This window comes from Massilia sp. BHUDP2, from assembly GCF_046236355.1.
GTDB lineage: Bacteria > Pseudomonadota > Gammaproteobacteria > Burkholderiales > Burkholderiaceae_D > Telluria > Telluria varians.
In genome coordinates this window covers 228,044-285,097 of record NZ_JBJUVW010000002.1, presented here as the reverse complement: position 1 = coordinate 285,097, position 57,054 = coordinate 228,044, and the positions used below count along the sequence as shown (strand labels likewise).

At 67.1% G+C, this 57,054-nt stretch carries 47 protein-coding genes and 1 tRNA gene (2 of these 48 only partly in view); 23 read left to right on the top strand and 25 right to left on the bottom strand.

The features are described from left to right. The 5 genes from ACK6C6_RS11990 to ACK6C6_RS11970 all read left to right on the top strand — a co-directional run. Positions 1–2,699, top strand: partial view of a type VI secretion system Vgr family protein gene (locus ACK6C6_RS11990; protein ID WP_409267508.1) — the 3' portion only. The gene continues 103 nt to the left of window position 1, outside the view; the window shows 2,699 of its 2,802 coding nt (coding positions 104–2,802); its start codon lies off the left edge, out of view; it ends in the stop codon at positions 2,697–2,699. Positions 2,700–2,715: 16 nt separating this feature from the next. Beyond that, complete coding sequence (locus tag ACK6C6_RS11985; RefSeq protein WP_409267507.1) at positions 2,716–4,446, top strand: esterase/lipase family protein; 1,731 nt, start codon at positions 2,716–2,718, stop codon at positions 4,444–4,446. Then, positions 4,443–6,176, top strand: a complete 1,734-nt coding sequence (locus ACK6C6_RS11980; RefSeq protein ID WP_409267506.1) for a T6SS immunity protein Tli4 family protein — start codon at positions 4,443–4,445, stop codon at positions 6,174–6,176. Before ACK6C6_RS11985 ends, ACK6C6_RS11980 begins: the two co-directional genes overlap by 4 nt. A 150-nt stretch (positions 6,177–6,326) precedes the next feature. After that, positions 6,327–6,635 carry a PAAR domain-containing protein gene (locus ACK6C6_RS11975; protein WP_292039234.1) on the top strand — a complete coding sequence of 103 codons (309 nt, stop codon included), beginning with the start codon at positions 6,327–6,329 and terminating at the stop codon, positions 6,633–6,635. 33 nt (positions 6,636–6,668) lie between these two features. Then, positions 6,669–9,023 (top strand): DNA internalization-related competence protein ComEC/Rec2, encoded by a 2,355-nt coding sequence (locus tag ACK6C6_RS11970; protein ID WP_409267505.1) that lies wholly within the window; start codon positions 6,669–6,671, stop codon positions 9,021–9,023. A 3-nt stretch (positions 9,024–9,026) separates the two neighbouring features. Here the strand turns inward: ACK6C6_RS11970 and ACK6C6_RS11965 are convergent, their stop codons facing one another. From ACK6C6_RS11965 to ACK6C6_RS11955, 3 genes are all read right to left on the bottom strand, one after another. Then, entirely contained in the window at positions 9,027–10,397 is a 1,371-nt protein-coding gene (locus ACK6C6_RS11965) for an ATP-binding protein (RefSeq protein WP_409267504.1), read from the bottom strand. Between the two features lies 1 nt (position 10,398). After that, the gene (locus ACK6C6_RS11960) at positions 10,399–11,094 is read right to left on the bottom strand and encodes a response regulator transcription factor (protein WP_409267503.1); all 696 of its coding nucleotides are present in this window, start codon (positions 11,092–11,094) and stop codon (positions 10,399–10,401) included. 106 nt (positions 11,095–11,200) lie between these two features. Further along, positions 11,201–13,396: a DUF4214 domain-containing protein gene (locus ACK6C6_RS11955; protein ID WP_409267502.1), complete on the bottom strand. Its 2,196-nt coding sequence runs from the start codon at positions 13,394–13,396 to the stop codon at positions 11,201–11,203. 191 nt (positions 13,397–13,587) lie between these two features. On the opposite strand from ACK6C6_RS11955, the gene ACK6C6_RS11950 reads away from it, so the two are divergent. From ACK6C6_RS11950 to ACK6C6_RS11940, 3 genes are read left to right on the top strand one after another with little or no spacing between them, the layout of a single operon-like run. Continuing rightward, positions 13,588–14,421 carry an alpha/beta fold hydrolase gene (locus ACK6C6_RS11950; RefSeq protein WP_409267501.1) on the top strand — a complete coding sequence of 278 codons (834 nt, stop codon included), beginning with the start codon at positions 13,588–13,590 and terminating at the stop codon, positions 14,419–14,421. Positions 14,422–14,458: 37 nt separating this feature from the next. Then, entirely contained in the window at positions 14,459–15,025 is a 567-nt protein-coding gene (gene dcd / locus ACK6C6_RS11945) for a dCTP deaminase (protein ID WP_027867561.1), read from the top strand. A 56-nt stretch (positions 15,026–15,081) separates the two neighbouring features. Further along, complete coding sequence (locus tag ACK6C6_RS11940) at positions 15,082–15,762, top strand: cation transporter (protein WP_409267500.1); 681 nt, start codon at positions 15,082–15,084, stop codon at positions 15,760–15,762. Positions 15,763–15,824: 62 nt separating this feature from the next. On the opposite strand, the gene ACK6C6_RS11935 is transcribed toward ACK6C6_RS11940, so the two are convergent. The 4 genes from ACK6C6_RS11935 to ACK6C6_RS11920 all read right to left on the bottom strand — a co-directional run bounded on the left by ACK6C6_RS11935 (position 15,825) and on the right by ACK6C6_RS11920 (position 20,291). Next, a complete protein-coding gene (locus ACK6C6_RS11935; protein WP_409267499.1) occupies positions 15,825–18,083 on the bottom strand; it encodes an Orn/Lys/Arg decarboxylase N-terminal domain-containing protein in 2,259 nt (752 codons plus the stop codon). A 197-nt stretch (positions 18,084–18,280) separates the two neighbouring features. After that, complete coding sequence (locus ACK6C6_RS11930) at positions 18,281–18,919, bottom strand: DUF4337 domain-containing protein (protein WP_409267498.1); 639 nt, start codon at positions 18,917–18,919, stop codon at positions 18,281–18,283. 4 nt (positions 18,920–18,923) lie between these two features. Beyond that, positions 18,924–19,436 carry a dihydrofolate reductase gene (locus ACK6C6_RS11925; protein ID WP_409267497.1) on the bottom strand — a complete coding sequence of 171 codons (513 nt, stop codon included), beginning with the start codon at positions 19,434–19,436 and terminating at the stop codon, positions 18,924–18,926. Positions 19,437–19,496: 60 nt separating this feature from the next. Then, positions 19,497–20,291: a thymidylate synthase gene (locus ACK6C6_RS11920; RefSeq protein ID WP_409267496.1), complete on the bottom strand. Its 795-nt coding sequence runs from the start codon at positions 20,289–20,291 to the stop codon at positions 19,497–19,499. A gap of 216 nt (positions 20,292–20,507) precedes the next feature. Between ACK6C6_RS11920 and ACK6C6_RS11915 the strand changes: the two genes are divergently transcribed. Next, on the top strand, positions 20,508–20,711 hold the full coding sequence (locus tag ACK6C6_RS11915; RefSeq protein ID WP_409267495.1) for a hypothetical protein: 204 nt from the start codon (positions 20,508–20,510) through the stop codon (positions 20,709–20,711). Here ACK6C6_RS11915 and ACK6C6_RS11910 read toward each other — a convergent pair. The 9 genes from ACK6C6_RS11910 to wrbA form a co-directional block, all read right to left on the bottom strand. Continuing rightward, on the bottom strand, positions 20,678–21,793 hold the full coding sequence (locus ACK6C6_RS11910) for a threonine aldolase family protein (protein ID WP_409267494.1): 1,116 nt from the start codon (positions 21,791–21,793) through the stop codon (positions 20,678–20,680). The two genes, ACK6C6_RS11915 and ACK6C6_RS11910, sit on opposite strands and share 34 nt — an antisense overlap. 59 nt (positions 21,794–21,852) lie before the next feature. Further along, positions 21,853–23,880 (bottom strand): Cache 3/Cache 2 fusion domain-containing protein, encoded by a 2,028-nt coding sequence (locus tag ACK6C6_RS11905; RefSeq protein ID WP_409267493.1) that lies wholly within the window; start codon positions 23,878–23,880, stop codon positions 21,853–21,855. A 191-nt stretch (positions 23,881–24,071) separates the two neighbouring features. Then, the gene (locus ACK6C6_RS11900; RefSeq protein WP_409267492.1) at positions 24,072–25,901 is read right to left on the bottom strand and encodes an ABC transporter transmembrane domain-containing protein; all 1,830 of its coding nucleotides are present in this window, start codon (positions 25,899–25,901) and stop codon (positions 24,072–24,074) included. 37 nt (positions 25,902–25,938) lie between these two features. Continuing rightward, positions 25,939–27,009: a lipocalin-like domain-containing protein gene (locus tag ACK6C6_RS11895; RefSeq protein WP_409267491.1), complete on the bottom strand. Its 1,071-nt coding sequence runs from the start codon at positions 27,007–27,009 to the stop codon at positions 25,939–25,941. Further along, positions 27,009–29,570 (bottom strand): FtsX-like permease family protein, encoded by a 2,562-nt coding sequence (locus ACK6C6_RS11890; RefSeq protein ID WP_409267490.1) that lies wholly within the window; start codon positions 29,568–29,570, stop codon positions 27,009–27,011. The genes ACK6C6_RS11895 and ACK6C6_RS11890 overlap by 1 nt, the downstream gene beginning before the upstream one ends. Further along, positions 29,558–29,986, bottom strand: coding sequence for a DUF4124 domain-containing protein (locus tag ACK6C6_RS11885; protein ID WP_209586786.1), 429 nt, complete (start codon positions 29,984–29,986; stop codon positions 29,558–29,560). The genes ACK6C6_RS11890 and ACK6C6_RS11885 overlap by 13 nt, the downstream gene beginning before the upstream one ends. A gap of 14 nt (positions 29,987–30,000) precedes the next feature. After that, complete coding sequence (locus ACK6C6_RS11880) at positions 30,001–31,437, bottom strand: FAD-binding oxidoreductase (RefSeq protein ID WP_409267489.1); 1,437 nt, start codon at positions 31,435–31,437, stop codon at positions 30,001–30,003. Continuing rightward, a complete protein-coding gene (locus ACK6C6_RS11875) occupies positions 31,430–31,831 on the bottom strand; it encodes a DUF2069 domain-containing protein (protein WP_036215612.1) in 402 nt (133 codons plus the stop codon). Before ACK6C6_RS11875 ends, ACK6C6_RS11880 begins: the two co-directional genes overlap by 8 nt. Beyond that, positions 31,828–32,448 carry an NAD(P)H:quinone oxidoreductase gene (gene wrbA, locus ACK6C6_RS11870; RefSeq protein ID WP_209586784.1) on the bottom strand — a complete coding sequence of 207 codons (621 nt, stop codon included), beginning with the start codon at positions 32,446–32,448 and terminating at the stop codon, positions 31,828–31,830. The genes ACK6C6_RS11875 and wrbA overlap by 4 nt, the downstream gene beginning before the upstream one ends. Before the next feature lie 64 nt (positions 32,449–32,512). Between wrbA and ACK6C6_RS11865 the strand changes: the two genes are divergently transcribed. Continuing rightward, positions 32,513–33,862, top strand: coding sequence for a YihY family inner membrane protein (locus tag ACK6C6_RS11865; RefSeq protein WP_209586783.1), 1,350 nt, complete (start codon positions 32,513–32,515; stop codon positions 33,860–33,862). Between the two features lie 85 nt (positions 33,863–33,947). Continuing rightward, on the top strand, positions 33,948–36,419 hold the full coding sequence (locus ACK6C6_RS11860; protein WP_409267488.1) for an ATP-binding protein: 2,472 nt from the start codon (positions 33,948–33,950) through the stop codon (positions 36,417–36,419). On the opposite strand, the gene ACK6C6_RS11855 is transcribed toward ACK6C6_RS11860, so the two are convergent. Genes ACK6C6_RS11855 through ACK6C6_RS11845 form a run of 3 tightly spaced genes read right to left on the bottom strand, consistent with a single transcriptional unit; the run spans position 36,409 to position 38,856 of the window. Beyond that, the gene (locus ACK6C6_RS11855) at positions 36,409–36,714 is read right to left on the bottom strand and encodes a DUF962 domain-containing protein (RefSeq protein WP_209586781.1); all 306 of its coding nucleotides are present in this window, start codon (positions 36,712–36,714) and stop codon (positions 36,409–36,411) included. The genes ACK6C6_RS11860 and ACK6C6_RS11855 overlap by 11 nt on opposite strands. Continuing rightward, positions 36,711–37,544 (bottom strand): alpha/beta fold hydrolase, encoded by an 834-nt coding sequence (locus ACK6C6_RS11850; protein WP_409267487.1) that lies wholly within the window; start codon positions 37,542–37,544, stop codon positions 36,711–36,713. Before ACK6C6_RS11850 ends, ACK6C6_RS11855 begins: the two co-directional genes overlap by 4 nt. A 1-nt stretch (position 37,545) precedes the next feature. Beyond that, positions 37,546–38,856 (bottom strand): O-acetylhomoserine aminocarboxypropyltransferase, encoded by a 1,311-nt coding sequence (locus ACK6C6_RS11845; RefSeq protein ID WP_409267486.1) that lies wholly within the window; start codon positions 38,854–38,856, stop codon positions 37,546–37,548. A 180-nt stretch (positions 38,857–39,036) separates the two neighbouring features. On the opposite strand from ACK6C6_RS11845, the gene ACK6C6_RS11840 reads away from it, so the two are divergent. Continuing rightward, the gene (locus ACK6C6_RS11840; protein ID WP_027867541.1) at positions 39,037–39,489 is read left to right on the top strand and encodes a CBS domain-containing protein; all 453 of its coding nucleotides are present in this window, start codon (positions 39,037–39,039) and stop codon (positions 39,487–39,489) included. Between the two features lie 42 nt (positions 39,490–39,531). On the opposite strand, the gene ACK6C6_RS11835 is transcribed toward ACK6C6_RS11840, so the two are convergent. Further along, positions 39,532–41,799 carry a putative bifunctional diguanylate cyclase/phosphodiesterase gene (locus tag ACK6C6_RS11835; protein ID WP_409267485.1) on the bottom strand — a complete coding sequence of 756 codons (2,268 nt, stop codon included), beginning with the start codon at positions 41,797–41,799 and terminating at the stop codon, positions 39,532–39,534. 224 nt (positions 41,800–42,023) lie between these two features. On the opposite strand from ACK6C6_RS11835, the gene aroC reads away from it, so the two are divergent. Continuing rightward, the gene (gene aroC, locus ACK6C6_RS11830) at positions 42,024–43,118 is read left to right on the top strand and encodes a chorismate synthase (RefSeq protein WP_209586778.1); all 1,095 of its coding nucleotides are present in this window, start codon (positions 42,024–42,026) and stop codon (positions 43,116–43,118) included. A gap of 40 nt (positions 43,119–43,158) precedes the next feature. Here the strand turns inward: aroC and ACK6C6_RS11825 are convergent, their stop codons facing one another. Beyond that, positions 43,159–44,652, bottom strand: coding sequence for an HDOD domain-containing protein (locus ACK6C6_RS11825; RefSeq protein ID WP_409267484.1), 1,494 nt, complete (start codon positions 44,650–44,652; stop codon positions 43,159–43,161). Beyond that, positions 44,649–46,382, bottom strand: a complete 1,734-nt coding sequence (locus ACK6C6_RS11820) for a putative bifunctional diguanylate cyclase/phosphodiesterase (RefSeq protein WP_409267483.1) — start codon at positions 46,380–46,382, stop codon at positions 44,649–44,651. Before ACK6C6_RS11820 ends, ACK6C6_RS11825 begins: the two co-directional genes overlap by 4 nt. 340 nt (positions 46,383–46,722) lie before the next feature. Here ACK6C6_RS11820 and ACK6C6_RS11815 point away from each other — a divergent pair, with 340 nt between their 5' ends. The 4 genes from ACK6C6_RS11815 (at position 46,723) to ACK6C6_RS11800 (ending at position 50,140) form a co-directional block, all read left to right on the top strand. Continuing rightward, on the top strand, positions 46,723–48,420 hold the full coding sequence (locus ACK6C6_RS11815; RefSeq protein WP_409267482.1) for an isovaleryl-CoA dehydrogenase: 1,698 nt from the start codon (positions 46,723–46,725) through the stop codon (positions 48,418–48,420). Positions 48,421–48,545: 125 nt separating this feature from the next. Continuing rightward, complete coding sequence (gene upp / locus ACK6C6_RS11810) at positions 48,546–49,196, top strand: uracil phosphoribosyltransferase (RefSeq protein ID WP_027867535.1); 651 nt, start codon at positions 48,546–48,548, stop codon at positions 49,194–49,196. A gap of 25 nt (positions 49,197–49,221) precedes the next feature. Further along, on the top strand, positions 49,222–49,569 hold the full coding sequence (locus ACK6C6_RS11805) for an Hpt domain-containing protein (RefSeq protein WP_409267481.1): 348 nt from the start codon (positions 49,222–49,224) through the stop codon (positions 49,567–49,569). Between the two features lie 367 nt (positions 49,570–49,936). Continuing rightward, positions 49,937–50,140, top strand: coding sequence for a cold-shock protein (locus tag ACK6C6_RS11800; protein WP_036215636.1), 204 nt, complete (start codon positions 49,937–49,939; stop codon positions 50,138–50,140). Between the two features lie 94 nt (positions 50,141–50,234). On the opposite strand, the gene ACK6C6_RS11795 is transcribed toward ACK6C6_RS11800, so the two are convergent. Next, positions 50,235–51,137, bottom strand: coding sequence for a LysR family transcriptional regulator (locus ACK6C6_RS11795; protein ID WP_036215639.1), 903 nt, complete (start codon positions 51,135–51,137; stop codon positions 50,235–50,237). A gap of 155 nt (positions 51,138–51,292) precedes the next feature. On the opposite strand from ACK6C6_RS11795, the gene aceB reads away from it, so the two are divergent. Beyond that, complete coding sequence (gene aceB / locus ACK6C6_RS11790) at positions 51,293–52,882, top strand: malate synthase A (protein WP_409267480.1); 1,590 nt, start codon at positions 51,293–51,295, stop codon at positions 52,880–52,882. A gap of 40 nt (positions 52,883–52,922) precedes the next feature. Here the strand turns inward: aceB and gloB are convergent, their stop codons facing one another. Further along, positions 52,923–53,723, bottom strand: a complete 801-nt coding sequence (gloB, locus tag ACK6C6_RS11785) for a hydroxyacylglutathione hydrolase (protein ID WP_409267479.1) — start codon at positions 53,721–53,723, stop codon at positions 52,923–52,925. Between the two features lie 27 nt (positions 53,724–53,750). On the opposite strand from gloB, the gene ACK6C6_RS11780 reads away from it, so the two are divergent. The 4 genes from ACK6C6_RS11780 to ACK6C6_RS11765 all read left to right on the top strand — a co-directional run bounded on the left by ACK6C6_RS11780 (position 53,751) and on the right by ACK6C6_RS11765 (position 55,881). Beyond that, complete coding sequence (locus ACK6C6_RS11780; RefSeq protein ID WP_409267478.1) at positions 53,751–54,524, top strand: class I SAM-dependent methyltransferase; 774 nt, start codon at positions 53,751–53,753, stop codon at positions 54,522–54,524. After that, positions 54,521–54,976, top strand: coding sequence for a ribonuclease HI (gene rnhA / locus ACK6C6_RS11775; RefSeq protein ID WP_036215649.1), 456 nt, complete (start codon positions 54,521–54,523; stop codon positions 54,974–54,976). The genes ACK6C6_RS11780 and rnhA overlap by 4 nt, the downstream gene beginning before the upstream one ends. 84 nt (positions 54,977–55,060) lie before the next feature. Then, positions 55,061–55,780, top strand: a complete 720-nt coding sequence (dnaQ, locus tag ACK6C6_RS11770; RefSeq protein ID WP_209586771.1) for a DNA polymerase III subunit epsilon — start codon at positions 55,061–55,063, stop codon at positions 55,778–55,780. Positions 55,781–55,806: 26 nt separating this feature from the next. Then, positions 55,807–55,881, top strand: a tRNA-Val gene (locus tag ACK6C6_RS11765). Between the two features lie 55 nt (positions 55,882–55,936). Here ACK6C6_RS11765 and ACK6C6_RS11760 read toward each other — a convergent pair. Next, entirely contained in the window at positions 55,937–56,575 is a 639-nt protein-coding gene (locus tag ACK6C6_RS11760; RefSeq protein WP_409267477.1) for a class I SAM-dependent methyltransferase, read from the bottom strand. A gap of 189 nt (positions 56,576–56,764) precedes the next feature. Between ACK6C6_RS11760 and ACK6C6_RS11755 the strand changes: the two genes are divergently transcribed. Next, positions 56,765–57,054, top strand: the beginning of a protein-coding gene (locus ACK6C6_RS11755; protein ID WP_409267476.1) for a DUF5605 domain-containing protein. Its footprint extends 1,309 nt past the window's final position; only the first 290 of its 1,599 coding nucleotides appear in the window; the start codon lies at positions 56,765–56,767; its stop codon lies off the right edge, out of view.

The following is a 57,054-nucleotide window of genomic DNA, read 5'->3' as shown; positions in this document are numbered from 1 at the left end:
CCGACGAACTGCTGCTGCCGCAGCGGGTGCAGGGCCATGAATCGGTGTGCGGCGGTTTCGAATACGTCGTCACCTGCGTCGCCGACACGCCGCGCCTCCCGCTCAAGGAACTCATCGCGCTTCCCGCCGAACTGCAGATGGTCACCGACCGCGGCCAACTGCGCAGCATCTGCGGCATCGTCGCCGAGGCGCGCGCCGGCGACCACGACGGCGGGCTGGCGGTCTACCAGCTGGTGCTGCGCGATGCCCTGGCCGTCATGGAAAAGCGCGTCAACAGCCGCGTCTTCCGCTACCAGAACGAGCTCGAGATCGTGCAGGTCCTGTTCGACGAATGGCGCCAGTCCAACAGCGTCATGGCCAGCTCCTTCGACTACGAACTCGACCCGCTGTTCGACATGCGCCTGTACCCGCCGCGCGAACAGACCATGCAGTACAACGAGTCCGACGCCGCCTTCGTGCGCCGCCTGCTCAAGCGCCGCGGCATCGCCTGGACCTTCCGCCCGGGCCGCGCCCGCGCCGGCAGCACCGACCAGGACGCGGACGACACGCCCGTCCACACGCTGGTGCTGTTTTCCGATCCCGCCTCGCTGCCGCGCAGCGCCGCCGGCAGCGTGCGCTACCACCGGATCGATGCCACCGAGGAGCGCGATACCGTCGTCTCCTGGTGCGCCGCGCGGCGCCTGCAGCCGGGCAGCATCACGCGCCACAGCTGGGACTACCGCAACCCCACCGGCACCCAGTTCATGAGCACCACCGCGCGCAGCATGGCCGACCAGGGCCGCAGCGGCAATGCGCTGGCGGCGAGCCTGGACGACTACCTGGTCGAGATCCCGCATGCCGGCAACGACGTCGAGGACCACTGGCGGCTCGGCCAGGTGCGCATGAACCGGCACGAATTCGACACCAAGTGCTTCCACGGCGAAGGCAGCGTGCGCGACCTGTGCGCGGGTGAATACTTCAGCTTGAGCGGCCACCCGGAGATCGACACCCATCCGGAAGGCGAGCGCGATTTCGTCGTGACCGCCGTCTGGATGGAAGCCGAGAACAACCTGCCGGCCGACCTGTCGGCGCGCGTGCGCCGCCTGATGGGACCGTATACCCCGATCGATGCGATGCTGGCGCCGAACGAACATCCGGTGGCCGGCGACGGCGTGCGGGTGCGGATGCGCTTCGATTGCGTGCGGCGCGGGATCGCGCTGGTGCCGGCATTCGATCCGCGCATCGACCTGCCGCATCCGCAGCTGCAAAGCGCCATCGTCACCGGGCCGCCGGGCGAGGAAGTGCATTGCGACGCGCTGGGGCGAGTGAAGATCCGCTTCCCGGGCATGCGCAGCACGGACCACAAGCATGCGCATGGGGCGGGCGCCTCGGATACGCCGGCCGATTCGGCCTGGGTACGGGTGGCGTCGAACTGGGCCGGCAACGGCCCCGGCGCCAACCAGCAGTGCGGCACGCTGTCGCTGCCGCGCGTCGGCAGCGAAGTGCTGGTGGCCTTCCTCGGCGGCGACCCGGACCGGCCGGTGGTCCTGTCGCAGGTCTTCAACCAGCGCGGCGAGCCGCCGGCATTCAGCAAGTCGGGCGGCTTGCCCGGAAACCGCTACCTGTCGGGCACCCGCACCCGCGAGATCGGCGGCGCGCGCGGCAACCAGCTGCGCTTCGACGACACCCGCGGCGAGATCAGCGCCCAGCTGGCCAGCGACCACGGCGCCTCGCAACTGAACCTCGGCTGGCTGACGCAGCCCAAGGCCAACGGCACGGCCGCGCCGCGCGGCGAAGGCGCCGAGCTGCGCAGCGACCATAGCGTGGCGATCCGCGGCAAGGAAGGCGTGCTCCTGAGCGCAGAGGCGGCCCCGGCGGCCGAGGGCGAGCAACTGGCGCGCGCCGGCCTGCTCGGCCTGGCCGAGTTGATGCAGAGCATCGCGGACGAGGTGGCCAAGCTGGCGGAACAGCACACCGAGGACGAGCCGAGCGCGCAGCGCCTGGCCGACTTGTCCGACAAGCTGCGGCGCTGGGACCAGGGTTCCAACGTCGCGCCGGGCGACAAGGGCGCCGAGCCGATCGTGGCCGTGACTGCCCCGGCGGGCATCATGCTGGCCAGCCAGGACAACGTCGCGCTCGGGTCCGAGACCCAGCTCGACATGGTCAGTGGCGGGGATGCGCGCACGTCTGCAGGAAAGAACATCTTCCTGCGCGCTGCGCGCGGGATCAGCGCTTTTGCCCAGGCGCTGGGCGTCAAGCTGGTGGCGGGGCAAGGGAATATTCTGCTGGAGGCCCACCAGGGCAAGGTCGAGCTCAAGTCCTCGGGCAAGATCAGTCTGATCTCGGCGGAAGCGATCCATATCGAGGCACCCGTGGTCCGGATCATTTCGCAGGGCGCGCTGACGCAATGGACGGAGGGCGCGATCACGCAGGAGAGCACAGGCGAGCACACCATCAAGGCGACCAGCCTGACCCGCGGCGGGCCGGGCGGAGGCGACCCCAGCAAACCTGAGTTTGCCAAGTCAACGTTGAAGACAAACGAACGACTTGTCCTGCGCCATCTCCAAACGCGGGAACCGATTCCATATCAAAATTACATTGCCCACCTCAGCGATGGCCGGACCATCCAGGGCACCAGCGACGAGGAAGGACGCACGGCGCTGGTGCAGAGCGATACGCTGGGGCCGGTGCGATTCGAGCTTCTTCCGTCGACTATTTAGGCTGTCGGGAACCGTCATGCGTGAACCGACCAGGCCGTTGCCTTCGCTCGTCCCTTTGCCGCACGGCGGCTGGGGAGTGGATTCGTATATGTCCTCTGCGGATTATACGATCCGTGGGCTTGGGCTTGTCCCACCAAATACGATCCTCCCCATCATCGTTGTGCCCGGCATTATGGGGACGAACCTGCGCGCAAAAACGAATCCGCGTCTGGGAAGACTGAACGATGAGCGCAACGAAAAACTGACGCCAGGTGCGATTGCATGGCGTCCGCCAAACGACATCCCGTCGGCAGTGCGCGACGCACACGTCTGGGACAAATTGTCTCCCCGGGATCGTCAGAAATGGTTTGATCGCGCCACTTTGGAGGTGGACGATCGCGGCCCTATCATTGTCCCGCAAACCGACGACGGGTATGTCGTTACGGAGGCCGAGTTACGTTCGCGCGGCTGGGGCGAGGTCCATGCTGAATCTTACGGTCTCCTATTGTCCTCGCTACAGAGCCAACTAAATCAAACCTTCGGAATGGATGAAAAGACGCATCGTCGCTTCGTCAAGCCGCACTGGAAGCGCGCAATGGGGTACGACCCTCGTAAGTGGGGCGTGCGTGAAATTGCACCGCTAACCGAAGCACATTTGGAAAATTATGCGAAGAATTATTACCCGGTTTACTGCTTTGGGTACAACTGGCTGGATGACTGCGAAACATCGGCGAATCTACTCGAAAAACGAGTTGCCGACATCATAGACTCGTGGCGTAAGTTAAGCAGGACCTGCGAAAAGGTCATCCTTGTAACGCATTCAATGGGTGGACTGGTCGCGAGAGCCTGTGCTAAACGAATCCCTGGGAAGATCGCGGGGGTGATCCATGGGGCGATGCCGGCATATGGGGCACCAGTCGCGTATCGGCGGATTGCATGCGGAACCGAAGCTTTCAGTCCTAGTAATGGCGTGAAAGATGATATTGCCGGATACGTCATCGCGCAAATTCTTGGCGACTCGCCTGAAAAAACTACGCCCGTACTGGCTACGTCTCCTGGTGCGCTCGAACTACTGCCTAATCATCTGTATCCCGGGCCTTGGCTACATGTTCGCGTCGTGAAGGTTCGTGGGCAGGCAAATCCAGCGGATCACGAACGAAAAGCCGGGATCAAACCCACGGAGGAGGCGGCAACGGATTACCTGAAGCTGCCCAGCTCAATTGCGCCGAACCCATACGATTTATATCGTGACATGCGTCGTTGGTATCGATTGATAGACCCACATTTGGCCGACCCCGCAAAGAAACACAAGAAGGGTGTATTGAAGGCGATTACAGACGCGATTGACACAGCGGAAGCGTTCCATCGCTCCCTGGGCGATTACTATCACCCGAATACCTATGTGTTCTACGGCGACGATCGTAGCAAGTTGTCGTTTGGACAGGTCCGCTGGGTTGCGCGCCAATGGGGCAACTCCGCGACAGCGCTGACCACGTCGAATGTGTCCACTGCGCAAATCCTGGGCCGTTCCTACGACCGGAGCCGCCGTGTCATGGTGGAAGGCAAGACGGACCTGAGGTTCGAACCAGATCCCCAGGACACACGCGGGGACGGCACTGTGCCACATCAGTCTGGCGCGGGCCCGGCGGGAAAGGTCAAACAACTGTTTGCAGCACAAGGATTCGATCACCAAGGATCGTATAACAATAGCGACATACTAATGTTGACGCTTCGACTGATTGCGAAGATTGTTCAGGAGATGTCGTGAGGCGCCTGTTTCGGACCGGGCTGGCCGTGGTGCTAGCCGGGATTGTTATCGCGGGTTTGGCGAAAACCTGGGACCCGGGCGCCGAACAGGACAAGCATGGGGTGGCGCGTATGACCGAGAAGATGAAAACTGTATGCGTGGGCAGATTTTTGGTCGACCTGCCTGCAGAAGCACAGTACGAATTCCACCGGCCCCGCGTTGACGGCTTCGATATTAATGTCTTCGACGAATCCGAGGAGGAGTTTGAAAAGCGCGTTGTTTTACGCAAGAGTCAACTGGAAGCAGTTCCCAATCGGCCGGGCGGCCACAAGAGCCTCGAATCGGTCAGGGAAGTAAGAAACGATTTCGGAGTCGAGGGCCATGTTTTCGTCCATGGACGGGATGTAAGCGAGGGCCAGTCCTCGGATGGGTTGACGATAGAACGCTATCGATATGAAAGTGTTGCAGTCGATGCACTTGTCCATGCCAATGGGTTGAGTATTGATTTCTCCGCGCCTGCTTACGATCCAGAATCGGTTGCGAACCTAACGAAATTAATTTCCCAGCTAGTTCCAAACCCGGACAATCTCGTTCCGACTGAACCTGGCTTTTGCATCAACCGCGCCTACATCCGGGATCCCCTGCATGCTGATCAGGGCGAAGAACTCATGATGGCAGCATGGCTTCCGAATCGTCCGGATATCCTGTTCAAGATTATGCTGGCCGCAGGTACCGAGCCGGATCGACAAGGACTCCTTGAGAGAGGGGATGAATCCGATATGCGGCTGGCCGCTGACGAACGAATGCGGGTGTCCAGATTACGTGCGGACAAGCGCACCATCAGCGGAATCGACGGCGACGAACTGGTTGAGCGTTTTGTTGAAAAAAATGATTCAGTCGTTTATAGCTTCTGGTGGGAAGTGAATGGCACGGTCGACAACGTGTTTGTCCCGCATATCGTCTTCAAGATGGACACGGGATACAGCGAGCATGGCCCAGTTCCTTCGTCACTGTCGGAAGATGCGGCGACCTGTCTATGGGATGCCGTGCTGACAAGCCTGCGCGTACGTCCTTCGGGGGCAACGGTATCGCAGGCAACTGATTCTTCGTCTATTGCGATAGGAAGCCAAGCACTCGCAGGAGACAAATGTCCCGAAAGCGGGTGGTGGGAGTGTACCGATGGAGGCAAGGATATCGGGGTGATGGGAGGGCGGCGACAGTACATCAAGCAGGGGGAGCGCATGCCCCAGGCATTGCTGCTCTCAAGACCAACGCTTTGGGAACGCTTGAGGGGACTTCAATCAAGTTTTGAGTCTACCGTGCCGACGTCTTGGCAGCTTGTCGACAAACGGGCCCGGAAGCGGGTGGCACAAACGATCCCGTTGGCGAAACCCGTCGCCGGCTCTGGAGCTTCCTCGATGGCGGATTTTCGCCAGGTGCATGGGCAGGATATTTCGACTGGAAGTTTTGTCACAACCGGCTTCCCATGTCCGGCGAGCGGATGGTGGCGCTGTGAGGACTCTCATGCCCTCGATGGGACACGCTGGTTTGCTCAGGGAAGCCTGTTACCGCCAGCAACCTTCGCAGTTCCTCCAAGCGTATTCGGGCATTCTGACAACGCTCCAAAGTCGATCCAACGGCGGGCAGCATGGCGTCTCGTCCGAATTGCTCAGGCCCCTGAGCATGTACACGATTCCGCTGCAGGAGCTGCCGATTCGCCGAAAGCGCCACGTGAGTCTAGAAGCACATGAAACTTCCCGATCATCTTCTCTGTACCCGATCTAGGCTTGTTCAGCCTCCTGGAGGTGCGAAGGAGTTTCTGAACCAATGTGCTGCGTTTCCACAAACCCAAATCCCCCAACTCAGCTACATTCCAGCTTTCCCCGGGAAGGAGAGCGGACGTGACCCACAAGCGTTTCTACATCCGCGCCGGCGCCACCACCACGGCGGGCGGCACCGTCAGGGCTTCCAGCACCTTCACTACCCTGGACGGCATGCCGATCGCCCGCGAAGGCGATCCGGTCGACTGCCCCGAGTGCGGCGAGCAGGGCGTGATCCAGTGCGTCATGCCGCGCCTGCCCGACCAGTCCGAAGGCAAGGAGTGCGCGCTGAGCGACGACCTGTGCATCTGCGCCTGCTCGCCGCCGCCCAAGCTGGTCGCCGACCAGTTCCACGACTTCCAGCTCGTCGCCGAGAGCCCAGTGGCCTAGCAGCCTCACCCACGCAAGCCTGCGGGCCGGCCCATGCGCTGCGCGATCCTCGCCTTCCTCGCCGGGACATGCTGGCTCCAGACCCGCGCCGAACTGCCGCCACCGGCCTACCTGGCCGGCGCCCTTGCGGCAGCGCTGGTCCTGTTCTTACTGCGCAAACGTGCCGCGACCCTGCTCGCCGCCGCCATCCTCGGCGCCGCGTGGTCGGCCTGGCTGGCCCACGTCGCCCTGGCCGACGCGTTGCCGCGCGAGCAGGAAGGCCGGGACGTCACCATCGTCGGCACGGTCGACAGCCTGCCGCATGAATTCGATGGCGGTTCTCGCTTCAACCTGCGCGTCGAACGGGTCCTGACGCCGGACGCCACGGTCCCACCGCGGATCGCCATTTCCTGGTACGGGCAGCCGGCGGCCACGGACAGCCTGACGCCGGTAGAACCCGGCGAGCGCTGGCAGCTGGTCGTCCGCCTGCAGCGCCCGCACGGCAATGCCAACCCCTACGGCTTCGACTACGAAGCCTGGCTGCTCGAGCAGAGCGTGCGCGCCACCGGCTACGTGCGTCCCGCGGGGCCGCGCAATGTTCGCCTCGACGCCTTCGTGCCGCGCCCGGGCCATGTGGTGGAACGCGCCCGCGCCGCACTGCGCCGCCACATCCTGCGCGAACTGGACGGCAAGCGCTATGCCGGCGTGATCGTGGCACTGGTGATCGGCGACCAGCGCGGCATCCCGCAGTCGAGCTGGGACGTTTTCAACCGCACCGGCATCAGCCACCTGGTGTCGATCTCGGGCCTGCACATCACCATGGTCGCAGCCCTGGCGGCATGGGCCATGTCCGGCTTATGGCGCCGTTCCTTTTTTGTGGAGGGCGCCGCCTTGCCGCTGCGGCTGCCGGCCCAGAAGGCCGCGGCGCTGGCCGGCGCGCTGGTGGCGCTGCTGTACGTGCTGCTTGCCGGTTCCGGCGTGCCCGCGCAGCGCACCTTCTACATGCTGGCGGCGGTGGCGGCCGCGCTGTGGTTCGGACGGGTGGTGGCGCTGTCGCATGTGCTGTGCCTGGCGCTGCTTGTCGTGGTGCTGATCGATCCCTGGGCCGTGCTGGGGGCCGGCTTCTGGCTGTCGTTCGGGGCGGTGGCCGTGATCCTGTACGCCAACCTGGGACGGGTGCAGCCCGATCCCGGGTGGCGGCGCACGCTCGGCATGGCGGTCCGGACCCAGTACGCCGTCACCGTCGGCCTGGTGCCGCTGACCATGCTGCTGTTCGCGCAGGTGTCGCTGGCCAGCCCAATCGCGAATGCGGTCGCGATTCCCGTGGTCAGCCTGTTCGTCACGCCGCTGGCGCTGCTCGGGGCACTGCTGCCGGCGCCGCTGGCAGGCTGGGTGCTCGGACTGGCGCACCTGGCGATCGAGATGCTGGCGGATGGCTTGGCCTGGCTGGCCGCCAGCCCGTTCGCGGTCTTGAACGCGCCGGCGCCGCAGCCGTGGATCTTCGTGCTGGCGCTTGCCGGCACCGCGTGGACGCTGGCGCCGCGCGGCTGGCCGCATCGGTGGGCCGGGCTGGCCGCCTGGGCCCCGATGCTGACCCAGTTGCCAAGCGCGCCGCCCGCCGGCACCTTCTCGGTGACCGCCTTCGATGTGGGGCAGGGCATGGCCCTGCTGGTCGAGACCGAGCGGCACCGGTTGCTGTACGACGCCGGTCCGCAGTATGGGCCGGGCGCGGACGCGGCCGGGCGGATCCTCCTGCCTTATCTGCGCGGGCGCGGCATCGGCGGCCTCGATGCGCTGGTGGTCTCGCACAGCGATGTCGACCACGCCGGCGGCGCCCGCACGCTGCTCGAGGGCGTGAGCGTCGCGCAGGTCCATTCCTCGCTGTCCGTGGGCCATCCGGTGGTGCAGGCGGCGCGCCGCCACAGCCGCTGCGGCGCGGGCCAGGCGTGGAGCTGGGACGGAGTGCGCTTCGAGCTGCTCGGGCCGACCCCGCAGTCGTACCAACAGGACGGCCTGAAAGCCAACGCCCGCAGCTGCGTGCTGCGCGTGAGCGCGCATGGCAAGGCGATGCTGCTGGCGGCCGACATCGAGGCGGCGCAGGAGATGCAGCTGATCGAGACCGCGGCGGGCCAGCTGCGCGCCGACGTGCTGCTGGCGCCGCATCACGGCAGCGGGACCTCGTCGACCGCCGCCTTCCTGGCCGCGGTGGAACCGAGGCTCGGCATCTTCCAGGTGGGTTACCGCAACCGCTACCGCCACCCGAAGAAGGAGGTCTACGAGCGTTACGCCAGCCTGGGGATCCGCAGGCTGCGCACCGACGAATCGGGCGCGGTCCTGCTGCGTTTCGGCCGCACACTGGAGGTGAGCGAATTCCGCGCCGAGCGGCGCCGCTACTGGCACGGACGCTAGCGATCAATCCGTCAAGGGCAGGCTGAGCCGCACCTGCAGGCCGCCTCCCTCGCGGTTGGACGCGCCGATGCTGCCGCCGTGCGCCGCCAGCACCTGCTGGGCGATCGCCAGTCCCAGTCCATGGCCGTCCACCTTGTTCGGGTTGGAACGGAAGAAGGGCCGGAAGATCGACGCCAGGTCGGCGGCGGCGATCCCGGGGCCGCGATCGAGCACGTCCAGGTGCGCCCATTGCGCGTCGCGGTGCAGCACGATCCTGATACTCCCGTTGCCACCATGGCGGATCGCGTTGCGCACCACGTTTTCCAGCGCGCTCCACAGCAGGTCCGGGTCGCCCTGCACCACGATCGGGCCCGGCGCCTCCACGCTGATGCGCGGCGCTTCCGGCCCCGCCTCGTAGCGTGCATCCGCCGCGATCTGGTCCGCCAGTTCGGTCAGGTCGAGCTGTTCGCGCCGCGCCAGGGTGGTCGAGGCTTCGAGCCGCGAGAGCGTCAGCAGTTCGCCGACGAGTTTATCCATGCGCATGCTCTCGCGCTCGATGCGGTCGAGCGAGGAGCCGATCCGCTCCGGCTGCTGGTGGGCCAGCCCCACCGCGGCCTGCAGCCGCGCCAGCGGCGAGCGCAGTTCGTGCGAGACGTCGTGCAGCAAGCGGCGCTGGCCGTCCATCAGGGCGGCCAGGCGTGCGCTCATGCGGTCGAAGTCGCGTCCCAGGTCGCTCAGCTCGTCGCCAGCGCGGCCCGGGCTGGCGAAGCGCGGGGCCAGGTCGCCGCGCGAAGCCGCTTCGAAGGCGCTGCGCAAGGCCCGGATCGGGCGCGAGAAATACCAGGCCAGCAGGGCGGCGAACAGCAGGCTGGCCAGCGTCGCGGCGACGATACCGGCGACCTGACCGACGCGCCGGCCCGGGCCTGGTCCAGGTAGTGCTTCCCCGGGGCGGTGCTGGTGCGCAGCCGCGGCGGCGGCACCCGTCAGCGGCGCACCACGGAACTGGCGCCGCACGAAGGCCGTGTAGCGTTCGCCGTCGGGCCCGGTCAGCTGCCGGATGCCGCGGCGCGGCTCGCCCGAGGTCAGCTGGCGCGTGAGCTCGGCTTGCAGTTCGGGCGGCACCGGGCGGCCCAGCAGCTCGCGCCCCTGGCTGTCCTGCACGAACACCTGGGGACGCTGCATGTCGCCCAGCATCCCGCGCAAGGCCTGGACGCCGCCGTGCTTGAGGGTGGCGGCGGCCGCGTCGAGCGCGATCCAGGCCGGCGGGCCGTGGTCGAGTTCGATGGCCTGGCTGCGGGCACGATCGCGCAGCCAGAAGGCGCCGCCGATGCCGATGGTGGCGGCGACCTGGGCAAGCAGGATGCAGAGGAAGAACTTCCAGAACAGGCGGCCCATGTCAGTCCCGGATCAGCTGATAGCCCTGGCGGTAGATCGTCTGCACGGGAGAGCGGCCATCCGCGAGCAGGCCCAGTTTCTGGCGCAGGCTGCTCAGGTGCACGTCGATGTTGCGGTCGAAGCGCGCCAGTGGCCGGCCCAGTCCCTGTTCCGACAGCTCGTTCTTGCTGACGGGGCGGCCGGCGTGGCGCGCCAGCACGTCGAGCAGGTTGAATTCGGTGCTGGTCAGCTCCAGCGGCGCGCCGTCCCAGCTGGCGCGGCGCTGTTCCGGATACATGCTCAGTTTGCCGACCGTGAGCACCGTGCCGGGCCCCGCGCCGCTGGCCTGGGTGCGGCGCAGGATGGCGCGCACCCGCGCGGTCAGTTCGCGCGGCGTGCAGGGCTTGGCGACATAGTCGTCGGCGCCCAGTTCCAGGCCGAGGATGCGGTCGGCGTCGTCGCCGCGCGCGGTCAGCATCAGGATCGGAATCCGGTTCGCTGCGCAGCCGGCCGCGCGGATCTGGCGCAAGGCCTCGATGCCGTTCGTACCCGGCATCATCACGTCGAGGATCGCGATGGCATAGTCGCCGCGCAGCGCCTCGCGCACGCCGTCGTGGCCGTTGTGGACGCAGGTGGTGCGAAAGCCTTCCTGTCCCAGGTATTCGGAAAACATCCCGACGAGTTCGACGTCGTCGTCAATCAGCAGTACGTGGTTCATGGGCAGCAGGATAGCAAACGCGCCGCCACCCCACCGGCATCTGCAGGGAGCCTTTACCTGGATTTACACGCCCGCCGCCGGCATGCCGCCCTGACGCACGCCCCGATTAGGCGAAGGGGATATACGCGATACCGCCCTGGAGCACGCCCGCCAGCGCGACCACGTTTTCCTGGCTCTCGCTGAACTGGGCCAGGATGTCGGTCGCGCTGGTGCCGGCGTCCATGGCCTTGAGCCAGTAGTCGAAGCCGGCCTGGTCGGGGGCGCGGTGCAGGATGTTCTGGTAGATCTTGCCGAGGAAGTCCGCATTGCTCGGCTTGGCCCCGTACATCTGCGCGAACTCCTGCGAGCCGATGAAGGCCGCGGCCACGTCGGCCAGGCTGGTGCCGCCGTCCATGCGGCCGATCCAGTAGCCCAGGCCCGCCATGTCCGGCGTGCGGTTGAAGGCGGCCTGGTACAGGCGGTAGGCCTGGCCGGCCACGCCCTCGACGTCGAAGCCGAGCATCGCGTCGTCGAATTTCAGGCGCTCGATGCCGGTCAGGACGTCGACCTCGCCCGGCACGTGCAGGGAACTCAGCGTGGCGCCGTTCGCGCCGCCCCCGAGCTGGTAGTCGGCGCGCTTGCCGGCATAGACCGCCACGTCCAGCCCGAGGCCGCCGTCCAGCAGGTCACTGCCGCCGCCGCCCACGATCAGGTCCGATCCGGCGCCGCCTTCGATGCGGTTGGCCAGTTCGTTGCCGATCAGGGTGTCGTGGCCGGCGCCGCCGCGCAGGTTCTCGATCGCGCTGCCGAAGTTCACCGTCACCTGTCCGGCCGCCACGATCGAATCGGCCTGCTTGCCCAGCCAGCTCCAGTAGCCGGGGCGCAGGTCGACCGTCATCCCGCCGCCGAAGGCGCTGCCGTCGATGGTGTCGATGCCGCCGCCGTCGGCGATGAAGTTGGCCTTGGCCGCATCCAGCTTCCAGGTGGTGTCGCCGGCAGCCAGTTGCTGCGAAGGGCCATAGATGTAGTGGAGGGCGGCCAGGTCGAGGGGACTGTAGGACAGGTCCAGTTCCGCCTCGTCCATGTTGTAGGTCATCACCGTGTGCCGGGCCGCATCCTCGGCGCTGCTGAGGTAGGGACCGGGGCCGGCATTGCCGAGCGAATCCTCATGGCTGAACGGGTGCTTGAGTCCGAGCGAGTGGCCGAGTTCGTGCAGCAGCACTTCGACGCCATAGTTGTCCGTCGTGGGCGCCAGGTTGTCCGGTTCCTCGCTGCTGAGCATCAGGAGCCGGGTGCTGGCATATCCGGAAGAGTCTTCCTGGCGATTGTTTGCCAATAGCAGCAGGCCGGCGCCTTCCTCCTCGTCGGTTTCCACGAACTTCACGTTCAGCACGGTGCCGACGTAATCGAAGACCTTGCGCGCGAAGCTGCGCTGGGCCTCGTTGAAGGGCTGGAAGCCATCCTTGTCCTGGTCGTCGAAGTCGGACGCGGGCTGTTCGGCAAAGCGGTATTCGATGGTCCAGGTGTCGCCGAGGGTGCGCGCCACGGCTTGCTGCGCGGCGAGGGCGGCGATCCAGTTCGGGAGTTTCTGCACGCCCGGCGCCCAGGACCAGTGTTCGACGCTGCCGACCGGCAAGACCCAGTCGGCATAGATCATGCCCCTGTCGATGCCCCCTTCGTCGACGACGATGTCGACCACGCTGCGCACGTGGTAGGTGTCGTCGCCTTTGCCGCCAAGGAGGATGTTGATGCCGCTGCCGCCGTCGAGCGTGTCGTTGCCGTCGCCGCCTTGCAGAACGTCGTTGCCGGCGCCGCCGAGCAGGATGTTGTTGCCGCCTTTGGCCACCAGCAAATCGTCGCCGGCGCCGCCCAGCAGCAGGTCGTCGCCATCCTCGCCGATCACTTCGTCATCGCCGTCGCCACCGTCGAGCTTGTCGCCCATCAGGTCGGGGGAGTGCTGTTTGGTGACCGGGTCCCAGCGCTGGCCGCTGCGCACGAGGTCGTCGCCGGGGCCGCCGTCCATCGTATCGCTGCCGCCGCCGCCGTACAGGTCGTCGTTGCCGGCGCCGCCGATCAGGGTGTCGTTGCCGATTTCTCCCTGCAGTTCATCGTCGCCGGCGCCGCCGTCGAGCAGGTCGCCCTTGTCGTCCTGGCCCCAGGTGCCGGTCAGGGGATCGTATTTCAGGCCGCTGTAGATCTTGTCCTTGCCGTCATGGCCGCGCATGATGTCGGCGCCGCCGCCGCCCGTGATGACGTCGTCGCCATCACCGCCTTCGCCGAGCTCGTCGCGGGCGTCGCCCTCCAGTTCCAGTCCCGCCGCCATGTTTTGCTTCCATTGAAATCAAGTTGTGATGCTATCAGTTCAATTTCTCCGTGGAAATATCTTTGTGCTTCGATTGCGCAGATCACGCGGCGCGCATAGCTGTCCTCTGGTGTAGGCATTCCCCTCTAAACCCGGTTCGTGCACCGGGCTCTTTCATTACAATGGACCGTTGACATTCACGCCATCCCCTCATGAGCAAACCGCTGCTGCACTTCTCCCACGGGAACAGCTACCCGGCCGGCACCTATAGCCGGCTGTTCCAGGCCCTGGGCGCGCATTACGAGCTGCGCGCCCACGACATGTACGGCCACGATCCGCGCTTTCCGGTGGGCGACGGCTGGCACGGCCTGGTGGAGGAGCTGATCCACCAGCTGGAGGGCTACGAGCGCCCGCCGATCCTGGTCGGCCATTCGCTCGGCGGCATGCTGAGCATGATGGCGGCCAAGCAGCGGCCCGAGCTGGCGCGCTGCGTCGTCATGCTCGACTCGCCGGTGGTGGCCGGCTGGCGCGCCTTCCTGTGGAAGCTGGTCAAGAAACGCGGCATGGGTTCGCGCTTCTCGCCGGCGAAGTTTTCCGAACGCCGGCGCAATGTCTGGCCGGACCGGGCGGCGGCCTACCAGCATTTCATCGCCAAGCCGATGTTCCAGGCCTGGGCGCCGGGTGCGCTCGACGACTATCTCGACCACGGCCTCCAGCCCCATCCGGAAGGCGTGCAGCTGCGCTTCGACCGGGCCGTGGAAACCATGATCTACAACACGCTGCCGCACCACATGGGCGCGATCCTGCGCGAGCCTTTTCCCCTACCGATCGGCTTCATCGCCGGCACCACCTCGGAAGAGCTGCGCCAGGCCGGGCTCGACGCCACGCGCCGCCTGGTGGGGCGCAACCTGGTAATGATCGAGGGCGGCCACCTGTACCCGCTCGAGAAACCGCTTGAGACGGCGCGCCTGACCCACGAGATGATTCGGCGCCTGTTGTCGCCATCGATGCCGGCCACCCAAAGCGTGTCGGCGGCGGCGGTTTAGCGTAAAATCGCGGGATTGATTTTTTGGAATGTCACCGATGGCTATCAAGAGCGATAAATGGATCCGCCGCATGGCGGAAGAGACCGGGATGATCGAACCCTTCGAGCCGCGCCAGGTGCGCGAGTCCGACGGCCGCCGGGTCATTTCGTGGGGCACCTCGTCGTACGGCTACGATATCCGCTGCGCCGACGAGTTCAAGGTGTTCACCAACATCAACAGCACCATCGTCGACCCCAAGAATTTCGATTCGAATTCCTTTGTGGACGTGAAAAGCGATGTCTGCATCATCCCGCCGAATTCCTTCGCGCTGGCCCGCACCATCGAGTACTTCCGCATTCCGCGCAACGTGCTGACCGTGTGCCTGGGCAAATCGACCTACGCGCGCTGCGGCATCATCGTCAACGTCACGCCTTTCGAGCCGGAGTGGGAAGGCTACGTGACCCTGGAGTTCTCGAACACCACGCCGCTGCCGGCCAAGATCTATGCCGGCGAAGGCTGCGCCCAGGTGCTGTTCTTCGAATCCGATGAAATCTGCGAGACCTCGTACAAGGACCGCGGCGGCAAGTACCAGGGCCAGCACGGCGTGACGCTGCCGAAAACCTGATTCAATTTTTTACGGTATCCTATCAATATTGAATCATATTGATGGCTTGAACCCCGATGGCTGATTGCTGCAGCGGCGGCTGCTCCCCGAGCAAACCGCCGGTCGATCCCCGCTACCGGCGCGTGCTCTGGATCGCGCTTTGGGTCAATGCGCTGATGTTCGGCGTCGAACTGGCTGCCGGCTGGGCCGCCGGCTCGGTCTCGCTGCTGGCCGACGCCGTCGACTTCCTCGGCGACGCCGCCAACTACGGCATCTCCCTGTTCGTCCTCGCGCTGGCGCCGATCTGGCGCTCGCGCACCGCTCTGGTCAAGGGCGCGACCATGGGCGGCTACGGCATCTTCGTGCTCGGCACCGCGCTGTGGCACCTCCAGCTCGGTGTGGTGCCGAAAGCGGAGACGATGGGCGTGGTGGGCTTCCTGGCCCTGCTCGCCAACTGCTCGGTGGGGGCGCTGCTGTGGGCCTACCGCAACGGCGACGCCAACATGCGCTCGGTGTGGCTGTGCACCCGCAACGATGCGATTTCCAACGTGGCCGTGATGCTCGCCGCCCTCGGCGTGTTCGGCACCGGGAGCGGCTTGCCGGACCTGCTGGTGGCCACCATCATGGGCCTGCTCGGCCTGTCCTCCGCGTATTCCGTCATGACCCACGCCCGCCGCGAGATGCGCGAGGGGCAGGCGCCTGCGCCTGCCGCGCCCGCGTCCGTGCCCGCCGCGACGGTCGAACTCAAACGCCGCTAGCACGATCGCAGCCGCGTAAAAAAAGGGGCTCGCGCCCCTTTTTTCATGGCCTTGCGGCTCGCTTAGGCGTCCTGCTTCACGCAATCCACGAAATAGCCGCGCTTGCCGTCGACTTCACGCTTGACCAGTCCGTGCACGTCGGTCTCGAAGCCCGGGAAGCGCTCGTTGAAGTCGCGCGCGAAGCGCAGGTAGTCGACGATGGTCCGGTTGAAGCGCTCGCCCGGGATCAGCAGCGGAATGCCCGGCGGGTAAGGCGTCAGCAGGATCGCGGTGATGCGGCCTTCCAGCTCGTCGATCGCCACGCGCTCGATCTGGCGGTGCGCCATCTTGGCGAAGGCATCCGACGGCTTCATGGCCGGCACCATGTCCGACAGGTACATCTCGGTGGTCAGGCGCGCCACGTCGTACTGCTTGTAGAACAGGTGGATCTCGGTGCACAGGTCGCGCAGGCCACGGGTTTCATAACGCGGGTTGGCCGCGGCGAACTGCGGCATCACGCGCCACATCGGCTGGTTGCGGTCGTAGTCGTCCTTGAACTGCTGCAGCGCGGTCACCAGGGTGTTCCAGCGGCCCTTGGTGATGCCGATCGTGAACATGATGAAGAAGGAGTACAGGCCGCACTTCTCGATGATCACGCCGTGCTCGGCCAGGTACTTGGTCACGATCGAGGCCGGGATGCCGGTGTCGCCGAACTTGCCGTCCAGGGACAGGCCCGGGGTTACGATGGTCGACTTGATCGGGTCGAGCATGTTGAAGCCCTCGGCCAGCTTGCCGAAGCCGTGCCAGTCGTCCTCGGCGCGGATCATCCAGTCCTTCTGCTCGCCGATGCCTTCATCCGATTCGACGTCCGGGCCCCAGACGCGGAACCACCAGTCGTCGCCGTACTCGGCGTCGACCTTCTTCATGGCGCGGCGGAAGTCCAGCGCTTCCAGGATCGATTCCTCGACCAGGGCGGTGCCGCCCGGCGCTTCCATCATGGCGGCGGCGACGTCGCAGGACGCGATGATCGAGTACTGGGGCGAGGTCGAGGTGTGCATCAGGTAGGCCTCGTTGAAGGCGTCCTGGTCCAGCTTGACGGTTTCCGATTCGCGCACCAGGACCTGCGAGGCCTGCGACAGGCCGGCCAGCAATTTATGCGTCGACTGGGTGGAGAAGATCATCGACTGCTTGGCGCGCGGGCGGTTCTCGCCGATCGCGTGCATGTTCTGGTAGAAGCTGTGGAAGGCGGCGTGCGGCAGCCAGGCTTCGTCGAAGTGCAGGGTGTCGATCTTCCCGTCCAGCATTTCGCGCAGGGTCTCGACGTTGTACACCACGCCGTCGTAGGTCGACTGCGTGATGGTGAGGATGCGCGGCTTCTTGTTCACGGCGTCGCGCGCGAACGGATTGGCCTCGATCTTGCGGGCGATCGACTCGGGGGTGAACTCTTCCAGCGGGATCGGGCCGATGATGCCGAGGTTGTTCCGGGTCGGCATCAGGAACACGGGGATTGCGCCGCACATGATGATCGAGTGCAGGATCGACTTGTGGCAGTTGCGGTCGACCACCACGATGTCGCCCGGAGCCACGGTACTGTGCCAGACCATCTTGTTCGAGGTCGAGGTGCCGTTGGTCACGAAGTAGCAGTGGTCGGCATTGTAGATGCGCGCCGCGTTGCGCTCGGACTTGGCCACCGGGCCAGTGTGATCGAGCAGCTGGCCGAGTTCCTCGACCGCGTTGCAGACGTCGGCGCGCAGCATGTTCTCGCCGAAGAACTGGTGGAACATCTGGCCGATGGGCGACTTCAGGAAGGCGACGCCGCCCGAGTGGCCCGGGCAGTGCCAGGAGTAGGAGCCGTCATAGGCGTAGTTGACCAGCGCGCGGAAGAAGGGCGGCGCCAGCGAATCGAGGTAGGCCTTGGCTTCGCGGATGATGTGGCGCGCCACGAACTCCGGGGTGTCCTCGAACATGTGGATGAAGCCGTGCAGCTCCTTCAGGATGTCGTTCGGGATGTGGCGGCTGGTGCGGGTCTCGCCGTAGATGTAGATCGGGATGTTCGCATTCTTGTGGCGGATCTCCTGCACGAAGGCGCGCAGGCCGGTCAGGGCGAAATCGGTTTCCTCGACCGAGCCGCCGCCGAATTCCTCGTCGTCGATGGACAGGACGAAGGCGGAGGCGCGCGACTGCTGCTGGGCGAACTGGGACAGGTCACCGTAGCTGGTCAGGCCGAGCACCTCCATGCCTTCCTGCTCCATCGCGGCCGCGAGTGCGCGAATGCCGAGACCGGAGGTGTTCTCGGAACGGAAGTCCTCGTCGATGATGACGATGGGGAAACGAAATTTCATGGACAGCTCCAAAGCGAAGCGCCGTGGAAGCGGCCGGCCCTGGTGGGTCGCTCCGCCGGCCACGGCACCGGGAAAAAAGAGGAAACGGATTTTCGCAGAAATCGCGTACGTCGGTGCAATTTTTTTGCAGCTTTTCTATGCAATACCTGCAAGAGTAGCCAGTAGACGCGCCGCCTGTCGCACACTAGCTGGAAAACTCAGTTGGAAAGCCTCCTGCCGACCCGCCGGAAGACCTCGGTCAGGGCCGCCGCGCCGAAGGCCGCCAGCAGCGGGCCGGCCGAAAAGGGCATCGGTTCGGCCTGGATTGCGGCGAACAGGCCGAGCGTGATGCCGAAGGCGGCCACGGCGCTGGTGAGCGTGAGCAGCCAGGTGCGGCGCGACAGCAGGCTGATGGCGGCCAGCGAGATCGCGATCTGCTGCGCGACCGCGGCGGCGGCCCACTGGCGGTGGCGGTGCAGTTCTTTCTCGGACAGGGTGTTCCATTCGTTCGAGCTGGCCTCGAAGCGTTCCGCTTCCTGGCGAATGCTCTCCTTCTCGACGCCGTAGCGGCGGATCTCTTCGCGATAGTGCTCGCGGTCGGTGCCGGGCAGGGCCGCGGCGACCTCGGACAGGTTCTGGCGGTTGGTCTTGGCCTGGTAGTGGTTCCAGGCATTGGCCGCGCTGGTCTTGTCGATCGCCGCATTGCTCTTGTACAAGGCGGCGTTGTTGTGCGAGGCGCTGCCGATGAAGCCGAACATGGTCCCGAGGGTGGCCAGGATGGCGATCAGGACCGCCACCTTGCCGGCAAAGCCATCGCCGCCGCGCGTGCCGGGAGTGCGAACTGCCTGGTCCGTCATGGTGTCAATCCTTCTTTCGAAGATAGGTCACGTAGGCGAAGTCGTAGCCGTTCGCGTCCGAATGGTGGGTCTCGCGCGCCGTTTCCTGCCACACGCCCGGGTCGATCGGCGGGAAGAAGGTATCGCAGCGGAACACGTGGTCGATCTCGGTGACGATCATTCTGTCGGCAAGCTGAATCGCCTCGTTGAAGATCTGGGCGCCGCCGATGATGCTGGCCGCTTCGCCGTTCAGCAGCGCGATCGCGGCCGGCAGCGAGCTTGCCGTCTCGACGCCCTCGTGCGACCAGCCGGCATTACGGGTGATGACGATGTTGCGGCGCTTAGGCAGCGGGCGGCCGATCGAATCGAAGGTCTTGCGGCCCATGACGATCGGCTTGCCCAGGGTGACGCGCTTGAAGTGGGCCAGGTCTTCGGGCAGGTGCCAGGGCAGCTGGTTGTCGATGCCGATGCCGCGCTGGGCATCGATGGCCACTACCAAAGTCAAAGCCGCATCGCCCATCGTCGTGTCCGTCGTCATGTGTAGAGGTAGGAAATGTTGTCGTTTTGAAAGCAGGATGTCAAGGGGTCTGTACGCGCGTCAGACTGCCACCGGCGCGCGGATCGCCGGGTCCGGATCGTAGCCCGCGACCTCGAAGTCCTCGAAGCGGTAGTCGAACAGGGATTCCGGCTTGCGCTTGATAACCAGGCGCGGCAGTTCCTTGGGCGTGCGCGACAGCTGCAGGTCGACCTGCTCCATGTGGTTGCTGTACAGGTGGCAGTCCCCGCCGGTCCAGATGAACTCGCCCACTTCCAGGCCGGCCTGCTGGGCCATCATGTGGGTCAGGATCGCGTAGGACGCGATATTGAAGGGCACGCCCAGGAAGATGTCGGCGCTGCGCTGGTACAGCTGGCAGGACAGCTTGCCGTCGGCCACGTAGAACTGGAAGAAGGCATGGCAGGGCGGCAGCTTCATGTTCGGCACGTCGGCCACGTTCCAGGCCGAGACGATCATGCGGCGCGAGTCCGGGGTGTTGCGGATCTGGTCCAGCACCTGCGAGATCTGGTCGATGTGGCCGCCGTCGGGTGTCGGCCAGCTGCGCCACTGGTAGCCGTAGATCGGGCCCAGGTTGCCGTTCGCATCGGCCCATTCGTCCCAGATGCTCACGCCGTTTTCCTTCAGGTAGGCGATGTTGGTCGAGCCCTGCAGGAACCAGATCAGTTCATGGATGATCGACTTGAGGTGGACCTTCTTGGTGGTGAGCAGGGGGAAGCCCTGCTGCAGGTCGAAACGCATCTGGTAGCCGAACACGGACAGGGTGCCGGTGCCGGTGCGGTCGGTCTTGACCGCGCCATGCGCTTTCACATGGCGCATGAAGTCGAGGTATTGGCGCATTGGGTATGACGATAGGTGACAGTCCGTCATTGTAACCGAGAGTGCCCCTCTTGGCCTCGCCCCCGGCGCGCCCTGCGGTATAGTGCGGTCATGCCGACTTCCCCGAACCATCCCAGCACGCCGGACGGCCGCTACTTCGTCGTCGCGGGTCGGCTTTGGCGATCGAGCAACCCGGCGCTGGCGCCGGAGCTGCGGCAGCAACTGGTCGACGCGTTGATGCGGGCGCGCAGGCAGGTCGGCACGGCCAAGCGGGCCGGCGACGCCGGCGCCGAGCGCCAGGCCCGCGCCGAGGTCGATGCGGCCAAGCGCGCGCTCGGCGAGCGCGGACCGGTCTGGTGGACCGACGGCGCCCCCGACTACAACCGGCGCATGGTGGCCAACACCCCTTACGCGGACTGGTACGCGTCCTTGTCGTCCTGAGCGCCGAGCGCCCGCGCGAACAGCGCAAGCGCCTCGCGCACTTCTGCGTCCGGCGCATTCAGCAGGTTGTCGCCCACGTATAGCTCGAAGGAACTGGTGCCAGGCAGGGCGGCCGCGGCGATGCGGTTGAACATCCAGATGCCATGCCGCTCGGCGAGCGCGCGGCGGATCGCCAGCGCACGCTCGGGCGTGACCGGCAGGTGCAGGTGCAGCATGTTGGTATGCGGCGCCGCCGGGTTGACGCGGATGATCGGGTGCGCCGCCAGTTCGCGGTACAGGAAGTGCGTGCGCTCCAGGCAGGCCGGCATCGCGGCCAGGCGTTCCTCGAAGCCCATCGCGGCGGCCACCACATAGGGCGAACGGTGGATGACATTGCCGCCCTGGCGCCGGAACCATTCGGCGGCCCGGTCCACGAACTCGCGGCTGCCGGCCAGCATGGCGCCGCCCAAACCGCCGATGCCCTTGTACAGCGAGACGTAGACCGAATCGAAGCCGGCCGCGACCTCGCTCAAGGGCTTGCCGTAGCCGGCGGCGGCTTCCCACAGGCGCGCGCCGTCCATGTGCAGGTGGGCGCCGCGCGCCCGGCAGTGGGCCTTGATCGCTTCCAGTTCGTCCCAGGGCGAGAGCTGGCCGCCGATCTCGCGCAGGGGCAGTTCCATGCCGACCGCGCCCAGGCGGTCGGGGATCGCGGCCAGGTCGGCGACGCGCCAGGGACGGTAGCGCTCGCCCGCCTCCAGGGCGTTGAAGTGGCCCAGCAACTGGTAGTTCGAGCGTTCGTGCACGAAGATGTGCGAGGTCGGGTGCAGGGCGGCGAGATCGTGCCCGCGGTCCTGGCAGGCCAGGCGCAGCGCCGTGACCTGGGCCATGGTGCCGCTGATGCAGAACACCGCCGCCTCCTTGCCCAGCAGGCGCGCGATCCTGTCCTCGAATTCCTGCAGCAGCGGACCGCTGCCGTAGACGTCGTGCTCGACGCCGTTCGCTTCGCACCATGCCGCCATCGCGGCGAACAGTTCGGCGGGCGTGCGGGCGCGGTGGCCGGGGAAGACGAGGTGGCAGCGGCGTTGCAGTTCGGTGTCGTTCAAGGCGGGCTCCTGGCGAAGCCTGCCACTCTACACCGAAGCGGGCGCTTCGGAAAAGCGCCTTAGCGGACGCCGAGAGCGAGGCGGCGCGGCGTGGATGCGCTCGCGTGCGCGTCCGCGTCGTCGGGCAGGCGGAACAGGCGCACGGCGCGCGCCAGCTCGTCGGCCTGGTCCTGCATGGCCTGGGCGGCGGCGCTGGCCTCCTCGACCAGGGCCGCGTTCCGCTGGGTCGCCTCGTCCATGGCGCCGACCGCGCCGTTGATGTGCTCGATGCCGCCGGTCTGCTCCTGGCTGGCGGCGGTGATCTCCGCCATGATGTCGGTCACGCGCGCCACGCTCGCCAGCACGTCCTGCATGGTGACGCCGGCGTCGGCCACCAGCTTGCCGCCCGCTTCGACCTCGCCGTTCGATGCGTCGATGAGCAGCTTGATCTCCTTGGCCGCCGCCGCGCAGCGCTGGGCCAGGCTGCGTACCTCGTTGGCGACCACGGCGAAGCCGCGGCCCTGCTCGCCCGCACGGGCGGCTTCCACGGCCGCGTTCAGGGCCAGGATATTGGTCTGGAAGGCGATGCCGTCGATCACGCCGGTGATGTCGGAAATCTTGCGCGACGACTGGCTGATCGCATCCATGCGCTCGATCACCTGGGCCACGGTGGCGCCGCCGCGCTGCGCCACGTTCGATGCGCTGACGGCGAGCTGGTTGGCCTGGCGCGCGTTGTCGGCGTTCTGGCGAACGGTGGCGGTGAGCTGGTCCATCGAGGTGGCGGTGCCGGCCAGGCTGGCCGCTTGCTCCTCGGTGCGCTGGCACAGGTCCAGGTTGCCGGCCGAGATCTGTTGCGAGGCGCTGGCGATCTGTTCGGCGCCGAGGCGCACCTTGCCCACCACGCTGGAGAGGCTGGCGCCGACGCTGTTGATGGCTTCGGTCAGCAGGCCGATCTCGTCGCGCCCGCGGCTCTCCATGCGCGCCGTGAGGTCGCCCTCGGCGATGCGCCTGGCGACGTCGCGCACCTGCGCCAGCGGACGCGCCACGCTGACGCGCAGCACGGCGTACAGGAGCGCGGCCAGCACTGCCAGGGCCAGCAGGCCGGCCAGGATGACGCGCTGGCGCAGTTCGGTGGCGGCCGCGGTGATCTCGTCGCGGTAGGTGCCGCCGGCGATGATCCAGTCCCACGCCTTGATGTGGGTGTAGGCGACGAATTTTTCGCGCGCCGCGCTTTCGCCCGGATTCTGCCAGTCGTAGACGATGCTGCCGTTCTTCTTGTCCAGCATCTCGCGGATGAAGGCGCGTCCGTCGGCGGCGCGGCTGTCGAGTAGATTGGCGCCTTCGCTGCCCGGGTGCACCAGCAGCTCGCCGTAGTGCTTGCCGGGGGCGGCGTTCAGCACGTAGAAGTAGCCGGTCTGGCCCACCTTGAGCGCGCGGATGCGGTCCTTCAGCAGCTTCATGTCTTCCGTGATGTCGACGCCCACGTAGAGCACCCCGACCACCTTGCCGGCGGCGTCGCGCGCCGGCTCGTACTGGGTGATGTACTGCTTGCCGAACAGGGTGACCAGGCCGATGTAGCTGCGGCCCTCGCGCAGCACGGCATAGGCCGGGCTGTTGCGGTCCAGGGTGGTGCCGACGGCGCGTTCGCCGTTTTCCTTCTTGACCGAGGTCGTCACGCGCACGAAGTCCTGGCCATCAAGGGCGAAGATGGTGGCGTTGCCGCCGGTCTGCGCGGTGAAGCTGTCCGGCGCGCCGAAGTCGAGGTTCAGCACCTTGCCGTCGAGCTTGAGCGTGGGCGTGGCCTTGCCGCCGATGTCCACGCTGGTCGCCGGGTCGAGCTCGAAGCTGCCGGGCAGGCCATGGCGGAAGATGCGGCCGAAGCTCGCGGCCGAGCTGCTGACGCTCTTGTTGAACATCTCGACCGTGTTGGCCACGCTGCGCAGTTCGCTCGTGACGCTCTGGGTCGCGCGCTCCTCGAGCATGCGCGAGGTGGCGTAGGTGATCGTCGCGACCAGCGCGGCGATGATCGCGGCCGTCAGGACGAAGGTGATGGCGCTGATGCGGGTGCCAACATTCCAGTTGGCGGGATGATATCGGGAGGCGGACATGACGAAAATCTGGATCTGGAACCAGAGGCATCATACCGTTGTAACTTTCCGTACCGCAACGATACCGGGTCGAAAAACGCCGTGTGCGCGGCTGCGCCACAACACAGATGCCGCATTGGCAAGCAATCCCGATGCGCTTCTGTCATCAAAGCTTTGCCAATGCGCGGGCGGCCGCGCGCCCGGCCGCAAGCTCAGGAGGCCTGCTGTTCGAGCGGGGCGTGCGCCTGGAACTGCAGCGCCGCCAGGTTGGCGTACACGCCGCCGTGGGCGACCAGCGAGGCGTGGGTGCCGGCTTCGACCACGCGGCCTTCGTCGAGCACGATGATGCGGTCGGCGCGCTGCACGGTGGCCAGGCGGTGGGCGATGATGATGGTGGTGCGGCCGACCATGGCCGCTTCCAGCGCGCGCTGCACCAGGCGTTCCGACTCGGCGTCGAGGGCGCTGGTGGCTTCGTCGAGCAGCAGCAGGGGCGGATTCTTGAGCAGGGCGCGCGCGATCGCGATGCGCTGGCGCTGGCCGCCCGACAGGCGCACGCCGCGCTCGCCCAGGTAGGAGCCGTAGCCCTGCGGCAGGCGCTCGATGAACTCGTGGGCCGCGGCCATCTTCGCCGCCGCCACCACTTCATCGTCGCTCGCATCCGGCCGGCCGTAGCGGATGTTCTCCAGCGCGCTGCTCGAGAAGATCACGGTGTCTTGCGGGACGATGCCGATCGCGTCGCGCAGCGTGTGCAGCGCCAGGTCGCGGATGTCGATGCCGTCCAGGAAAATGCTGCCGGCCTGCGGGTCGTAGAAGCGCAGCAGCAGCTGGAACAGGGTGGTCTTGCCGGCGCCCGAGGGGCCGACCACGGCCACGGTCTCGCCGGCGGCGATGTCGAGCTTCAGGTGCGACAGCGCCGCGGTATCCAGGCGCGAGGGGTAGCTGAAGCTGACGTCGTCGAGCGTCACGCGGGCGCCGTTGGCAAGCCGCGGGGGCAGCGGCCGCGGATGGGCCGGGTCCTGGATGTCGGAGCGCGCCGCGAGCAGTTCCAGCAGGCGCTCGGTGGCGCCGGCGGCGCGCTGGGCTTCGCCCATCACTTCGGACAATGCGCCGACCGAGCCGGCCACGATCGAGGCGTACAGGATGAACTGCCCGAGGTCGCCCCCGGTCATCGTGCCCTCCAGTACCGCATGGGCGCCGAGCCAGAGCACGAAAACGATGCTGCCGAACACCAGCACGATGGCCAGCATGGTGAGCGTGGCGCGGGCGCGAATGCGCCGGATCGCGGTCTGGAAGGCGCCTTCGACGGAGGTGCCGAAGCGGCCGGCCTCGATGCCCTCGTGGGTGAAGGCCTGCACGGTGGGCATGGCGTTCAGGATCTCGCCCGCCAGCGCCGAGGCGTCGGCGATGCGGTCCTGCGAGTCGCGCGACAGCTTGCGTACGCGCCGCCCGAACAGCACGATCGGCAGCACCACCAGCACCAGGAGGCCCAGGATGATCGCGGTGAGCTTGGGGCTGGTCACGAACAGCATGACCAGGCCGCCGATGAACAGCAGGGTATTGCGCAAGGCGAGCGAGATGCTGGTGCCGACCACGGTCTGGATCAGGGTGGTGTCGGTGGTCAGGCGCGACAGCACTTCGCCGGTGCGGGTGGATTCGAAAAATTCGGGGCTCTGGTGCACCACGTGGCGGTAGACTGCGGCGCGCACGTCGGCCACCACGCGCTCGCCCAGCCAGGACACCATGTAGAAGCGCGCGGCGGTGGCCACCGCCAGCACGGCGGCCACGCCGAACAGGGCCAGGAACACGGCATTCACGTGTTCGATGTTCTGGCGGCCGGCCTCGGCGCCGAAACCGTGGTCGATCATCTGCTTGAAGGCGGCGGGAATCGCCAGCGTGGCGCCGGCCGCGAACAGCAGCGCGATGCCGGCCAGGACGAACTGGCGGCGGTAGGGCGCGAGGAAGGGCAGCAGGCCCTTGAGCGCGGCCAGGCTGCCTTTGCGGGCGGTGTCGGAATCGGTATTGCCGGTGGAGCGGGAAGTCATTGTCTCGGGCGGATTGTTCTTCAATGTTCTGTTCTGTTCAAAGCTTCATCGGGCGCACGTAGCCCGTCATTTCCAGGTAGCCGCGCCCCAAAGGCTTGCCGTCGCGGCTGACCGTCACCGCGCCTTCCCAGTACACCGCCCCGGTCGAGCGGCGCGAATCGAGTTCCTGGTCCTGCTGCAGGGGAGTAAGCTGCCAGCGCAGCGCGCCGGTGACGACATCCTGGGCCACCGGGTACTCGGCGCCGGTGCGCGGCGACCGCCAGCGCGCGGTGGGCGTGAAATCGACCTGCTCGGGCGCGTAGCGGGTCACGCGGCCCGCGGCATCGCGCACGGTGGCGTGCGCCCATAGTTTACCACCTTGCCTGCTGCGAATCTGGAAAGCCATCAGGGCGCCGCCATCATTGAGGTTCACGCCGATCCAGTCCCACCCGGTGGCTTCCGGCTGCAGCGCTTCGCTCGACCATTCGTGATCGAGCCAGGCGCTGCCGGTGACGGCGACGGGCAGGCTGCCGGCCCGACCAACGTTGCCGCTCACCTTCAGCTGCGGCTCGCTGTAGTAATGGCTGGCATGCTGGGGGCTGGCGCCCTTGCGCGAATAACCGCCTTCGCCCTGCACCAGCACCGGCTGGGTCGGCTGCAGGCGCAGTTCCAGCGTCAATTCGCTGGAGCGGATGGTGACGCGGTAATGCCCTGAGCTTTCGCGCACCATGCGCCAGTCGTCGAGCTTGAGGTCGGTATTGCCGGTGCGGGCCCAGGCCAGGCCGAAGCCTTCGCGGGCGCTCTTCTGGTCGTGCACCAGGCGGCCCAGCGCCGGGTCGGACAGGGCCGCGTGGCCGATCACCAGCTGGCGCGGGGCAAACGCGCTCGGGTTTCTCGGGTCGTGTTCGGTGCGGCTGCGAAAGAAGGTGACCTGGAAGCCGAGCGGCTTGCGGTCGGGCGTTTCGACCCAGCCGGTGACGTACCACCATTCGGTGCGAAATTCCGGATGGGCGCCGAAGTCGCGCGGGAAGGACAGCGTGCTGCCGGGAACCACGGGTGCGAACTGCGGCGGCTCGGCCCGGCCCCACTGCGCAAGGAACAACAGCACGACAAACACGACTACCCGCATTACCAATCCTCCCTGACCGCGCGTACCGGACCACCCGACAGCGCATAACGTCCCGATACCAGTGCCGTCAGGATCGAGGCCCCGACCAGCACCGCGGCCACGCTCCCCAGCAAGGTCCACGGCAGGTGCAGCCCCATTGTCCAGTGAAACGACTGCGGGTTGACAACATAAACCAGGATCAGGCTGATGACCAGCCCCAGCGCGAAGCCGCAGGCCACTCCGAGCAGGGTGAGCAGGCCGCCTTCGAAGGCGAGGATGCCCAGCACCTGGCCGCGGGTGACGCCGACGTGGCGCAGCATGCCGAACTCCTTGGAGCGCGCCAGGGTCTGGGCCGAGAAGCTGGCCGCCACCCCGGATAGTCCGATGGCGATGGCGATCGCTTCCAGCAGATAGGTCACGGCAAAGCTGCGGTCGAAGATCCTGAGGCTGGCGGCGCGGATTTCACCCGCGGACATGGTCTGCAGCGCCGCTCCGAAAGGCAGGGCGCGCACCGCGCCTTCGAGCTGTTCGGCGCTGCTGCCGCGCGCCGCGAACAGGGCGGCATCCGTGACTTCGCCTTCGCCCGTCAGGGCCTGGTAGTCGGCCAGGCGGATCACCACCGAGCCGGCCTGGTTGGCGTAGTCGCGCCACACGCCGGCCACGAAGAATCTCGCCTGGGCGCCTCCCAGCGGCAGCGTCAGTGTCTGGCCGACGCGCACGCCATACAGGTCGAGCATGGCTTCGGATACCCAGGCCGGCCGCGCACCGCCCGGCACCGGCGCGCTTGTGCCCACCAGGTACAGCAGCTGCCCGGGATCGCGCGCATCGATGTCGCGCGCGATCACGACCACGTTGGGCCGTTCGGGGGACAAGGAAACGGGACGGGTGCGCAGGAAGTGGGCCTGGGCGACGCCCGGCGTGGCGCGCAGCGCCGCCTGCTGCGCGGGCGTGAGGAAGCCGGTATTGCCGCTGCTGGCCGCCCGGACGTACAGGTCGGCCGGCAGGATGTGCCCCATCCAGTCGTCCACCGAGACCCGGAAGCTGGCCACCATGATGCCCATCGCCACCATCAGGCTGAAGCTGGCGAGCACACCGCCCAGCGCGATCGCCGCCTGGCCAGGGGCATTCGCCAGGCGCGACAGGGACAGCAGCAGGATCGGCGGCGCGCGGCGCGCGCGCAGCAGCAGGCCTTCCATGCGGCGGAAGGCTTGCGCGGCCAGGCGCGGCATCAGACCGATGCCGCCGATGAGCAGCAGGGCGATCGAGAAGTAGCCGAACAGGGGCAGCTCGAACACCGGCGGCGCGAAGGCCAGCGCCGCGCCCAGGGACAGGCACAGCAGCGATGGCCACACCCGCGCCAGGCGCGACAGCGCGGCTTCGTCGGCGCCCGACTTGATCGCCAGCGCCGGACGGGCGTTGGCCGCCTCCAGCGCCGGCGCCAGGCAGCCGAGCAGGGCCACGCCCAGGCCGAGCAGGAAGAACGCGGTGGCCGCCACCGGCGTGAACTGGACCTGCGGGCGGATGCCGGGGAAGTAACCGGCGCCCAGGTCGCCGCCGAAATAGGTGAGGGCCAGGGCCGCCAGCGCGTAGCCGCCCAGGATGCCCAGCGCCGCGCCGAGCACGCCCAGGCTGGCGCCCTCGAGCAGCACCTGGCCCAGCAGCCCATTGCGCTCCAGGCCGAGCACGCGCAGCAGCGCGAACTGGCTGCGCCGGCGCATCACCGACAGCGCCTGGGTCGAGAATACCAGGAAGGCGCCGGTGAACAGGGCCACCAGCGCCAGCACGGTCAGGTTGACGCGGTAGGCGCGGCTCAGGTTGGCGTTGCGCTCTTCCTGGTCGCTGTCGTTCGGCTGGCGCACCACGAAGCGCCCCGGGAAGCTGCGTTCCAGTTCCCCCGCCAGGCTGCGCTGGAAGGCGGCGCGGTCGACCCCGTCGCGCAGCTTGAGGTCGACCCGCGACAGGCGCCCCAGCTGATTGAAGCGCCACTGCATGGCGCCGATGTCCATCACGGCGATGCGCTGGCCCGCGCGCGCGCGCTGTACCGGCCCGGCCACGCGCAGCCTGAGGTCGCCGGTCCCGGCGCGCAGCACGAGGGTGTCCCCCGGCCGTTTTTGCAGCCAGGCCTGGGCGGCGGGCGACAGGAACAGGGCGTCGTCGGCCAGCACGTCGGTCATGCGGCCATCCTGCGGCACGCCGGTCAGGTCGGGCGAAATGAAGCCGGCGCGGAAGGCGTCGATGCCGACGATGCGCAGCGACCCCTGCATGCCGGGAAAACCGGCCGACAGCTCGAGCACCGGCGCCGCCACCGCCACCTGCGGGTGCGCTGCCAGCCTGGCGTAGACGGATTCGTCGAACAGGGGTTCGCGCCCGGCCACCTGGACGTCGGCCTGGCCGGCCAGGGTCTTGACGGCGGCGGAAAACTCATTGAAGGCGGCGGCGTTGATGAGGTGGATGGCGAAGCCCATGGCGACGCCGACCGCGATCGCGGCGATGGCGAGCAGCGCCCGCACGGGATGGGCGCGCCATTCGCCGAACAGGAGCCAGCGAGACAGGATTCCGATTGGCAGGCTCAGGCCGGGCATTCCACCGCCAGTGCCTCGGCCTGCCGCCGCGCCTTGGTGCCGGCGCGTTCGGCGTCGTCGCGGCCGGCGCGCCTGGCGTCCTCGATGGCCCACTTGTGCTGCAGGCGCAGCTTGTCGCAGCGGCGCCGGACGGCAGCCGCGGCCCGCTGGGCCCGGACACCTTCGCGCGCCGCCTGTTCCTCGCGCGCCGCGCGCGCCTCCTCGATTTCCTGCAGCAGGGCGCGCTCGCGCGCGAGCCGGGCCATGGCGTCCGGCGCCGGCTCTTGCGCCGACTGCACCTTCAGGGCCACCGCGGCGCTTCCGCAGGGCCGGTCGTGATAACTGATCCTGCCGCCTTCGGTGCATTTGTAGATCGTGCCCGCGCTTGCTGCGCTGGAGGCCAGGCAAAGGATCGCCATCGATATGTGCTTGCGCATGTGAATGTCCCCGGTCATAGAATTTTGCCAGGGTTCATAATGCCGAGCGGGTCCAGTGCGGCTTTGACGGCACGCATCATGTCCAGTTCGACCGGGTCCTTGTAGCGCGCCAGTTCCTCGCGCTTGAGGGCGCCGATCCCGTGCTCGGCCGAGATCGAGCCGTGGAAGCGGGCGACGCTGTCGTGGACGATGCGGTTGACCGAGTCCTGGTGCGCCAGGAAACTGTCGTGGCCGGTGCCGGCCGGCGGCGCGATGTTGTAGTGCAGGTTGCCGTCACCCAAGTGTCCGAAGCAGACGACCTGGCAGCCGGGGAAGGCGGCCTGCAAGGCGCGATCGGTCTGGTCGATGAAGTCGGGGATGCTTGACACCGGCAGCGAGATGTCGTGCTTGATGTTCTTGCCGGCAGCAGCTTGCGCCATCGAAATGTGCTCGCGCAGCTTCCACAGGCCGATCGACTGGCTGACCGAACTGGCCAGGGCCGCGTCCAGTGCGATGCCGCTTTCAAGCGCCGCCCCGACCGCGGACTCGACCAGGCCGGCGGCGTGGTCTTCGGATTCGTTGCTCGACAGTTCGACCAGCGCATACTGCGGATAGTGATCGGCGAAGGGCCGCGGCAGCTCGGGGAAATGGGTGTGGACCAGGCGCAGGCAGAGATCGGACATCAGCTCGTAGCCGGTGAGCGCCGCGCCGCAGCGTTCCTGCATCAGGGACAGCAGCGCGAGCGCTCCCTGCGGCGAGTCGAGCGCGACCAATGCCGTCAGGGCCGCCTTCGGCTGCGGATACAGCTTGAGCACGGCGGCGGTGATGACCCCGAGCGTGCCTTCGGCGCCGATGAACAGCTCGCGCAGCGCATAGCCGGTATTGTCCTTGCGCAGGCCGCGCAAGCCATCCCACACCTGGCCCCGGGCGGTGACCACTTCCAGTCCCAGGCACAGCTCGCGGGTATTTCCGTAACGCAGCACCGCGGTGCCGCCCGCATTGGTGGCTAGGTTGCCGCCGATGGTGCAGCTGCCTTCGCTGGCCAGCGACAGCGGAAACAGCATGCCGGCCTCGAGCGCGGCCTGCTGGACGTCGTACAGGATGCAGCCCGCTTCGACCGTCATGGTGCGGTTGGCCGCGTCGATGGCGCGGATGCGGTTCAGGCGCCGCAGCGACAGCACGACGGCGCTGCCGCTGGCATCCGGTACGCTGCCGAGCACCAGGCCGGTGCGGCCACCCTGGGGCACGACGGGCACGCGCGCCGCGGCGCAGGCGGCAACCACCTGGGCCACTTCGCCGGTGTCAAACGGCAGGACCACGGCCAGCGCGCGCCCGGTGAAGCGGCCGCGCCAGTCTTCCAGGTAAGGGGTCATCGCGGCGGGATCGAGGACCAGGTGCGCCTCGCCGACGATGGCGCCGAGGCCGGCGACGAAGGTGGCCAGCGCGGCGCCGGCCGGCTGTGCTTCAGTCATGCGGGACTTTGACCTTGTCGAGCAGTTCCTTGGCCAGGCGCTTGGCTTCCTTCTTGTACGGATGCAGGAACAGCAGCGCGCAGGCGTAGTAGACGACCACCAGCACGATCTCGCCGACCGCCATGCCGCGCGAGGCTTCGGAAGTGTCGGCCCAGGCGCGCACCACGCCTTCGGCGAAATAGATGAGGATCACCATCGACGACCATTGCAGGGTGTAGAGGTCGCGCTTGATCACGCCGCGCAAGGGCAGCAGCAGGGGCAGCGCCTTGAGCGCAAGCAGCGAGCCGCCCGGGTGCAGCGGCGCGACGAACACTTCCCAGGCCACGAGCCAGCCGATCAGCCAGATCAGGCTTGCGATTGCGCCGGCATGAAAGACTTTTGCGGTATCCATCATTGCATTCCGTGGAGTTTGACCGCGGCGAGCGCCAAGCGTTTGCCGAGCGCGATGGCGAGCACGCGCTCGTCCTCGCTCAGGGCGCGCTTGCCGTCGGCGCCGGCCCAGTGCGAGGCGCCGTAGGGGCTGCCGCCGCTGGCGGTATTCATGAGTTCAGGATGCGAGTAGGGCAGTCCCATCACGAGCATGCCGTGGTGTAACAATGGGAGCATCATCGACAGCAGGGTCGATTCCTGGCCGCCGTGCAGGCTGCCGGTAGACGTGAAGACCACCGCCGGCTTGCCGGACAGCGTGCCGTTGACCCAGTCGGCGGCGGTGCCGTCGAGGAAATACTTGAGCGCGGATGCCATGTTGCCGAACCGGGTCGGCGAGCCGAGCGCCAGGCCGGCACATTCGCGCAGGTCGTCCAGCTCGACATAGGGGGCGCCTTCGCCCGGAACCTCGGGCGCGGTGGCCTCGGCCACGGTGGATACCGCCGGCACGGTGCGCAGGCGCGCATCGAGCCCGGGCACGCTCTCGATGCCCTGGGCGACCAGTTCGGCCAGCTTGCGGGTGGCGCCATGGCGCGAGTAGTACAACACGAGAATGGTCAGGTTCGGGGTCAGGGTCGGCTTCATCGTTGGTATTATAGGGCGCTTTGCTCAATTGACATGCCCTATGCGGGGCGAATCGAACCACCGAATGCTTTCCAAGACCGTCCACTCCCTGTCGCGCAGCACGGGCGACCTGCTGGCCATCGGCAGCGACCGCGCGCGCGGCCTGACGCTGGGCGAAACCGGCGACCTGTTGCGCTTCGCCCGGCGCCGCCTGCGCGAAGAGAAATTGCCGCAAGTGGCGGGAAGCCTGACCTTCACGACCACCCTGGCGCTGGTGCCCCTGCTCACCATCGTGCTGGCGATCCTGACCACCTTCCCGGTGTTCGGCCAGGTGCGCGCGGCGCTCGATACCTGGTTCGTGCAGACCCTCATGCCCAGGGCCATCGCCAACACCATCAGCGCCAACCTGACCCAGTTCGCCGACAAGGCCAAGGGCCTGTCCCTGCTGGGCGCCGTGCTGCTGCTCCTGACCACGACCACGATGATGGGAATGATCGAGCGCGCCTTCAACCAGATCTGGGGGGTGCGCCGCCCACGGCCGTGGTCGCAGCGGGTGCCGGTCTACTGGTCCATCATCACGCTCGGGCCGATCCTGTTCGGGCTGTCGCTCACCGCTACCTCGCAGCTGTTCAGCGCCACGGGCGGCCTGGTGAAGTCCTTCCCGTTCCTGGGCGCGCTGTTCTACACCGCGGTGTCGGTGGCCCTGAGCGCCGGGGCCTACATGCTGCTCTACATGGCGGTGCCGAACCGCCGCGTGCACTGGCGCGACGCCCTGTGGGGCGGGCTGGCCGCGGCGATCGCCTTCGAGCTCGCCAAGCGCGGCTTCGCCCTGTTCATCCGCCAGTTCCCGACCTACGCCATCATCTATGGCGCCCTGGCGGCGCTGCCGCTGTTCCTGGTCTGGATGTACCTGTCCTGGCTGATCACCCTGGTGGGCGCGGTGCTGGCCGCCGCGCTGCCGGTGGTCAAGTACGAGCGCTGGAAGCACCAGCCGACGCCGGGCAGCGCGTTCGTGGACGCGATGGCCGTGCTTAAGGTGCTCTGCGGCAGCGCGCGGCTGACCGGCACCACCCTGGTCTCGAACGCGGCGATCCGGGCGCACACCCGCATCGGCTACGACGAGATGTCGATGCTGCTCGAGAAGATGGTGGCGGCGGGCTGGGTCGGGCGGGTGCAGGACGAACTCCCGGCGGGTGTGCGCTGGGGACGCGGCGCCCGCGAGAACGTCGAGAACTGGGTGTTGCTGGCCGATCCCGGCAAGATCCGGCTGGCCGACGTCTACCGCCTGTTCGTCTTCGATGCCGGCACTGCCGATGCAGCGCCGCCTGCCACGCCGCTGGCGCTCGACACGGCGGCCCTGTCCCGCCAGGTCGAGGCGGCCGTGGAGGAGGGGCTGGAACAGAGCCTGGCCGAGCACTTCGGGCTTGCTGCCTGAGGTCAAAAAACCCGCTTGGCATAGTACAGGGCGTGTATCATTTGCAAATTGCGCAATTTGATGATGAACGCCTTTTCCTCCCTTGATGACCACCAGCGAGCCCAGCCCCGCAGCGCCGCCCCGTTCCACCACCGCTCCGTTCGCGCCGGACGGCGCCGCGCTCGTCCCGCTGCTGCAGGCGCAGGACTGGTCGCGCAGCCCGCTCGGCGAGCCGCGCGCCTGGCCTGAAGCGCTGCGCCTGGCCGCCACCCTGGTGCTCGATTCGGCGGCGCCCGCCTGGCTGGCCTGGGGCGAGAGCCTCGCCCTGGTCTACAACGAAGCATGCGCACGGACCCTCGGCGACCGGCACCCCGCCGCGCTCGGCGCGCCGCTGGCCCAGGCGTGGAGCGGCCGGCGCGAGCAGCTGGGCGCCATCGTCGACGAGGTCCTGGCCGGCCGCGCGGTCCACCGGCGCGAGGACGCCGACGGCATCGTCGGCGCCTTCGCGCCCTTGCGCGACGCGCAAGGCCGGGTCCAGGGCCTGATCTGCACCGGATGGAGCCTGGACGGCGAGCTGCACGAGGCGGCCGAGCGCTACCGCCTTGCCCGGCTGGCGACCAACGACGCCATCTGGGACTGGCGCATCGCCGACGGCCACGTCATCTGGAACCAGGCCCTGCACAGCCTGTTCGGGCACGCGCTCGACAAGACCAGCGCCGAGTGGTGGATCGAGCACATCCACCCGGACGACCGCGCCCGCATCGACGAGGCCATCCACGCGGTGATCGAAGGCGGCGGCACCGGCTGGGTCGGCGAATACCGCTTCCGGCGCGCCGACGGCAGCTATGCCGAGATCTTCGACCGCGGCACGGTGCTGCGCGACGCCGGCGGGCGGGCGCTGCGCATGATCGGCGCCATGCTCGACCTCTCCGAACGGATCGCGACCGGCGCGGCGCTGCGCGAGAGCGAGCGCCTGTTCCGCACGCTGTTCGAGTCGATCGACGAGGGCTTTTGCGTGATCGAGTTCCTGGACGGCCCGCACGGCCCGATGAGCGACTACGTGCACGTGATGGCCAATCCCGCCTATGCGGCCAACGCGGGCATCGAGAACGTGGTCGGCCAGCGCGTGCGCGACATGGTGCCGCTGGAAGCGGATGGCTGGGTCGAGATCTACCGCCGCGTGCTGCTCAGCGGCGAGCCGGTGCGCTTCGAACGCACCCTGGAGCGCACCGGGCGCTACCTGGAACTGGCCGCGCTGCGCATCGAGCCGCCCGAGCGGCGCCAGGTCGCGGTGCTGTTCCAGGACGGCACCAAGCGCCACCGGGCCGAGCTGGCGCTGCGCGAGCTCAACGACACGCTGGAGCGGCGCGTCGCTGAAGGCGTCGAGGAACGGGTCCGGATCGAGGGCGCCCTGCGCCAGGCCCAGAAGATGGAAGCGGTGGGCCAGCTCACCGGCGGCATCGCACACGACTTCAACAACATGCTGGCGGTGGTGACGAGCGCACTCGAGCTGCTGGGCCGGCGCGTGCAGGACGGCCTCGCGCCGATGGATGCGCGCGCCCTGCAGTACGCCGAGATGGCCAAGGGCGGGGTGCGCCGCGCCGCCCAGCTGACCCAGCGCCTGCTCGCCTTCTCGCGCCAGCAGGCCCTGCGGCCGGAACCCCTGTCGCTGAACCAGCTGGTCGCCAACATGTCGGAACTGTTGCAGCACGCGCTGGGCGGCAACGTGCGCCTGGAAACTGTGCTGGCGGGCGGCCTGTGGCGCGCCCACGTCGACGCCAACCAGCTCGAAAGCGCCATCCTCAACCTGGCGGTGAACGCGCGCGACGCGATGCCCGACGGCGGACGATTGAGCATCGAGACCGCCAACGCCCACCTCGACGAACGCTATGCCGCCGCGCACCCCGGGCTGGCGCCGGGGCAGTACGTGATGGTGGCGGTCAGCGACACCGGCTCGGGCATGTCGCAGGACGTGGTCGCCCGAGCCTTCGATCCCTTCTTCACGACCAAGGAAGTGGGGCGCGGGACCGGCCTGGGCCTGAGCCAGGTGTATGGCTTCGTGCAGCAGTCGGGCGGCCACGTGAAGATCTATTCGGAACCGGGGCAGGGCACGACCGTGAAGCTCTACCTGCCGCGCCACCACGAGGCCGCCGGCGTGCAGGCGGGCGTCGTGGCCGGGACCGGCGTGGTGTACGGAGACGCCAGCGACGTGATCCTGGTGGTGGAAGACGAAGCCGCGGTGCGCACGCTCTCGGCCGCCATGCTGGCCGAACTGGGCTACCGGGTGTTCGAGGCCGACGGCGCGGCCATGGCCCTGCGCCTGCTCGACAGCCATCCGGAGATTGCGCTGCTGTTCACCGACGTGGTCATGCCCGACATGAACGGCAGGGAGCTGGCCGACCAGGCGCTGCGCCGGCGCCCGGACCTGCAGGTGCTGTTCACCACCGGCTACACCCGCAACGCGGTGGTGCACAAGGGCATACTGGAACCCGGGGTGCAGCTGATCGGCAAGCCGTTTACGCTCGCGGATCTGGCGGCGCGGGTGCGGGCGCTGCTCGACCGGCGCGCTACCAGCTGAGCTTGCCTGTCAGCATCTGCCAGTACATGACCCAGTCGGCGCGAAACGACCACCAGGGCTGGGAGAACGAGGCCGGCCTGTTCTTCTCGTAGAAGAAGTGGCCGATCCAGGCCCCGCCATAGCCGCTGACCACGGCAAACAGCAGCCACCAGGCGTTCAGGCTGTCGATGTACTGGGCGACCGCGGCGATCGCCGACGAGGTGCCGATGAAGTGGGCGCGGCGGCAGCGCCGGTCGGCGTGCTGGGTCAGGTAGTAGGGATAGAACTCCGCGAAGCTGGCGAAACGGGCCGTCATGGGGTCTCCTGGATCCGTTGGAACGGGATCGATGCGGCGAAGCCTGCCAATGCATCGAGCACCGCGTCGGGCGCCTCGGCCATCATCTGGTGACCGGCGTCCACGTTGACGATTTTGCCATGCTTGATCGCGCCGGTCAGCAGTTTCGTCGAACGGGGCGGCGTCATCACATCCTTTTTGCCGAATACGAACAGGGCAGGGCAGCGAAGCGCATCGGCCGCGGCCTCGCCGTTGGCGTAGCTGTTGCATGCGGCGAAGTCGGTGTAGAACAGCTGCTGCGGATTGCGCGCCGACATCCGCTGCATCAGGCGGCGCGCGCCGCCCATCACCGAGAAGCCCGGACCCGGGCAGGACGGCTTGTGCGCGATCGACGAGTGCGACCAGATGTTGACCATGTCGATGGCCGAGCCTTCGTCAAGGCGGGCAGTCTCGAGCAGGGCGTCGGCCACCTTCATCGGGTAGGTCGTGCCGAGCAGGGCCAGGCCGGCCACCGTGCCCGGTGCGCGCCGGCTGGCTTCCAGCGCGACCAGCGAGCCCATGCTGTGCCCGGCCAGCAGTGCACGCTCGACCACGGCTGCCGCCAGGACGGCCAGGAGCCAGTCGGCCATCGCTTCCACGCTGCCCAAGGCCGGGCCGCTGCTGCGGCCGTGGCCCGGCAGGTCGACCGCCAGCACCGCGTAGCCGTGGTGCGCCAGGTAGCGGCTCTGCAGCGCCCACACCGAATGGTCGTTCTGGGCGCCGTGGATCAGCACGATGCATGGGAGCGCCGGGTCGAAGGTTTTGCCGCCGGTGTAGACATAGGCGCGCTCGCCGTTGATGTGCAACTGCATCTCAGGCTCCCTTCTGGGCGAGTTTCAGCGCCCGCTTCAGGTCGTCGATCAGGTCGTCCGGGTCTTCCAGGCCGACCGAGAGGCGCATCGTCCCTTCGGTAATGCCGGAGGCAGCGAGCTGGTCGGCCGGCACCCGGAAGTGGGTGGTCGAGGCCGGGTGGATCACCAGGGATTTCGCGTCGCCCACGTTGGCCAGGTGCGAGAACACCTGCAGGCCGTCGGCAAAGCGACGCCCGGCCGCACGGTCGCCCTTGAGCTGGAAGGTGAACACGGCGCCGCAGCCTTTCGGCAGCAGGCGCGCGGCAAGCGCATGATCGGGGTGCGATTCCAGTTCCGGGTAGGACACCGTTTCGACTGCCGGATGCGCCAGCAGGAATTCGACGACACGGCGCGTATTGGCGACGTGGCGGTCCATGCGCAGGCCCAGGGTCTCGATGCCTTGCAGGATGGCGAAGGCGTTGTGCGGGCTCATGGCCGCGCCGAAGTCGCGCAGGCCTTCGCGCCGCGCGCGCAGGGCGAAGGGCGCGACCGTCGATTCCTCCGCGAACACCATGCCGTGGAAGCCCTCGTAGGGCTCGCACAGTTCGGGGAAACGCCCGCTGCGGCCATGGGCCGCATCCCAGTCGAAGGTCCCGCCGTCGACCAGCAGGCCGCCGATGGCGGTGCCGTGGCCGCACAGGAATTTGGTGGCGGAATGGAACAGCAGGTCGGCGCCCAGCTCGAACGGACGCTCTAGATACGGCGTGGTGAAGGTCGCGTCCACCATCAGGGGCAGGTCGTGTTCGTGCGCGATGCCGGCCACTGACGGGATGTCGAGCACGTCCAGGCCCGGGTTGCCGAGGGTCTCGCCGAACAGCACTTTGGTGTTGGGGCGGATCGCGGCGCGCCAGGCGTCGAGGTCGCGCGGGTCCACGAAGCTGGTGTCGATGCCGAAGCGGCGCAGCGTGTAGTGGAGCAGGTTGTGCGAGCCGCCGTACAGGGCGGTGGAGGCCACGATGTGCGAACCCGCGCCGGCGATGGTCGCCAGGCCCAGGTGCATCGCGGCCTGGCCGCTGGCGGTGGCGATGCCGGCCACGCCGCCCTCCAGCGCTGCAATGCGCTCTTCCAGCACCGCATTGGTCGGGTTCGAGATGCGCGAGTAGACGTGGCCGGCGCGCTCCATGTTGAACAGGGACGCCGCATGCTCCGAATCGCGGAACGCGAACGAGGACGTGAAATGGATCGGCGTGGCGCGCGCGCCGGTGGCCGGGTCCGGCGCACTGCCGGCATGCAGGGCCAGCGTATCGAAACCGGGATACTGGGGACCGCTCATCGTTCTAACTCTTCCAGGTAAGGAGATGGCGGGCATCCTAGCATTGATTTATGCTTGCGCAACATTGCTCTTCCCTAAATTGGTGCAGCGCTGGATTTTTTGGCGGGCATCGGCTACAGTCAAGTTATGAGTTATACAAATATTGCTGCAATTACAAACCAACCGGACGGGGTGGCTACCATGAAAGTCTCCGAGATCCTGCAGGTCAAAGGCGAAATCCTCTACACCGTCACCCCGGACATGCCGCTGGTGCAGGCGGCCGCGACGATGGCGGAAAAGGACATCGGCTCGCTGGTCGTCATGGAATATGGCGACCTGGTCGGTATGCTGACCTTCCGCGAAGTGATCAAGGAACTGCATGCGCAGGGCGGGGCGCTCGGCAACGGCACCGTGCGCAAGGTGATGGACGACAGCCCGATCACCGTCACGCCGGATACCGAAGTCAACGAAGTGCGCCGCATCATGCTGGAAAAGCACGCGCGCTACCTGCCGGTGATGAACGCCCGCACCCTGCTGGGCGTGATCTCGTTCTACGACGTGGCCAAGGCGGTGCTGGAAGCGCAGAGCTTCGAGAACCGCATGCTCAAGGCCTACATTCGCGACTGGCCGGCCGAGCAGGCGACCGAGGATTGATTCCCGGGTTTGGCCGGCATCGCCGGCCAAACCCGTCGGAGATCAAGCCGCCGCGGTCAAGGCCTGCTTGCCCAGCCACTCCTGCAGCGCTTCCGGCGACAGCGGCCGCGAGTACAGGAAGCCCTGCGCCAGCGGGCAGCCCAGCGTGCGCAGGATGTGCGCCTGGCGCTCGTCCTCGACCCCTTCCGCGATGACCGACAGGCCCAGGTTGCGGCCCAGCTGGATCACCATTTCCGCAATGCTGCTGCCGCGCGCCGAGCCCGTGATCTCGGTCACAAAAGTGCGGTCGATCTTCAGGCGGTCGACCTGCAGGCGCTGCAGGTGCGACAGCGAGGAAAAGCCGGTGCCGAAATCGTCGATCGCGATCGACACGCCGGTGCGCTTGACCTGGGCCAGCTTTTCGACGAGCAGCGCCGGCTCTTCCATGGCCATCGATTCGGTGATTTCCAGCTCCACGAATTCGGGCGGCGCCTTCGTCACATCCAGCGCGCGGCGCAGCATGTCCACGAATTGCGGGTGGCGGAACTGCACCTGCGAGACGTTCACCGACATCGTGAAATCCAGGTGCCCGCTGGCGCGCAGGCGCACCAGCTCGAGCAAGGCCTGGCGCAGCACCCACTCGCCGATGTCGACGATCAGGCCCGAGTACTCGGCGATCGGGATGAAGCGGTCCGGCCCCACCAGGCGCCCGTCCTCGGTGCGCCAGCGCAGCAGCGCCTCGGCGCCGAAGGGCCGGTTGCTGCCCAGGTCGACCTGCGGCTGGTAGGCCAGGAACAGTTCGCCGCGCTGGAAACCGCTGCGCAGCGCGTGCATCATGCGCACGCGTTCGCGGATCTCCACGCCCATGCTTCGAGAAAAGTAGAAGTGTCCGGCGCGCTGCTGCGACTTGGCGCGCTTGAGCGCGATGTCGGCATCCTTCAGCGCATCGGCGCCGCTGCCGTCGTGCTCGGCGAGCCGCACCAGGCCGAGCGTGGCGGAGACCTGCACGTCCTGGCCGTCGATGTGGAAGGGGACGCGGAACAGCGCCTGGATCGCACCCGGCTGCACCGCGCCGGCCTCGCCCAGCACGCAGAAGATGTCGCCGCCGATCCGTGCGATCTCCAGGCGCGGGTCGAGCCGGGACTTCAGGCGCTTGCCGACCGCCACCAGCAGCAGGTCGCCGAAATGGTGGCCCAGCGCGTCATTGGTCTCGGCGAAGTGGTCGAGGTCGACGAGGGCGAGCGTCGCCGTGCCGCGCTCGGGCCCGGCCAGCAGGGCGTCGATCAGCTCGACCAGGCGGGTGCGGTTCGGCAGGCCGGTGAGCTGGTCGCGAAACGCGGCCTGGTTCAGGTGCGTGACCAGTTCGACGTTATCGAGGCCGACCGCCACCACGCTGGCGAACACCTCGAGCAGGCGGCGCTCCAGGTCGCCGAGCTGGCGTTCGAAGGGAATGCAGGCGGCGAAATCGCGGCCGGCCTTGCCGGGGAAGTGGAGCGACAGCCAGCCGTCCGCCTCGAGGCCGCTGCGCGCGCCCAGGGTGCGGCCGGCCACCTCGGCCAGCCTCGGGTAGCGCTGCGGGCTCAGTTCGCGGCCCTCGAGCCGCGCATGGTCGCCGGCCGCGGCCACCACGTGCAGGATGTCGGGGCGGCCCTGGCCGCTCTCGCGCACGCACAGCACGCCGTCGGGCGCCTGGCCGAGCAGGCCGGCGGCCTGGCGCAGCACGCTCTGGGCCACGTCAAGCACGCCGTGCAGGGACATCAGGGAGGCGCCGGCCGAGACGATCCGCTCCAGGCCCGCGCGGCTGGCGTCGAGCGCGCGCAACTGCTGGTAGGAGCGCACCGCGGCGGCCACCGCCGTGTACAGCTTGGTGCGGGTGAGTTCGGACTTGGTACGGTAGTCGTTGATGTCGTAGCCGCGGATGGCCTCGATTTCGGGGGCATAGCCCGGCTGGCCGGTGCGCAGGATGATGCGCACTTCGATCATGCCGAGCTCCTCGCGGATCTGGCGCACCAGCTGCAGGCCGGCATCGGGACGCTCCATCACCACGTCGAGGAGGACGACGGCGATGTCGGGCTGCCGTTCGAGGATGGCGCGCGCCTCGCGCGCCGAATACGCGTGCAGGAACTCGAGCGGGCGGCCCTGCATCTCGACGTTCTTCAGGGCGAAGGTGGTGGTCGAGTGCACGTCGGCATCGTCGTCCACGACCAGGACGCGCCAGGTGGCGTTCGCTGGCGCGGGCGTGGACAGGTCGGCCTCGTCGGCGAAGACCAGGTCGTCTCTGTCGCCGCTCGCTTGCGTCAAGGTGCCCATGGGCGGCATAGGGGCAGACATGCTACATCTCCAGTTGGCTGGTCTTTTTGATGTGCTCAGTATATATGCAATTGCCAATATGGAAGCCTTGGAAGGGCCCTACGCAGTAGATATGTATCCATAAGGCAACTATCTTCGCACCTAAGGAAGAGGACGGCGACACAAATCGTACTCCGGGGGGCTTCTGACTTGGCGCCGCCATGCTGGTAGAATGACAAACCCACCATTTTGAAAACAGACCCACCATGTCCGGCAACTCCTTCGGCAAGCTGTTCTCCGTAACCACTTTTGGCGAGTCGCACGGCCCGGCCATCGGCTGCGTCATCGACGGCTGCCCGCCCGGCATGGCGCTTTCCGAAGCCGACATCCAGCCCGAGCTCGACCGCCGCAAGCCCGGCACCTCGCGCCACGTGACCCAGCGCCAGGAAGCCGACCGGGTGCAGATCCTGTCGGGCGTGTACCAGGGCGTGACGACCGGCACGCCGATCGCCCTCCTGATTCCCAACGAAGACCAGCGCAGCAAGGACTACGGCAACATCACCGAGACTTTCCGTCCGGGCCATGCCGACTACACTTACTGGCACAAGTACGGCGTGCGCGACCCGCGCGGCGGCGGCCGCTCGTCGGCGCGCCTCACGGCGCCGATCGTCGGCGCCGGCGCGGTGGCCAGGAAATGGCTGCGCGAGCGGCACGGCACCGAATTCTTCGGCTGCATGACCCAGCTGGGCGACATCGCAGTGCCGTTCCAGTCGTTCGACCACGTGCATGCGAATCCCTTCTTCGCCGCGACCGCGGACGCCGATCTCCTGGCGCGCATGGAAGCGGCGATGGACGAACTGCGCCGCGCCGGCGACTCGATCGGCGCGCGCATCGACGTGGTGGCGCGCGGCGTGCCGGTCGGCTGGGGCCAGCCGATCTACGACAAGCTCGACGCCGACATCGCCTACGCGATGATGGGGATTAACGCGGTCAAGGGCGTCGAGATCGGCGCCGGCTTCGCCTCGGTGGCGCAGAAGGGTTCGGAGCATGGCGACGAACTCACGCCCGAGGGTTTTGTGGGCAACAATGCGGGTGGGGTGCTGGGCGGGATCTCGACCGGCCAGGACATTACGGTCTCGATCGCGATCAAGCCGACCTCGTCGATCCGCACGCCGCGCCGCTCGATCGACAAGGACGGCAATCCGGTCATGGTCGAGACCTTCGGCCGCCACGACCCCTGCGTGGGCATCCGCGCGACGCCGATCGCCGAGGCGATGCTGGCGCTGGTGCTGATCGACCATGCGCTGATGCACCGGGCGCAGTGCGGGGATGTGAAGGTAGGAACGCCGAAACTCGGCTAAGACGTGGTGACGGGCGCCGCCGGCGCCCGCGGCGCGGCGCTTACACCCGCGTCGCCACCGCCTCGACCTGGTGGCGCCGCTCCACCGTGCGCACCACCAGCCCGCGCAGGTCGTTCAGCAGCGAGAACTCGGTCTGGCTCAGCACCACCTGCGGGAAGCTGTCGTCCCATTCGCCATAGATGAAGCCGGCCGGCTGCCCGTGGGCGCACAGCGGGATCACGACGAAGCAGCGCGCCTCGCTCAGCGTGCCTTTCCACCAGCCCGGCAGCTTGGCGGCGAACTTGGGGTCCTGGGCATTCTCGATGAAGATCACGCGGTCGCTTCCCAGCGCCGCATGGAACACGTTCGGCTCGTAGGCGTCGTCGAACACCAGGTTCGGCAGCAGCGCCTTGCTGCCTTCGCCCAGGCCGAGGCGGGCGCAATAGCGGCCCTCGTGGCGGTTGCGCAAGAAGGCGAACGAGCGGGTGAAGGACAGGCCCTTGTGGATGGTCTCCAGGGCCATCGACATCATCTGGCCCGGCGTCGCGCCGCTGCCTGCGTCGCGCATGTCGGTCACGCCGCTCATCAATACCTTGTTGCCGGCCATGCGCTTGCGGGTCGCGGCCACCAGCTTGGCGCGCTTCTCGGCCGGCTTGGCCAGCGGGGCGATGCTCAGGTCCGAGGCGGCGGTCGTGCGCGCCTTGTCGATCGCGCCCAGCAGCCCGGTCGCTTCCACGCCCAGCATCGGGGCGAAGCTCTCGGCCAGGGCCGCCACGCGGCTCGCCGCCGCATCGTCGTCGTGCCACAGGGCCTCGGCGGCCTGGGTCGACATGGTGCCGAGCGCCGCCAGCCAGTCGTCATGGCCGAACTCCGCGCCGCGCTCGCCCGGTTCGACGCGGCGCATGCCGGCCACCAGGTTGCGCGGCAGGCCCCAGTGCTCGGCGGTGGCGCGGCCGATCTCTTCCAGCGACAGGCCGAGCACGGATTCGGCCGCCAGCTCTTCGCGTCCGGCACCGCCCGCTTCGCGCAGCTGGGTCCAGCGTTCCGGCATGTAGAAGGTGACCATCATGCGGCCCAGCGAGTGCAGGATCGAGCATACCACCGCTTCCTCGGGGTCGCGCGAGACCGCGCTGGCCGCCACCTGCTGGGCCACCATGCCGGCCAGCACCGCCTTTTCCATCTCGATGTGGGCGGTCTCGGTGTCCGGCGTCGACTTGGCCAGTTCCTCGATCAGTTTCAGGCCCAGCGCCAGGTGACCGATGGCATCGGTGCCGAGCACCAGCACGGCTTTCGAGACCGTGTTGATGCGCTGGCCGAAGGCCGAGTACATGCCGCTGTTGGCCAGGCGCAGCACCTTCTGGGTCAGGACCGGGTCCGACAGCACCGTCTGGGTCATCGAGAACTCGCGCTCGTCCTCGCCGCGCATGGAGGCCAGGATGGCGTTGATGGCCTTGGTGAAGCCCGGCATGTCGCCCTGCCGGCGGATGCGTTCCCACAGCAGGGACAGGGTGGCTTCGGCACGGGGCGAGCGCGGGGTGTCGGAAAGAAGGGTCATGGTCGGATCGCCCGGAAATCGTGCGGCAGTAATTCGGTGTAAAGATTTTCTTTCAGCGCGGTCAGGGCCACGTGGGCCGGCATCGGTTTGCCGGTCAGGTAGCCCTGCACGTACTGGCAACCCAGAGCGTCCAGCCAGGCCAGCTGCGCTTCGGTCTCGACCCCTTCGGCCACCACCGACAGGTCGAGGTGCTTGGCCAGGTCGAGCACCGCGTTGCAGATCGCGGCGTCCTTCTCGGCGCCCGGCAGGTCCTTCACGAAGGCGCGGTCGACCTTCAGCACCGAGATCGGGAAGCGCTTCAGGTAGGCCAGGCTCGAATAGCCGGTGCCGAAGTCGTCGATGGCGATGCGGGCGCCGCGTTCGGCCATCTTGACCAGTACCGACTCGGCGTGGACCGGGTCGACCATCAGCGTGCCTTCGGTGATCTCGAGCACCAGCTTGCTGCCCGGCGTGCCGGACAGGGCCAGCGCATCGTCCAGCACGGTGAGGAACTTGTCGCTCCTGAACTGGCGCGGGCTGATGTTCACCGAGATGTAGAGCTCGCGGCCGGCCGCTTCCTCGAACTGGCGGATCTGCATGCAGGCCGCCTTCAACGCCCAGGCGCCGAGCAGGTTGATCAGGCCGTTGGTCTCGGCGATCGGGATGAAGCGGCCCGGGGGCACCATGCCCAGGGTCGGGTGCTTCCAGCGCATCAGCGTCTCGAAGCCTTCGATGGTGCGGTTGCGGGTATCGACGATCGGCTGGTAGTAGAGCTGGAACTCGCCCTCGCGCACCGCGTTGAACATCGCGGCCTCGAGCGAGATGTCGTGCTCGGGCGGACCCTGGTCGCGCGGGCTGTAGGTGACCGCGCGCGCCTTGCCGGTCTCCTTGGCGCGCGACATGGCGGTGTCGGCCAGGGTCACGAGCTGCACTTCGTCTTCGGCGTGCTCCGGATACACCGACACGCCAATCGAGCCGGCCAGGTAGATGGTGTGGCCGTCGATCTCGAAGGGCGACTGCAGCGCCGCCATCAGGCGCCCTGTGACCAGCTTGATCTGCGCCTCGTTGCTCGACCCCGGCAGCACCGCGACGAATTCGTCGCCGCCGACCCGCGCCAGGGTGTCGCTGTCGCGCAGCGTCCGGCGCAGGCGTCCGGCGGCCATGCGCAGCACCGCGTCGCCGACCGCGTGCCCGAGGCCGTCGTTGACCTTCTTGAAGCCGTCCAGGCCGATGGTGGCGACCGCGAAGCCCTGGCCGGAGCGGCGCGCATTGGCGATCACCATGCGGATACGGTCCGACAGCAGCACCCGGTTCGGCAGCTCGGTGAGCGAATCGTGGGTCGCCATGTGGCGCAGGCGTTCTTCGGTGGCGTGCTGGGCCGACATGTCGCGGCCGACCACGAGCAGCGGAGCATCGTCGCCGGAGGTGATCAATGCGATGCGCAGTTCGAACCAGATGTCGCGTTCGTTGCAGCGAAAGCGCGCCTCGACCAGCGCCGGGTCGCCGCTGGCGGCGGCATGGGCGAGGGCATGCTTCAGCGCCTGCTGGTCGACGTCATGGACCAGCGAGACCAGGGGCCGGCCGCCCGTGTCCACGCCGGTCAGGGTCAGCGCCCGGCGACTGGCGGCGCGCACCTGGCCGCCGAGGGTCACGCGCAGCACGATGTCGCCGGCCGCTTCGAGCAGGCTGTCAAGCAGCGACGGCGGCTGCTTGCGCGGCTCGAATTTTGCGGCGGTGGAACTGGTGTGCATTCTTGAATGTCTGCCTTGTTGTTGCTCGCACGCTGACCTGCCACGTGTAAATCGTGCAAGTCTACCAAACCCAGTGTGACTGTAGCATCGAAAGATTCCGAAAGGCATTAAAAATCACAAGTGCCGGTCTGGTTTTGTTCGTGCTTGCGCTGCCGCAGCGGCTTGCCTTCACAAGCCCTTTACGTTAGCGTTATTGCTGTTGAAGCAAGTTAACCATACTACTATTGTCGCCGATTATTGCTATGCAGCAAATTACTCGATGATTATTGCTTGTGAGTTGATGTTGAGTTGCAACACTTGGTCGCGGCCCAGTTCTCTTTAACGGAAGAAAGAGCAAAAAATGAAGCCCTTCGACAGTTCCTTCGATACCCATGAGGTGCTGAACCAGGCCACACCCTTCGCGGACGTGAACCTGTTTCGCTGCGACCCGGCCCTGCGCGAGGCGGTCGAACGCGAGGGAGCGGGCTGGGCCGGCGCGGCGCTGGACAGCCTGGGCGCCGAGCTCGGCCGCGCCGAGATCCTCGACCTGGCGCGCCTGGCCAACGCCTACGGGCCGCGCCTGGTGAGCCATGACCGCATGGGCAACCGGATCGACGAAATCGAGTTCCATCCGGCCTGGCATCGCTTGATGTCGCTGCTGATCGGGGCCGGCGCCCATTCCGCACCCTGGCTCGACCCGCGCCCGGGCGCCCAGGTGGCGCGCGCCGCCCAGTATCTGCTGTTCGGCCAGGTGGAGAACGGCGCCCAGTGCCCGGTGACGATGACCTTTGCCTCGGTGCCGGCGCTGCGCCGCGTGCCGGCCCTGGCGGCCACCTGGCTGCCGAAGATCCTGTCGAACAACTACGACCCGCGCTCGCTGCCGGTCGCCCACAAGCGCGGCGCACTGGTGGGCATGGGCATGACCGAGAAGCAGGGCGGCAGCGACGTGCGCGCCAACACCACGCGTGCCGAACCGATCTTGCCGGGCGAGGCGAACGCGCGCTTCGGCGCCGAAGGCGAGGGCGCCTGGCGCATCGTCGGCCACAAATGGTTCTTCTCGGTGCCGCAGTCCGACGCCCACCTGATCCTGGCGCAGACCGATGAGGCTGGCAGCGCGGGTCTGAGCTGCTTCTTCGTGCCGCGCTACCTGCCGGACGGCAGCCGCAACCCGATCCGCGTGCAGCGCCTGAAGGACAAGCTGGGCAACCGCTCGAATGCTTCCTCGGAGGTGGAATTCCAGGGCGCGGTCGGGTGGATGGTCGGCGCGCCGGGGCGCGGCATCCCCACCATCCTCGAGATGGGCGGCTATACCCGGCTCGATTGCGTGCTCGGCAGCGCCGGCATCATGCGCGCGGCGCTGTGCCATGCGCTGCACCACGCGCGCGGGCGCAGCGTCTTCGGGCGCGTCCTCAGCGAGCAGCCCCTGATGCAGAACGTGCTGGCCGACCTGGCGCTCGAATCCGAAGCCGCCACCGCCTTTGCCCTGCGCCTGGCGCGCTGCTTCGACCAGGCCGACGATCCGGCGCAAGCCCTGCTGGCACGCATCCTGACCCCGGCCGGCAAGTACTGGATCTGCAAGCGCGGCCCGGCCTTCGGGGCCGAGGCGATGGAGGTCATGGGCGGTAACGGCTACGTCGAGGACGGTCCCCTGGCGCGCATTTACCGCGAACTTCCGGTCAACTCGATCTGGGAAGGCTCGGGCAACGTGATGTGCCTCGATGTGCTGCGCGCGCTCGGCAAGTCGCTGCCCGAGGCGCGCGCGGCGCTGGCCGCCGAGCTGGAACCGGCACGGGGCCTGGACGGGCGCTTCGATGCCTATGCCGCCCGCCTGCTCGACGAGCTGCAGGCCCAGGCCGCGATCGAATCCGGCGCGCGGCGCCTGGCCGAGCGGCTGGTGCTGGCGGTGCAGGGCGCGCTGCTGCTGCGCCATGCGCCGGGCTACGTGGCGGATGCTTTCGTGGCCTCGCGCATCGCGTGCGAACCGGGCGGCGCCTTCGGGCGGCTGCCGGCATCCAGCGACTGCGGCGCGATCCTGGCGCGGGCGCTGGCGACGGGGTAAACAGGGCGAGAAAACACAGCGCTGTACGGTTTCTTGTCGAAATGTGCAGAAAAAAGGGACAAACAGGCGCGCGGCTGGGATAATGCCGGTCCAAGAGCCTCACACCAACACGTTCGATATCGACCATGAAACAAGATCCGCGCTTTCCCAACCTCTTCATCCTGAACCACCCGCTCATCCAGCACAAGCTGTCGCACATGCGCGAGCACGATACGTCCACGCGCACCTTCCGCGAACTGCTGCGCGAGCTTACGCTCTTGATGGGGTACGAGATCACGCGTGACCTGCCGCTGACCACCCGCACCGTGCAGACCCCGCTGGTGACGATCGAGGCGCCGGTCATCGCCGGCAAGAAGCTGGCGATCGTGCCGATCCTGCGCGCCGGCATCGGCATGAGCGACGGCCTGCTGGAACTGGTGCCCTCGGCGCGTGTCGGCCACATCGGCGTGTTCCGCGACCCGGACACCCACGAGCCGGTCGAGTACCTGGTGCGCCTGCCGGACACCAACGAGCGCACCTTCATCCTGTGCGACCCGATGATCGCGACCGGCAATTCGGCGGTCCATGCCGTCGACGTGCTCAAGAAGCGCGGCGTGCCGAGCGAGCAGATCCTGTTCCTGGCCCTGGTGGCCGCGCCGGAAGGGATCGAGGTGTTCCAGAAGTCGCATCCGGACGTGAAGGTCTACGTCGCCTCGCTCGATTCGCACCTGAACGAGGACGCCTACATCGTGCCGGGCCTGGGCGATGCCGGCGACCGCATCTTCGGCACCAAGTAAGCACGGCACCGGGAGGAGAGCGGGCATGCACGCGGCGGACCAGCAGTTCTTCTCGCGCCTGGCGACGGCGAACGCCGGCTTTGCCAGCCGGCTGCCGGCAACCCTCGAGCGCATCCGGCTGCTGGGCGCCGGGCTCGATCCCGCGCAACCGGGGGCGGGCGCCGCCGAACTGCAGGCCATGCTGCATACCATGGCCGGCTCCGCCGTCACCTTCGGCTACCGCGGCCTCGGCCAGCATGCGCGCCTGCTGGAGCAGCGCCTGCGCGTGCTGACCGCCTTCGAAGCCGTCGCCGCCAGCGACTGGGCCGCCTGGGTCGGCGAACTGCTGCAGTTCGTGGACGCGGCGCGGCGCGATCCGCGCGGCCTGGCCTGATCCCTTCGCGCCCCACGCGCTCGCGCCGGCGCTAGCCGGTTTGCGGCTTCCTTGTAATGCGTAATCGCAATGAATCATCGCAGAATCGTTTGATGCCGCGCAAATTTGCGGCCACTCGATGGCCTATATTTCCCTACTGCCGAATCAAAAACAGGCCCGTAAGAGTTGAAAATGAGAATTTTTATGGGAATTGTTGCGGATATCCGCTTTTTTACAGCGCAAAATGGGTGTTCCGCCGTTTTTATTCGGTATAATGCGGGATCGTTGGGTTGTAGGTAGTAGTGCAGTCTGTCTGTCATTCCTTTCTTGCTTCTTCAAACGATCTTAAACGGGCGCAAGCCCAACTTAACTGAAATAGGAAATTGTAATGGCAACTGGCATCGTTAAATGGTTCAATGATTCGAAGGGTTTCGGCTTCATCACCCCTGATGAAGGCGGCGAAGATCTGTTCGCACACTTCTCGGCAATCCAGAGCACCGGCTTCAAATCGCTGCAAGAGAACCAGCGCGTTTCGTTCGACGTGACCACTGGCCCGAAGGGCAAGCAGGCCGCGAACATCCAGCCGCTGTAATCGCTCTCCAGCGATAGCAAAAAATCCCCGGATCGCCGGGGATTTTTTTTTGCCTGTTCAGCTCAGGGCGCTACCCGTAGCGCATGATTGGCCCTCATATCCGCCAATACTCCGGCTGAGAATAGCTGCGACGCAAGAAGTCGACGAAAGCACGTATGCGTAAAGGCAAGTGCTGGCGCTGAGCGAATACCGCATAAATGTCATTACCCGGCGCGGCGAATTCGTCCAGCACGGTGCACAGTTCACCCGCGGCGATCTGCGCGCCCACTTCCCACATCGAGCGCCAGGCCAGCCCCTTGCCCGCCAGGGCCCAGGCGTGCAGGACCGCGCCGTCGTTGCACTCCATGTTGCCGCCCACCTTGAGGGTGACCGGCTTGCCCTTGTCGAGGAAGGTCCAGCCGCGCTGGCTGCCTTCGCTGCTGATCGCCAGGCAGTTGTGTTTCGCCAGGTCGGCCAGCACCCGTGGGCGCCCATGGCGCTTCAGGTAGGCCGGCGCGCCGACCACCACGCGGTGGTTGTCGGCCAGCTTGGTGCCGACCAGGTTCGAGTCGGTCAGGCTGGCAATGCGGATCGCCACGTCGACGCCTTCGCCGACCACGTCCACCAGGCGGTCGGTGAGGTTCAGGTTGACGGTCAGCTCGCGGTGCTCGGCCAGGAAAGAGGGCAGCAGGGTCGCCACGTGCTGGCGTCCGAATCCGGCCGGCGCCGACACCAGCAAATGGCCGGTGGCGCGGGCGCTGCGTTCGGCGGCGGCGGATTCGGCCTCCTCGAGTTCGACGAGGATGCGCTGGCAGTCTTCCAGGAAGGCCGCGCCCTCGTCGGTCAGCGCCAGGCGGCGCGTGGTGCGCTGCAGGAGCTTGACGCCGAGGCGCGCTTCGAGCGCATCGAGGCGGCGGCCGATCATGGCCGGGGCGATGCCTTCGGCGCGCGCCGCCGCCGACAGGCTGCCGCGGGCGACCACTTCCACGAAGGTGGAGATCTGCCTGAACTTGTCCATTGTCCTCCCGATTTGATACAAAAACGCACAGATGTAGTGAGAAAATGTATCGTTTAGCTATCTGTAAGTGAATATACTTGATGCTATGACAAACGCCAAGACGCCCTGCATGGGGTGCAGGCGGGCACCCGTTTCCCACTTACAGGAGTTGAGCAATGACGATCGCCACCCCAGACGGCATGCAGATTACCGCCGAGATCAAGCCTGGTTACGAACAGATCCTGACGATCGAGGCCCTCGAGCTGGTCGCGACGCTGTCGCGCGCCTTCGAGCCGCGCCGCCAGCAGTTGCTGGCTGCGCGCGCCGAACGCGCCCGCCGCCTCGACGCGGGCGAGCGTCCCGACTTCCTGCCCGATACCGCGCACATCCGCGAAGGCGACTGGAAGATCGCGCCGATCCCGCAGGCCCTCGCATGCCGCCGTGTGGAGATCACCGGCCCGGTCGAGCGCAAGATGGTCATCAACGCGCTCAATTCCGGCGCGGACAGCTACATGACCGACTTCGAGGATTCGAACACGCCGAACTGGGACAACCAGATCACCGGGCAGCTGAACATGCGCGACGCCGTGCGCCGCAGCATCTCGCTCGAGCAGAACGGCAAGACCTACCAGCTGAACGACAAGGTGGCCACCCTGGTGGTGCGCCCGCGCGGCTGGCACCTGGACGAGAAGCACGTGCTGGTCGACGGCAAGCGGGTCTCGGGCGGCATTTTCGACTTTGCCCTGTTCATGTTCCATAACGCGAAGGAACAGCTGGCGCGCGGCGCCGGCCCGTACTTCTACCTGCCGAAGATGGAATCGCACCATGAGGCGCGGCTGTGGAACGACATCTTCATCATGACCCAGGAAGCGCTCGGCCTGCCGCGCGGCACCATCAAGGCGACCGTGCTGATCGAGACCATCCTGGCGGCCTTCGAGATGGACGAGATCCTGTACGAGCTGCGTGAGCACAGCGCCGGCCTGAACGCGGGACGCTGGGACTACATCTTCTCGTGCATCAAGAAGTTCAAGCTGGACAAGGATTTCTGCCTGGCCGACCGCGCCAAGGTGACGATGACGGCGCCCTTCATGCGCGCCTATGCGCTGCTGCTTCTGAAGACTTGCCACAAGCGCGGGGCGCCGGCGATCGGCGGCATGTCGGCACTGATCCCGATCAAGAACGACCCGGCGAAGAACGAGGTCGCCATGGGCGGCGTGCGGGGCGACAAGGCACGCGATGCCACCGATGGCTACGACGGCGGCTGGGTGGCCCACCCGGGCCTGGTGGACCTGGCGATGAGCGAGTTCGTGAAGGTGCTGGGCGACAAGCCCAACCAGATCGAGAAGCAGCGTCCCGACGTCAGGGTGACGGCGGCCGAACTGCTCGACTTCAAGCCGGAAACGCCGATCACGGAAGAGGGCCTGCGCTACAACATCAACGTCGGCATCCACTACCTCGGCGCCTGGCTGGCCGGCAACGGCTGCGTGCCGATCCATAACCTGATGGAAGACGCCGCGACGGCCGAGATCAGCCGCTCGCAGGTGTGGCAGTGGATTCGTACCCCCAAGGGTGTGCTCGAGGATGGCCGCAAGGTGACGGCCGAGATGGTGCGCGCGATGATTCCGGAAGAGCTGGCCAAGGTGAAGGCGGTGGCGCCGAACGGCGACAATCCGAGCTATGCGCGCGCGGCCGACATCTTCGAGCAGATGTCGACCTCGGATACGTTTGCCGAGTTCCTGACCCTGCCGCTGTACGAAGAAATCTGATGTCCCTACGATGGCCGGCGCGGCCGGCCATCGTGGTCGTTCAAAACACGTTCTTCCACTCGCGCAGCGCCGCGAAGGCCTCCACCGGCGCCGCGCCTTCCTTCAGCCTGCCGGCTTGCACCAGGCTTTTGACGATCCCGGGTTCCGTGTAGCGTAGGAAGGGATTGGTCCCGCGTTCCAGTCCGATGGTCGACGGCACCGTCGGCAAGCGCGTCCCGCGCCGCTCGCTCGCGTCCTTCATGCGCAGGGCAAGTCCCTGGTTGTCCGGTTCGACCGCCTGCGCGAAGCGCAAGTTCGACACCGTGTATTCGTGCGCGCAATAGACCAACGTATCGTCCGGCAGCGCGGCCAGCTTGGCGAGCGAGTCCGCCATCTGCGCCGGCGTCCCTTCGAACAGCCGGCCGCAGCCCCCGGCAAACAGGGTATCGCCGCAGAACAGCCAGTGCGCACCGGGCGTGCGCCGCACATAGGCAATGTGGCCCAGCGTATGGCCCGGCACCTCGAGCACCTCGAGTTCCAGGTCGAGCCCCGGCACCTTGATGCGTTCGCCTTCGCCCAGCGCCTGGGTAATGCCCTCGATGCCGTCATTGCGTGGTCCGAACACCGGAACACTGCCTTGCGCCAACAGGGCAGGCACGCCACCGATATGGTCAGCATGGTGATGGGTGAGTAAAATGGCGGAAAGGGTAAGATGGTGTTCGGCCAGCGTCTCGCGGATGGGGCCGGCATCGCCCGGGTCGACCACTGCTGCATGGATGCCGTCATGGATCACCCACAGGTAATTGTCGTTAAAGGCGGGAACGGTAAGGACCGCAAGGTCCTGGCGTGCTTGACTCGTCATGGTAAATGTGGAGGCTGAAAGGGTGGCATGGACAGCGCGGCATCGGAAAAATCCATTATAGCGCTCGACCACTGGCTGCAATCGCCGGCGGGCGCCTACGTGCGCGCCTTCGAGCAAGCCTGCCTCGACGAGCTCACGGTCGACATCTTCGGCTTCAATGCGCTGCAGATCGGCGTGCCCCAGCTCGACGCGCTGGCGGCCAGCCGCATGCCCAACAAGTGGCAGGCCGCGATCCGCACCTCGACCGCCGACGAACTCGCCTTTGCGGCCGGCGGCCAGCAAATCGCTGTGGCGCTCGACTTCGAAGAGCTGCCCTTCGCCTCGCACAGCATCGACCTGGTGGTGCTGCCGCACGTGCTCGAGTTTGCCGCCGAGCCGCACCAGGTGCTGCGCGAGGTCGAGCGCGTGCTGATCCCGGAAGGGCAACTGATCATCTGCGGCTTCAACCCGGCCAGCCTGTGGGGCATGCGCCAGGGCGTGGGCAGGGTCACGCGCAGCGGCTACCTGCCGGCCTCCGGCGAGTTCATCTCTATGCCGCGCCTGAAGGACTGGTTAAAATTGCTGAATCTCGGCGCCACGCGTAGTCACTTCGGCTGCTACGCGCCGCCGTGCCGGACAGCCCATTGGCTGAGCCGGTTCTCGATGATGGAGTCGGCCGGCCGGCGTTGGTGGCCCTACCTGGGCGCCGTGTACGTGGTCCACGCCATCAAGCGGGTCAAGGGCATGCATATCATCGGACCTGCATGGAACAAGAAAACGAGCAAGCGGCCGGCAGCGGTGCCGGCGGCGAATAGAGAATGAGCGAAGCGAACAACGATACCAAGGTCGAGATTTATACCGACGGCGCCTGCAAGGGCAATCCAGGCACCGGCGGCTGGGGCGCGCTGCTGGTCTCCAATGGCCACGAAAAGGAAATCTTCGGCGGCGAGCCGAACACCACCAACAACCGCATGGAGCTGCGCGCCGTGATCGAGGCGCTGGGCGTGCTGAACCGCCCGTGCCAGGTCGTGCTGCACACCGACAGCCAGTACGTGCAGAAGGGGATTTCGGAATGGATCCACGGCTGGAAGGCGCGCGGCTGGAAGACCTCGACCAAGGAACCGGTGAAGAACGACGACCTGTGGAAGGCGCTCGACCTGGCGCAGCAGCAGCATGCGGTCGAATGGCGCTGGGTGCGCGGCCACAACGGCCATCCGGGCAACGAGCGCGCGGACGTGCTGGCCAACCGCGGCGCGGCCTCGGTGCGTCGCTAATTCGCGTCGGGCGCGCCATCGGGGCCTTCGGCCGGGGCCGCGTTTTGCTATACTGCAATCCGCTTCAACTCACACCCCACGCCCATGCGCCAGATTGTCCTCGATACCGAAACCACCGGCCTGAATCCCCGCACGGGTGACCGCATCATCGAGGTCGGCTGCGTCGAGATCGTCAACCGCAAGCTGACCGGCAATAATTTTCACCGTTATATCAACCCGGAGCGCGACTCGGACGAGGCCGCGCTGGCGGTGCACGGCCTGACCACCGAATTTCTGAGCGACAAGCCGAAGTTCGCCGAGATCGTCGAGGAGCTGCGCGAATACGTGCAGGGCGCCGAAGTCATCATCCACAACGCGCCCTTCGACCTGGGCTTCCTGAACCACGAGTTCCAGCGCCTCGGCCTGCCGCCGTTCACCTCGCACTGCAGCGGCGTGATCGATACCCTGGTGCAGGCCAAGGAACTCCATCCGGGCAAGCGCAACTCGCTGGACGCGCTGTGCGACCGCTACGAAATCTCGAACGCGCACCGCAAGCTGCATGGCGCATTGCTGGACTCGGAGCTGCTGGCGGACGTGTATCTGGCGATGACGCGCGGCCAGAACTCGCTGACCATGGACGTGGCGGTCGAAGCGAGCTCGGGCGGCGAACTGGGCGATGCGGGGCCGCTGGGCGAGATCATCGTGGTGGCAGCCAGTGCCGACGAACTCGCCGCGCACGAAGAAGTCCTGGCCGGCCTGGACAAGAATGTGAAGGGTAGCTGCCTCTGGCGGAATTATTCGCCCGCAGGGGTGACGGCCGAGTGATCCTGTGGCATAATACGCCTCGCTTCGGGAGGTTAGCTCAGGGGTAGAGCACTGCATTCACACTGCAGGGGTCGCAAGTTCGAAACTTGCACTTCCCACCAAGAATTTACTCAAGAAAGACGTTGATTGCGATGGCAGTCAGCGTCTTTTTTGTTTTCACGGCTGTTGCGTCGCGTACGCCCTGAGGTCGGGCGTAATGGTCCAGGCGTACAGGGAATGGTCGCGGATCCGCACGATCTGCTCGGGCGGCCACTGTCCGCCCATGTGGAAGTCGTGCGACACCACGCGGCTGCCCGGGCGCAGCTGGCGCCATAGCTGCGGCATCAACTTCAGGTTCACCTCGAACAGCAAATACAGCATGACCACCGTGGCCGGACTGAAATCGGTCGCGAACAGGTCTGCCTGCTGGAAGCGTACCCGCCGCTCCACGCCGGCACGGCGCGCATTCTCGCGCGCTTCGCGGATGCGCGCGGGATCCAGGTCGATGCCGACGCCGCGTGCGCCATGACGCCGCGCCGCCTCGATCACGATGCGGCCGTCGCCGCAGCCCAGGTCGTAGACGGTGTCGTCGCGGCCGACCCGGCCCAGCGCCAGCATGCGCCGCACCACATCCGGTGGCGTGGAGACATAGGGCACGACCGGCAGCCGCGCAGCCGCGGCGTGCGGGGGCAGGATGAGTGCCGGGACCAATGAGGCACCGGCCAGGGCGGCCGTACCGTGGACCGCGCGGCGGCGCATCGGCGAAGCCGGCGCGCTTGCGGCCTGATTGGGTGGGGAGGGAAGCTGGTCGGGCACGCGGGAACTCCTGGGTGATCGATCGATTCCTCCAAGCTTACCCGATTCGTGCACCGGCGGGCTCAAGCCTTGTGGATGTACGATGACTTCCCTCCAAACGGGAGCGACCAGCGCACCGCTGCTTGAGTTTGAGAGCGGGCTCTGCTATGTTCTTGTGATCAGTCATCGTACAACATTGCTGGGGACCTCATGAAATACTTGCTCGTGCTGCTGTTCATGTTCTGCGGTGCCGCAAGCGCCCTGGCTCAGGAACGCGTCGACAGGTATGGCGTCTACGAGATCGTCCTGAAGGGGCAGGATGCCGGCAATCCCTTCGTCGACCTCGAGCTGAGCGCCACCTTCACCAAGGGCGCCGAGAGCTTCAGTCCGGAAGGCTTCTACGACGGTAAGGGCACCTACCGGATCCGCTTCATGCCGCCCAGCGTCGGCGCATGGACCTGGGTCACGCGCAGCAACCATCAGGACCTGGACGGAAAGCA

Coding starts and splice junctions, on each gene's coding strand:
- ACK6C6_RS11905 (WP_409267493.1), bottom strand. CDS start 23,880: ATGTCCGCCTCCCGATATCATCCCGCCAACTGGAATGTTGGCACCCGC.
- ACK6C6_RS11960 (WP_409267503.1), bottom strand. CDS start 11,094: ATGAACCACGTACTGCTGATTGACGACGACGTCGAACTCGTCGGGATG.
- ACK6C6_RS11915 (WP_409267495.1), top strand. CDS start 20,508: ATGCGGGCGCGCAGGCAGGTCGGCACGGCCAAGCGGGCCGGCGACGCC.
- ACK6C6_RS11950 (WP_409267501.1), top strand. CDS start 13,588: ATGAGCAAACCGCTGCTGCACTTCTCCCACGGGAACAGCTACCCGGCC.
- ACK6C6_RS11820 (WP_409267483.1), bottom strand. CDS start 46,382: ATGCACACCAGTTCCACCGCCGCAAAATTCGAGCCGCGCAAGCAGCCG.
- ACK6C6_RS11800 (WP_036215636.1), top strand. CDS start 49,937: ATGGCAACTGGCATCGTTAAATGGTTCAATGATTCGAAGGGTTTCGGC.
- dnaQ (WP_209586771.1), top strand. CDS start 55,061: ATGCGCCAGATTGTCCTCGATACCGAAACCACCGGCCTGAATCCCCGC.
- ACK6C6_RS11935 (WP_409267499.1), bottom strand. CDS start 18,083: ATGAAATTTCGTTTCCCCATCGTCATCATCGACGAGGACTTCCGTTCC.
- ACK6C6_RS11920 (WP_409267496.1), bottom strand. CDS start 20,291: ATGCGCCAATACCTCGACTTCATGCGCCATGTGAAAGCGCATGGCGCG.
- ACK6C6_RS11985 (WP_409267507.1), top strand. CDS start 2,716: ATGCGTGAACCGACCAGGCCGTTGCCTTCGCTCGTCCCTTTGCCGCAC.
- rnhA (WP_036215649.1), top strand. CDS start 54,521: ATGAGCGAAGCGAACAACGATACCAAGGTCGAGATTTATACCGACGGC.
- ACK6C6_RS11825 (WP_409267484.1), bottom strand. CDS start 44,652: ATGACCCTTCTTTCCGACACCCCGCGCTCGCCCCGTGCCGAAGCCACC.
- ACK6C6_RS11880 (WP_409267489.1), bottom strand. CDS start 31,437: ATGACTGAAGCACAGCCGGCCGGCGCCGCGCTGGCCACCTTCGTCGCC.
- upp (WP_027867535.1), top strand. CDS start 48,546: ATGAAACAAGATCCGCGCTTTCCCAACCTCTTCATCCTGAACCACCCG.
- ACK6C6_RS11845 (WP_409267486.1), bottom strand. CDS start 38,856: ATGAGCGGTCCCCAGTATCCCGGTTTCGATACGCTGGCCCTGCATGCC.
- ACK6C6_RS11855 (WP_209586781.1), bottom strand. CDS start 36,714: ATGACGGCCCGTTTCGCCAGCTTCGCGGAGTTCTATCCCTACTACCTG.
- ACK6C6_RS11805 (WP_409267481.1), top strand. CDS start 49,222: ATGCACGCGGCGGACCAGCAGTTCTTCTCGCGCCTGGCGACGGCGAAC.
- ACK6C6_RS11930 (WP_409267498.1), bottom strand. CDS start 18,919: ATGACGGACCAGGCAGTTCGCACTCCCGGCACGCGCGGCGGCGATGGC.
- ACK6C6_RS11965 (WP_409267504.1), bottom strand. CDS start 10,397: ATGGGCCGCCTGTTCTGGAAGTTCTTCCTCTGCATCCTGCTTGCCCAG.
- ACK6C6_RS11795 (WP_036215639.1), bottom strand. CDS start 51,137: ATGGACAAGTTCAGGCAGATCTCCACCTTCGTGGAAGTGGTCGCCCGC.
- ACK6C6_RS11900 (WP_409267492.1), bottom strand. CDS start 25,901: ATGACTTCCCGCTCCACCGGCAATACCGATTCCGACACCGCCCGCAAA.
- ACK6C6_RS11890 (WP_409267490.1), bottom strand. CDS start 29,570: ATGCCCGGCCTGAGCCTGCCAATCGGAATCCTGTCTCGCTGGCTCCTG.
- ACK6C6_RS11895 (WP_409267491.1), bottom strand. CDS start 27,009: ATGCGGGTAGTCGTGTTTGTCGTGCTGTTGTTCCTTGCGCAGTGGGGC.
- gloB (WP_409267479.1), bottom strand. CDS start 53,723: ATGACGAGTCAAGCACGCCAGGACCTTGCGGTCCTTACCGTTCCCGCC.
- ACK6C6_RS11860 (WP_409267488.1), top strand. CDS start 33,948: ATGACCACCAGCGAGCCCAGCCCCGCAGCGCCGCCCCGTTCCACCACC.
- ACK6C6_RS11885 (WP_209586786.1), bottom strand. CDS start 29,986: ATGCGCAAGCACATATCGATGGCGATCCTTTGCCTGGCCTCCAGCGCA.
- aroC (WP_209586778.1), top strand. CDS start 42,024: ATGTCCGGCAACTCCTTCGGCAAGCTGTTCTCCGTAACCACTTTTGGC.
- ACK6C6_RS11875 (WP_036215612.1), bottom strand. CDS start 31,831: ATGATGGATACCGCAAAAGTCTTTCATGCCGGCGCAATCGCAAGCCTG.
- dcd (WP_027867561.1), top strand. CDS start 14,459: ATGGCTATCAAGAGCGATAAATGGATCCGCCGCATGGCGGAAGAGACC.
- ACK6C6_RS11850 (WP_409267487.1), bottom strand. CDS start 37,544: ATGCAGTTGCACATCAACGGCGAGCGCGCCTATGTCTACACCGGCGGC.
- ACK6C6_RS11955 (WP_409267502.1), bottom strand. CDS start 13,396: ATGGCGGCGGGACTGGAACTGGAGGGCGACGCCCGCGACGAGCTCGGC.
- ACK6C6_RS11815 (WP_409267482.1), top strand. CDS start 46,723: ATGAAGCCCTTCGACAGTTCCTTCGATACCCATGAGGTGCTGAACCAG.
- ACK6C6_RS11780 (WP_409267478.1), top strand. CDS start 53,751: ATGGACAGCGCGGCATCGGAAAAATCCATTATAGCGCTCGACCACTGG.
- ACK6C6_RS11865 (WP_209586783.1), top strand. CDS start 32,513: ATGCTTTCCAAGACCGTCCACTCCCTGTCGCGCAGCACGGGCGACCTG.
- wrbA (WP_209586784.1), bottom strand. CDS start 32,448: ATGAAGCCGACCCTGACCCCGAACCTGACCATTCTCGTGTTGTACTAC.
- ACK6C6_RS11970 (WP_409267505.1), top strand. CDS start 6,669: ATGCGCTGCGCGATCCTCGCCTTCCTCGCCGGGACATGCTGGCTCCAG.
- ACK6C6_RS11840 (WP_027867541.1), top strand. CDS start 39,037: ATGAAAGTCTCCGAGATCCTGCAGGTCAAAGGCGAAATCCTCTACACC.
- aceB (WP_409267480.1), top strand. CDS start 51,293: ATGACGATCGCCACCCCAGACGGCATGCAGATTACCGCCGAGATCAAG.
- ACK6C6_RS11835 (WP_409267485.1), bottom strand. CDS start 41,799: ATGTCTGCCCCTATGCCGCCCATGGGCACCTTGACGCAAGCGAGCGGC.
- ACK6C6_RS11940 (WP_409267500.1), top strand. CDS start 15,082: ATGGCTGATTGCTGCAGCGGCGGCTGCTCCCCGAGCAAACCGCCGGTC.
- ACK6C6_RS11925 (WP_409267497.1), bottom strand. CDS start 19,436: ATGACGACGGACACGACGATGGGCGATGCGGCTTTGACTTTGGTAGTG.